The organism is Moorena sp. SIO3B2, from assembly GCF_010692525.1.
GTDB classification, from domain to species: domain Bacteria; phylum Cyanobacteriota; class Cyanobacteriia; order Cyanobacteriales; family Coleofasciculaceae; genus Moorena; species Moorena producens.
Genome location: NZ_JAAHHE010000022.1, coordinates 34,492 through 91,687, shown reverse-complemented (window position 1 = coordinate 91,687; position 57,196 = coordinate 34,492). Strand labels below are relative to the sequence as shown.

Genomic DNA, 57,196 nt, shown 5'->3' with positions numbered 1-57,196 from the left:
AAAGAGCGCGTCCTTGGCTACATAGAGGGAGTGGGCAAATTCTTGATTTGTCAGGGTCGAGAAATTACAGTGTATCCCTTAACAGACCAAGACCCCTCAGTAGTACGCCCGACAATTGTAGGGTCTGCTATGGCAGCAGTACTGCGACAAAGGGGATTATTGGTACTTCATGCTAGTTGTGTGAATATCAATGGTAAAGGGATTGCTTTCATGGGAAACTCTGGTGCAGGTAAATCAACCCTGGCAGATGCTTTCCATTGCCAAAACTATCCGGTTTTAACCGATGATGTAATGGCAGTGAATACCACCGCTCAACAGCCGATGGTGTTACCAGCCTATCCTCAATTCAAACTGTGGCAACCAACGGTAGATGCTTTAGGACATAAGCCGGAACAATTGTCTCCTATTTTTGTGGGTGCTGATAAGCTTCGCTATAGGTTTGAGGAGGGTTTCCAAAGCACACCCTTACCTTTAAAACGTATTTATATTTTGGCCTATGGTTCTGAGCATAGTATCAAACCGGTAAACCCTCAAATGGCGTTTGCTGCTTTGGTGCGTCACACCAGGGAAACCCAAATCTTAAATGCTCCTGAAATTGTTAAAGCCCATGTGCAGCAGTGCGCGGCTTTGTTTAAGGAAGTTACGTTTTTCTATCTCGTGCGTCGTCCTGGTTTAGAGGAATTACCAAAGAGTTTGGCATTGGTAGAAAACCATCTGTAAGCATATGCGCTACGCGCACGCTGCTTGAGGTGCCGTCAGCGGTCAGCCGTCAGTAATTAGTCGTAGGGTGGGTTAGGCGGCGAATAGTATAAAACTCACCTTTTAAGATAGCTGTCCGCCGTAACCCACCAATAGTCAATCACTAATCGCTGTCAGCAGATTTACTTGATCAACAGTCTTTCAAAATTAAAAATTAAAAATTAAAAATTAATCAGTTTTGATTTCAAATTTACGTAGTACTGTTCAACTAGCTTCCTATTTACCAAAAACCCTGAGTCTAATTTGGCAATCTGCTCACCATTGGACAATTGCTTGGCTGATTTTATTGGTATTACAAGGATGTTTACCTGTTGCGACATTGTATTTAACGCGATCGCTAGTGGATAGACTAGTCGCAGTTGTAGGGGCTGGATTACAACCGGAGACTATTCGCTTGGTAATGTTACCTATTGCTTTATTCGGGGGAGTATTATTACTCACTGAAATCCTCAAAGGGATTAGCGAGTGGGTGCGCACCGCCCAAGCAGAAATAGTTCAAGATTACATCAGTGATTTAGTACATCAGCAGTCCTTAGCCATTGATTTAGCCTGCTACGAGTCCTCAGAATACCACGACTACCTAAATCGAGCTAGGAGTGGGGCTGGAGGTCGTTCTTTGGCTTTAATGGAAAACCTGGGGATTTTACTACAAAGCAGCATCACCTTGATTTCGGTAATTGCCATTCTTTTACCCTATGGTATCTTGCTACCGATAGCCATAGTAATTGGTACTCTACCGGGTTTTTACGTTGTGCTACGTCTCAATCGCCACCATCATCAATGGTGGCAGAAAACCACCCTAGACCGGCGTTGGCTGGAGTATTATGAGATTGTGCTTACCCATAGTGCGGCGGCGGCGGAAGTGCGTGTGTTTGGACTGGGAACCCATTTTCGCACTGCTTATCAAACCTTGCGTCAACGATTGCGCCTAGAACATCTGCAACTGATTAAACAGCGAAGTTTAGGACGCTTTGGTGCTAACTTAATTACCTTACTGGTGTTAAGTGGAGCTATAGTTTGGATTGGACAGCAAATGCTCCTAGGATTAATTACCATGGGAGATGTTGCCCTATTTTATCAAGCTTTTAACCGAGGACAAGAATTAATGAAATCCTTGCTAGGTAATATAGGAGAAATATATAAAAACAGCCTATTTGTTAGCAATCTTTTCGCATTTCTTAATCTAGAGCCTAAGGTTGTTGATCCGCCTCAGCCTAAAACTATTCCCTCATCCTTGCAGCAGGGAATTCGCTTTCGACAGGTAAGTTTTAAGTATCCCGGTAGTCAACACCTGGTGCTAGAAAATTTCAACTTGACAATTCCCGCAGGTAAAATTGTGGCGATTGTCGGGGATAACGGTGCCGGTAAAACCACTTTGACTAAACTACTGTGTCGCTTTTATGACCCGGAATCCGGCAGTGTAGAGCTAGATGGTGTTGACCTGAAAAACTTTTCGGTAGCAGATCTGCGCAAGGCAATTACAGTACTGTTTCAATTTCCCCTGCGTCATGTGGCTACCCCTGCTGAGAATATCACCTTTGGTAATTTAGCAGAATCAGCAAACTTACCAGCGGTTGAAACAGCAGCCCAAGCCGCCGGGATTCACGAGCGAATTTTACGACTTCCCCAAGAGTACAATTCCTTGCTAGGAACATCTTTCCCAGGAGGTGTGGATCTTAGTGGTGGTGAGTGGCAAAGGTTAGCACTAGCAAGAGCTTTTTTTAGACAAGCTCCGATTATTATCCTAGATGAACCAACCAGCGCCATGGACCCTTGGGCAGAAATGGACTGGTTAAATCGTTTTCGTATCTTGGCCCAAGGACAAACTGCTATTGTAATCACCCATCGCTTTACTTTGGCGATGCGGGCTGACTTAATTTACGTGATGCGAGACGGAAAAATTGTCGAGTCCGGTAGTCACGATGAATTAGTCACTCAGGGAGGGCTTTATGCCGAGTCTTGGCAAGCACAAATGTATAGTAGCGAACGGGAAACAGACCAGGGCATGCATCTCAGTTTTACACAAATACTCCGATTGAAGGCTAAAAAACTTCTCCAGTTCCCTGAGTTATAGCAGTTCTCAGGACGAGTGAGCGACATTGCTTATCCCTTTAAGGCAATAGGCAATAGGCAATAGGCAATAGGCAATAGTAAAGAATTAAAGTAGGGTGGGCAAAGTAATATAATCATTAATACTCAAAACAATCAAACGGTTTTTGCCCACCCTACAAAGACGAATTAAAGTAGGGTGGGCAAAGTAATATAATCATTAATACTCAAAACAATCAAACGGTTTTTGCCCACCCTACAAAGTGACCGGTATTGAAAAAATTTGAATTTAATATAAATACAAAAATTGCTAAAATCAGGCTTGGGTATTGCTCCTCAATTAGTCCGTCCAGAAGCTAAACTGTTATTGTGCTGTGCCCGTACTAAATTAGACCCTGACCTAGTTGATCAGATCCAACTATTAGTCCAGCAGGATTTAGATTGGCTATGGATTGTTGGGATGGCACAGCAGCAGAAAGTACTGCCTTTATTAGTTAGAAATCTTAGTTACCTAGAATGCACTCAAATTCCCTCTGATTTATGGCAATATATGCAAGCTAAGGTACGCTCAATTACCTTATATAATTTGTCTCTTACTAGAACCCTGGTTAAGCTATTACCCCAACTAGAAGCTCGCGGTATTGCCGCTATTCCCTATAAAGGGCCTACTTTAGCAGCAGCAGCCTATGGTGATTTAGCTTTGCGGGAGTTTGTTGATTTAGATTTACTAGTTAGCGAACAGGATTTTGAATCAATTAAAGAGGTTTTGAGAACTTTAGGGTATCATTTGGGTAGCTTCAGCTTTTCCTGGTCGCAAAATTATGTCCATGAGGGGACTCTAGTTAACCTTGATGTACATCGTAATCTGACTCAACCCTATTTTCCGTTTCGCCTTGATTTTAAGGCCCTGTGGCAGGACAAACAGCCGATCCAACTGATGGACCAGACCGTAGAGCATCTGGCATGGGAAGACTTGCTAGTGGTGTTGTGTGTTCAGGTAGCAAAAGATGCCCATCATCATCAAAAAGAATTATCGAAAGTTTGTGATATTGCTGAGGTGATCCGCGCCTATCCTAATCTAGATTGGGAAAAGGTTTTAGCCCGTGCCACTGCTTGGGGAGGAAAACGACTACTTTTGTTTGGACTATGTCTAACTCATGACTTGTTAGCAACTCCCCTACCCCCATTCATTTGGCAGAAGATTAAGTCGGACTTGGTGGTGCGAGTTTATGCAAAACTAGTGGGGCGACATATTTTGTCAGAGGAGGATGTTTATAGTTCCCGGGGAAAATTAGGGATGCTATTGCGGGGATTGATGTTGTTAGAGTCTCCCTTATTGCTAAGCCATAGTAATCAACAACTCCTTTCTCATATAATACTAGCAAGATTTAGGCAAAAGTTTGGGTATTCCGTACTTGTTATGCTAAATAAACACTTTGACAAAGGGAGCAGGAATCCCCCCTAACCCCCCTTAGTAAGGCAGGGAGCAGGGAGCAGATAATAGGCAAGAGGCAAGAGGCAAGAGGCAAGAGGTAAAAAATCCTGTGTACCTCATAGCTATAAGAAACGCTAGATCAGCCCATAATTATTCACTAAACGTAAATTAAGGATTAAACGTTTTCTACCAATTAACATAATTTTCCTGAAAGCTATCGATTAGTAAGAATAACTAAGTGGAACCTAACTAAGGGCTTATTTTCCGAATTGGTTTATAAAAAACTATCAACATTTAAATCGGGGCTACCTACACCTTAATTAACTAAACTACTAAACTCAAATTAAATACTAGCTAGTTATTACTATCTAGATCCTTACGTTTAGGAGTGGGCTTCGATGGTCCTGTTGATCTCAGTCTCTCCCCATACTACTTTTCTAAGGTTTTTATGTCAACGCCAGGAAAGGGAGTAATGGGGAGATGTTGTGTCTATGGTTTTAGGGAGTCGGGAGTCGGGAGTCGGGAGTCGGGAGTCGGGAGTCGGGAGTCGGGAGTCGGGAGTCGGGAGTCGGGAGTCGGGAGTCGGGAATAGGGAAAAAATTATGTGTACCTCATTACTATGATAAACACTCGATTTTCACTCTAAATTATTTACCTAAAAAATTAAGCTTTTCTATGAAAAAATTACTGGTAACAGGCTCCTCAGGATTGATTGGGTCTGAAGTTTGTGGTTATTTTGCTCAGCAAGGTTGGCAAATTCACGGTATTGATAATAATCAACGGGCTGTTTTCTTCGGTTCCCAAGGGGATACACGCTGGAATCAGCAGCGGTTGCAAGAGACAATTCAAGACTTTGTTCATCATGAATTCGATATACGCGATCGCAAAGGTATTTTAGACCTAATGGCGCAGCTCAAGCCAGACGCGATTGTACATACAGCAGCCCAGCCTTCCCACGACCGCGCCGCAGCAATTCCTTTCGCTGACTTTGATACCAACGCAGTGGGGACTTTGAACTTGCTAGAGGCTGCGAGGCAATCTTGTCCAGAGTCGCCCTTTGTACACATGTCTACCAATAAAGTGTATGGCGATCGCCCCAATACCATTAAGCTTAAGGAACTAGACACCCGTTGGGATTATGAGGACCGGGTTTACACCAACGGCATTCCTGAAAGCTTTAGCATCGATCAATCAAAGCACTCTTTGTTTGGGGCATCGAAAGTTGCTGCTGATGTGATAGTGCAGGAATATGGTCGCTACTTTAATCTGCCCACAGCTTGTTTACGGGGTGGTTGTCTGACCGGACCAAATCATTCCGGTGTGGAACTCCACGGTTTCCTCAGTTATCTGGTCAAGTGTAATCTCGAAGGTCGGGAATACAAGATTTTTGGCTATAAGGGTAAGCAAGTACGGGATAATATCCACTCTCTGGATGTGTCGCGGTTTATTCACGCTTTTATCGAAGCACCTCGAATTGCTGAAGTTTATAACATCGGTGGCGGAAAAGGCAATAGCTGTTCAATTCTAGAAGCGTTTAAGCTGGCAGAGAAGTATAGTGGTAAAGCGATGCACTATACCTATCTACAAGAGAATCGAATTGGCGATCATATTTGCTATTACTCCGATTTGAGTAAGATGCGCGAGCATTACCCCAGTTGGGATATTTCCGTGTCCTTGGAAGAAACAATTCAGCAAATTGTGGAATCTTGGCAAGCTCGTTTGGCTAAATCAGCCGTAACCGTTTGAGTATATATAGTGTTTGTATCTGGGTTGTAAACACACTTCTTGGGGCAAAAGGCAAAAGGCAAGAGGCATGCATGCTAGAGGGGAAAGAGTGCGTAGGGTGCGTTAGGGGCGGACTTGCCCTTATTTTTCACCTCGTAGCCAGCGTTGGGATAGTCCGCCCCGTAACGCACAACCCTTGGGCGAGCCCTCATTTTCTCGGTCGCCAGTGTTAGGTTGCTGCCTGGGAAATGAAACGGGCAAGATGCCCGTTCCACGCCTGATGCCCGTTCCACGCCTGATGCCTGTGCCACGCCTGATGCCCGTTCCACGCCTGATGCCCGTTCCACGCCTGATGCCTGTGCCACGCCTGATGCCCGTTCCACGCCCGGAAAATCTTGATAACGGGCAAGATGCCCATTCCACAAAACTCTTAAAATCATTCCATTATTAAGCAACGCCCCCTCTCTTTCCCAGATCCGCTGCTCCCATCAATTCTAGTTTCACATCTGATTTTAAAACGCTATATATTTGCTGACTAATTAATAGTAATTGTGACAAAACTCAAAAAACTTATTCCTAATTTCCGATCGCCAGCCTATGTTCTGGTCGGGGAGACAGCCCGGAGAAACTGGTGGCTGATTGGGATGAACCTGATTACTAATCTCGTCAGTGCTGTCCTAGAGGGCAGCACCCTAGGTGTTATTTATCTGGCCGTGGGTTATCTAACCGGGACTGATGACCCTGGAACAGATACACCAACTAATCCCACAATAGCTCAAATCCTTGCTAAGATTCTGCCTTTGCCACCAGAGCAAATGTTTTTAATATTAATCTTTGGGGCAGTGGTGCTGCAAATCGGCTTAAGTCTGAGTAACTATCTCAATAAGGTATCCACAGCTTACCTATCGGCCAAAGCACAGCCCTATGTGACGGGCAAAGTGTTTGAACGGATTATGACCTTTAGCTATGGCTGTGTCAGCCGCTATAAGGTCGGTGACCTAGTACTTTTTACCAATGATGCGGCTTTCGCAGTCGATCAAAATATCACACAATTCAACAATCTGGTGGTGAGTGTGTCATTCTCCTTGGTGTACCTGGTTATTATCGTGGGTCTATCCCCAATCTTGGCAGGGGCGGCAACGGTGCTGATCCTGGCGGTGGCTTATGTGCAGTACAAGCTGATTCCCCGATTACGACGAGTGGTAAAGCGGGTGACCGCAAGCCAGGTGGAGTCGGCTAAGTATATTACTCAGAGCATCCAGGCATTGAGGTTGTTGCATACCTTTGGTACCCAGCCACAGACACTAACGGGGGCAAATCAGATATTAGGTAAAATCGAGAAACAACTAAAAAAGCGGGCATTGGTCTTTTACCTGCCGGAGCCAATTTTAGAGACTTTGCCCATGGTAGCCCTGGGAATTTTGGCGGCTTCCGCAGTACTATTTGAAGGGGGTAAGGCGACAATCCTACCCCTGTTGTTGACCTTTTTGCTGGCCTTGCAAAGGTTATCGGGGCGCTTGAGAGCAACTTCAAACACAATTACAGCTTTTGTGGATAACAGCGCCCGGATGGTACGGTTAGAGACAATTTTAGACCAGCGGGATAAGGTATTTGAGCACTCGGGCACTGAGCCGTTTACACGGCTAAGGGAAGATATTGAGTTTAAGTCTGTAAGCCTTTCTTATACTAACGATGATAACCTTGCCTTGAACAATCTCACCTTTACTCTGCCCCGACATCAAGTAACTGCCTTAGTCGGGGAGTCGGGGGCAGGTAAGTCTTCGATTATAGATTTGTTCATCGGACTGTATCAACCGACGGCAGGACATATTCTAGTCAATGGTCGTCCTCTAGCAGACTATTGCTTGGAAGACTGGCGGCAACAGATCGGGGTGGTCAGTCAAGATACGTTTATTTTTAATGACAGTATTTTAGAAAATTTGCGTTACGGTCGTCCCTCAGCAAGCTTGGATGAGGTGGTGGAAGCAGCGAAAGCAGCCCAAGCCCACAAGTTTATTTTAGCGTTGCCTGATCGGTACGAAACGGTGGTGGGTGAGCGGGGCTATAAACTCTCCGGTGGACAGCGGCAACGATTGGCTCTGGCACGGGCATTAATTAAGCAGCCAGAGATTTTAATCTTGGATGAAGCCACCAGTGCCTTAGATAGTGAATCAGAGAAGTTGATTCAGCAGGCATTGGAACAGTTCCAGAAGGAACGAACAGTGATTGTGGTGGCACACCGACTTTCGACCATTGCTGAGGCTGATCAAATTCTAGTGCTAGAGCGGGGACAGCTTGTAGAGCACGGTACCCATAACTCGCTTTTGCATCAAGGTGAGCGCTATGCACGCTATTGGCAGTTGCAGAGTAGCCAGGTGGCAGCTTAAAACAGTAGCTTGAGGCAGGGCTGTTTCATTCTTGACCCTAAAATTGATCAGGGAGTGGGGAGTGGCTCACAGGGGTAGGTTTTTTACATTTGGGTCGGGAATCGGGAATCGGGAATCGGGAGTCGCTCATCAGGGTAGGTTTTTAACTTTCACCTCAGGTGTGGGGTGTGGGGTATAAGAAAATGTACCATTATTGTCGTTAAAAATCATCAAGACAATAAAAGTACGTACTCGCCCCTTTGTAAAAAACCTACCCTTGTAAGGGGCATCCTGCCCGCCCGAAAATATCCGGTGCCCTTGACCCATTAAGAATTTAATTCGCTAACGGAAAGCGCACCTAAAAACTATTAAAATCATTCCATTATTAAGCAACGCCTCAGCTCCTGTATTTTTCTAATCATTTTTATAATCACCCGTTCTCCCACACCCTACCAAGTTCACCAGGTTGCTTATCACCCAGTCAGGTATCTAAATGTAGGTACAGACGTGAAATAGATTCAACATTTCTGGTGTATTGTTATGTCTTGGAACACTCTCAATATTACTTCCACTGCTGAAATTGTCAGCTCTATTAGGGAAAAGGGCTATTACTTCGCAGAAAGTGCATTAGATAAGATAGAGGCTGACCGGCTCTTAGAAGAAATCGACTTTGATGAGATTCTGATCAATAAAAATGACCTAGGTGTGGTTTGTTCAGGAAATCAGAAGTTTTTGAGCCATTGCCTGGCAAAGTCGAAGCGAGCCTACGATTTGATTACGTCTCAACAGGTTTTAGATGTTTGTAATGCCTATTTAAAAGTAGGATATCAGCTGATAAATCACAGGTTCTGTCAGACCCGTCGAGGGTTTCATATGCCCTGGCACACAGACAATAATCTGCTGTACGGTAGTCAGTTTTTGGGTAAGCACCAGATGCAAGGTCTGGTATTTATTATATATCTTTCCGAGCCAAATTTAAGCCCGTTTCAGTATATTGAGGGTTCCCACCTTTGGTCATCAAAGTATGACGATGAGATTTATATCAGCGATCGCTGGGTTCAGACGCACTATCAGCAGGATATCAGAACCTTTGAAATAAAGAAGGGCGACCTCATCATCTTTGATTTGCATGGTATTCATCGAGCACGCCCGTTTAAAGACAGACATCATGTTCGAAATATTTTTCAGTTCCAGGTCGAGCAAATTAAAGATGAATATCTTGGCCATGGAGAGCAAAATCTGGTCAATGCTGGGTTTATCGATAACCCTAGTCCAGACCTTTTCAACTACTTAGGATTTGGGATTCAGCGAAACTATCCAGTCTTTCCAAATAGTTCAATCGCAACTATGGCTATGCCAGAGCTAATGAAGTTATATAAGCAGCTTTTGCTCCTGACGCTTAAGGCAATCACTAGGAACCTAGCCAAAGGGCTGCTAACTGGAGAATGGCAAGTGAGTTTAAAACGTAAACTATGGCATCCTAAATTGCCAAGTTCAAACAGCAGAAAGAGTTGATTCAGCAGGCATTGGAACAGTTCCAGAAGGAACGAACAGTGATTGTGGTGGCACACCGACTTTCGACCATTGCTGAGGCTGATCAGATTTTAGTGCTAGAGCGGGGACAGCTTGTAGAGCATGGTACCCATAAGTCGCTTCTGCATCAAGGTGAGCGCTATGCGCGCTATTGGAAGTTGCAGAGTAGTCAGGTGGCAGCTTAACGGTTTAAGGGATTTTATGAAACTTTTTATTACAGGAATTTGTGGCTTTGTGGGTAGTACCCTGACTAAAGCGTTACTTGACCATAAAGCAGATTTAGCCATTACGGGTATTGACAACCTATCTCGGTCAGGCTCTTGGCTAAACCGTGAAATTTTGACTAAACAAGGGGTGAAGGTGGTTCATGGTGATATTCGTAATGCCAGCGACCTGGAAGCTAATGGTCCGTTTGACTGGGTGATTGATTGTGCGGCGAACCCCAGTGTATTGGCAGGGGTTGATGGTCAATCGAGTAGTCGTCAACTGATTGACCATAACTTGGGTGGTACGATTAACTTGCTGGAGGCGTGCAAACGTTGGAATGCAGGTTTCATACTGCTCTCAACCAGCCGGGTATATTCGATTCCACCATTGGCACAATTAAAGGTAGAGGTGCATGACCGGGCTTTTCGACCTTGTGTAGATAGCTCTTCTAGTTGGCCAGTGGGATTGAGTGAGCAGGGGATTAGTGAAGCATTTTCAACGGCTCCGCCGGTCTCGCTGTATGGTTCAACTAAGCTAGCATCAGAAACACTGGCACTGGAATATGGGTTAACTTTTAATTTTCCGGTGTGGATTAACCGCTGTGGAGTAATGGCTGGTGCTGGACAATTCGGTCATCCAGGACAGGGGATTTTTGCTTTTTGGATTCATAGTTTCCGCGAAAAGCGAGCGCTCAAATATATTGGTTTTGGCGGTAATGGCTATCAGGTAAGGGATTGTTTGCATCCTCAAGATTTAGTCCCTTTGTTAGAGCAGCAATTTAGTGAGCCATTAGTGACGAATAAACCCCGAACTGTGAATTTAAGTGGTGGGGTGAGCAATAGTATGTCACTGCGGCAATTAAGTGATTGGTGTGAAGATCGCTTTGGGGCTAATAAGGTACTTCAAACCGATATAGAACGACCTTTTGACATTGCTTGGATGGTGCTGGATGCCGCGAAGGCAAAACAGGTGTGGGAATGGACTCCACATACAGAAATTAATCAAGTGTTACAAGAAATAGCCAAATTTGCAGAAGCAAACGAGAGCTGGTGTAGAGTGTCTGCTTCAGGATAGTCCAATGTCAACTGAGTCATTATTTTAATAATTTAAACTTATGCTCCTTATATTCGCTTTCAAATAAAGGGAGACTTAAGTGATTCACCACTCTGGCGGGAAAAGCGTCCAGAGTTGCTTGCACCAGTCCTTAAATTTAAGAAGATGGAGTAATACAATGGGAATTGTAAGAATGGGTGTACCCGAAGAGCTTGTGCTCAAGTTAAATTCTGTTGCAAAGTTGGATACATTTATAGAAACAGGAACATTTTATGGTCATACAGCGGCATGGGCAGCAAAACATTTCGATCACGTATTTACGATTGAAATTGACAAACAGATATCCGAAACAGCCGCTGCAAATATGGGTAACTCCCACATAGTCAACTATCTAGTTGGAGATAGTGCGAAAATTTTGCCTAGATTGGTTACACGTAAGCATTCAGGTGATGGGGTTGACAAAAAGGGAAGGATGAGTAGTAGTGTAGAACCATGGAAATCAAACCACCAGCTATCCCAAATAGCTTTGAAGCTCTGGAACTGCTGCCCCAATCAGTTCTGGTGGAGCTGGTGCTGCAACTGCCAACTAGGGAATTGAACAACTGATTGGGGAGGTGGAACGCCTCAAAAGTCTGTTGAACAAAGACAGCCAGACTTCATCAAAACCCCCATCAAGTGATTTAATCAGAAGGTCAGAGAAAAAACCGTCGAAGGAATCAGATTCCGAGAAACGAAAACCAGGAGGACAACCAGGACACAAAGGGAAAACCCGAAAAGGATTTGGGCGGGTTGACCGATATGTAGTAGTCGAACCTCAAAGAAGTCCTAACTGTCAGGGAAATCATTGGGAAAGTAGGGATTGCTCAACCCGAAGCTATGTGGTGGCTCAACTGGTAGAGCATCCGATCGAAATTGTAGAGTACCAGCATCAGGCAAGGATATGTGATCACTGTGGGACTGTGGTTGGGGGAGAGTTACCCGAGAATGTCATTGCAGGACAAGACAAGGAGCGCGTTCCTTGCAGGCAATGCTGGCGAAAGTTGGGACACTACGGTCATTTGTCTTATCAAAAGCAACAGGAATGGTTGCAAGAGTTTGGGAACATCGAGGTAAGTTTAGGAACTAAAGATGCCACCACCCGGCGGGTCGCCTCTGCCGTTACTCCACAAGTGAGTGAATTAAAAGAGTGGGCCCGTGAATCAACCTCATGTCCACGTTGACGAGTCTCCATGGTTGGTCAATGGGGTGAAAGAATGGATGTGGGTGCTTTCAGGATACGGATATAGTTTGTTCCATGCCGGGGACACTCGTTCAAGAGCCGAACTTGAATATCTACGTAGGTCTTGTTTTGCAGGAGTCCTCAGTTCCGACGAATAAGCGCGTCTACAACGGTTATGAAGTTGCAGCGATCACAAAAGTGTCTGGCTCATCTACGACGACATTTTCAGCAAGTCGCTCGTCTGAAACAGCCTCACCAACTTCGCTTGGGTCAAGCCTTTATTGAGTTGATTGATGAAGCTTTTGCCCAACACCGTCAGTGGCGTGAGACTGGTGAGGCATCAGTTTATGCTTCTTGGGCTGAGTCTTTCAAGGGGCGAGTAACTGAGGCAATTGAGAGCTGGAGTTCAAAAGCTGCAAATCGCTGCGGGGTTGTTGCTCAAGTCTTGTCTTGATGCAGTCGCTCATGGGGGGAACCCCCAAGACCGCGCTGCATCGCTGAGGCACAAGTCCGAGCAATGGTGGTATTTCCTAGACTACCCACAAGTCCCACCCGATAATAATCGGGCAGAACGCTCTTTGCGTTTGGCAGTGACTAAGCGTAAAGTCGCAGGGGGGTCTCGCTCCTGGAATGGGTTTGAGCGTTCAGCAACAATATTGACGTGTGATTCAGTCAAGTCGTGCTAAGCGGGCGTAATACCATAAAGTTCCTGAGTCAGGCTGTGTCCTTAGCAGTCAGGCAGCGTTCTCACGAATTGTCTCTGATTCCGCTTTTGAAGTGAGTGGGGTGACTTTGTCAATCCCTACACCTGAATGCTTACGGTTACACAGTTAAATTCACCAGCTTTCTTCTGGTTAGATGGTCACTATAGTGGACCAGGAACCGGTGGGGAGAGCAATGAATGCCCATTATTATTAGAGCTTAAGCCAGCATTAGCCATTTCTGGATCGGTTATAATGATTGATGATGCAAGATGTTTCTTAGGACCTCCTCCTCCTCCTCACCAATCATCTCATTGGCCTCGAATCGATGACATTTTTCACCAGATCAAACAACTCGCTCCTACCTATATCACTACAATACAGGATGATGTGATCATTTCAGTGCCTTCTGAACTCAAGATGATCCTCGACGAAGATTGGCTGGGGAAGTTTAATCTTCGCTTTCACATCCATCAATCAAAAAGCAGGTGGCAAGACAAGTTGAGACATTTGTTCAGGTAATTTTTATAAGTAAATATATCAAAAGTGACCCAATTAAAAATGAAAAGCCCAATCAAATTGTTTGCAAGGCCCATATTGAAGACTTTACGTTGGAGCTATCAACCTGTTATCTCTGCGATCACTTATAGGCATTTTGTGCAACAGTTCGATGAATTCCAACGAATGGTAGGATATAAAGAGATTGATCTGGCCATCAAATGGAAAGAGCGTTATCCAATCCTAAACGAGAATACAACAACAACAGCTTTTGAACCGCATTATACCTTCCATCCAGCCTGGGCAGCACGGATACTAAAGCAAATTAACCCAACAAAGCATGTTGACATCTCATCAAGTTTAAGCTTTGTTACTTTGGTTTCTGCTTTTGTTCCTGTTGAATTCTATGACTATCGACCTGCTGAACTTAAATTATCAGGGCTACAATGCCGGAAGGCAAACCTCACAGACTTACCCTTCCCATCGGAATCAATTTCGTCAATTTCATGCATGCATGTGATCGAACACATCGGCCTTGGCCGTTATGGCGATCCTTTAGATCCCATAGGTGACTGTAAAGCAATTAAGGAATTACAGCGTGTTGTAGCTCCTGGAGGTAACCTCTTAATGGTTGTACCGGTAGGGAGGGCAAGAGTACAATTCAACGCTCATCGCATATATGACGCCGGTCTTCTAATGAATCACTTTACTAATTGGTCTTTAGCTCAGGGTTATTTCATTCTGGATCTAGGTAACGAGTTTACAGTCTTTCAGCCATCACTAACCGGAATTATCGAAGGCTGAAAAGACGTATCCTCGTAAATGCATAAAATATTGCAATTTAGAATGAAACAGCCCTGGTCTTTAGCTAATTTCTCCTTGGTAGATGATGAAGGCAAATTTTGGGAAGATACTGAAGTATCTCAAGCGCAAGGATTGAGCTATGGATGTGGTTGCTTTTGGCTGCAGAAACCTGAAGGATAGATTTCATAGTTGGTTATGCTTATTATACAAGCTGGAAAATATGGAAGGCTGGGAAATAGATTAATCTTATCTGCCCACCTACTAGCTTTTGCACGAGAATATGGTTATTATTTCATAGATTTTGGCTTCGATGAGTATTCGGATTTTTTCTCTTCAAGCAACAATAGACCAATCTTATCTTGGCCAAAGTTTCCAATAGATGTTCCCTTTGCCAATACAATAAGAACAAATAGCTTTAAATTAAGTCGGCATATAACAGTTGGAGGCAGGGCTCAGAAAATTTTTGGTGCTTTCAATTGGTTTGAGCAAATTTATTTAGATTCTTTGATGGATGAAGTGAGTCTAGATTTAGAAGAAAATCAAGAGCTAGTAGAGCGATTGACTAACTCAAAATTCATAGTTTGCGATGGATGGTGGATCAGATCAAATAATTTAGTAAAAAAACATTCAAAGTTTTTAATTGATTTTTTTCAGCCAGTTACAGCTATTCAAATGAGAGCCAAGAGGCGAGTAGAACAATTAAGAGACAGAGTAGATTATTTAATTGGAGTACATGTTAGACGAGAAGACTACCGGGATGTGGCTCCACATTTAGTATTTGATGATCAACACTGGAGAGAAATTTTAAAGCATCTCAAGAGATTATTTTATCCTCAAAAAATCCATTTTATAGTTTGCTCTAATGAGGCTTTAGAGTGGGATAATATTGAGGGGATTAGCTATACATTTGCAAAAGAAAGTGCAGTTATAGATATGCATATCTTAGCTTTATGCGATTATATTATTGGACCTCCTAGTACTTTTTCAGAGTGGGCTGCATTTATTGGAGGAGCAAAACTTGGTGTTTTACGTTCCAAAAATATTGAATTCGATATTGGCAAATTTTCATTTGTTGACTTTCCTATAGGTACTCGAATTTAACTACAAACTATATAAAAAAATATGTATAAAATTTTGTACGACTTCCTAATTAAAGCTTCTGCTAATAGGAAGTCACAATCAGCATTGGAAAAAACTACTTATTTTCTTCAAAGCCTGATGGGAATTGGTACAGGTGGTAATACCTCTAATAGTGGGGAGAGAAGCTGTATAGAATTTATTATTAAAAATTTTGAAGAGCCATATTGCATTTTTGATGTTGGGGCCAACAAAGGTCAGTATTTAGAGCTTTCAGTTAAAACACTTAAAAATAAGAAATATAAAATTCATTGTTTTGAGCCAGGCAAGTATACCTTTAAACAACTTCTCAAAAAGAGTGATCTTAGTAATTCTATTTATTTTAATAATATAGCGCTTGGAAAGAGTTCAGAGCAATTGAATCTGTATTATGATAACCCTGGTTCTGGAGGAGCCTCATTCACAAAGCGAAACCTGGAGCACTTTAACATGAATTTTAACCAATCGGAAGTTGTAAGTGTTAGCACACTAGATAACTATTGTGCTGATAACAAAATAGAGAAAATTGATTTGTTAAAGCTGGACGTTGAAGGCCATGAAATTGATGTTATAGAAGGTGCAAGTAATTTATTAAGTAATAGTAGAATTACTATGATTGTTTTTGAATTCGGAGGATGCAATATCGATACAAAAACTTTTTTCCAGAATTATTATTATTTTTTTGATAAATATGATATGAAAATTTTTAGAATAACACCATCAGGCTATCTATATCCAATTAACTCCTATAGAGAAATTCTTGAGCAGTTTAGAACAACTAACTTTGTAGCTATGAGGTTGTAGAAATATTATTAGAATATGATGAAAAAATCTCTCTAAGTAGGTAGACAAAATTATTTGTATATAAATATGCATGTGATCCCTTGATAGCTCTACTACATAAAAATAAAAAATGTACAATTAATTCTGTCCAGTTACTTAAGTGTCTTAAAAATGTAGATATTTCAATTAGCAAACTAAGCTTTTTACCTGCTCGTAAATTATTACTATGTACAATACACAACTTGTTGTCGGAATCACTGCTTATCGAGAAGGAAAGCTATTGCAACGAGGATGGGAAAGTATAAAAAACCAAACCTACTCCGATTGGACTGGCTTTTTAGTTCTGGATGGTGGTGCAGATGAAGAAACTACTCAAATTTTTGAAAATATTCATGATCCCCGATTAAAGAAGATAAAACTTGAGAAGAACACTGGTCCTTATGTACCACGTGATATCATCATGGAAAATGTCCAAGATGGCATTATGCTCTTCCTCGATGCAGATGACTATTATGATCCAGATGCTTTTGCTTTAATCCAGAATTTATTCGAGGATGATTCTGTCATGTGGATCTCTGGATCAGTACGACTATTTTGGGAGAACAATCAGGGTATTATTGTCCGTGAAGAGATAGTTACTGGCCAATACAAAACACCTGAAGAGTTTGTAAAAACTTATGTTTTCCCTGGGCTTGCAATCTTTCGTAAATCTGTCTTCGAGCAATTGGGCGGGTACGATCTTGAATTAAAAAGCACCCATGCAGATTTTGATTTTATGCTGAAGGTACTTGAACGCGGTTTTCCTTCTCGCCATACAGAAAGAATTATTTTACATAAGCAGGAACGTAGTAGATCTGTTTCGCGTTCTCACAATCACAATATGCATATAGTGCGTGAAAAAATTATTGAGAGACATCCAATTACATTTCAAAATGAGCAGTTACGGCGCTCATTTCTCCATTCTGCCTATTTGATCGCAAGTCGAGGCAACTTTTATGCAGGAAATCGAGAAGAAGCGTCTCGCTTAGCCAAATATGGCAAAAACTTTGGAAATGCCTCTGATTACTTTCCACTACAGTTTGCCAATCTTATTCCCAGATGGTTAACTAATTTAGTATTGATAAATAAAAGTTTTTATAACGGACTTCAATCAAGAATTGGCTTAAGAAGCAAACTCAAGAAACTTTTCGCCTCCTAAAGTCATCTCTTGCTTCGCTAGATTACATAACTAGTTTTATGGTTGGCTATTGCAAGTTGACTCTATGCTAAACCTGACCGAGCGTCAACAGACATCGTCTCAAAATTTATGCAACTCAAAGTCCTTTTTGTGTCAATTGCACCACCTGAAAATCATTGTGGTGTAAGGGTTGTTATGTATCGCCATCTAGTTGAGCGAGAGCCTTTTGAGGTTTTAGTTGCAACTAATGGGGAATATGCATTAGAACCGCAGCCTCACATCTTCCTACAGTTACCTTATTGGTTACACCGTTTACGCAAAACCAGGCTTGGTCCTTACTTTAGTCGATGGATTACTGATTTTGAAAATCTCATTTGGCCCTTACTTCCGAATCGCTGTTTAGATAAAGCGATCTCTCAATTTCAACCCAATGTCATCCTGTTCCTAGCAGATAACTCTTTGGGGTTAATAGCTCGACGTGCAGCTGAGAAGCATGGTTTACCGCTAGTGGGTTTGTTCCTGGATTGGTTTCCTATCATGGATGGTTACTATGGCAATGCTCGATCCCGTAATCTCCTCAGCGAGCGCTTCAGATCGCTTTATGCTGCCTGCGATCTGGCATTCTGTACTAGTGACGGAATGCAGGAGATTTTAGGGTCACATCCCAATTGCCATGTGATTTACCCTATGCCAGGGCAGCACACAATTCCAGCTCAGAGCTATCCACCTTCAACTGGAAAGTTTCGGTTAGTCTATGTCGGCTCTGTAGAAAAATTCTATGGCAGAATGATCTGTTCACTGATTGAGGAGTTTGAGGGGTCAGCTGAACTAGAGCTAATTATCGTAGGACCGAATGCAGATTGGGACCAAAAAATCCTTGATCACGCCAAGGAGAAAGGGATTTATCTGGGTTTCAAGACACCCCCCGAAGCCGCAGAAGTCTTGGCTGGAGCAGATGCACTTCTTGTTGTTATGAGCTTTGAGGAGAAGTACGAGTTGTTCATGCGCACCAGTTTCACGACAAAGTTCTTAGATTACGTTGCCTTCAGCAAACCGATCATCCTGTGGGGACCTGAGTACTGTACGCCTGTCCGAGTTGCCCGTGAGCAAGGCGGTGCAATTGTGGTGGCACAACCTGACGCAAAGGGAGTGGTGAATGCCTGTCTTAGACTGGCTTCCGATACTCAACTGCAGAGTAAGATGATCGAGCAGGCCAAGAACCTGCATCAGAACCTGTTTAATCCCAATCGCCTGCAAACAATTTTTGTCACTGAAATTGAGAAACTCGTTGCACCTATTCCCCCAAAGGATCTTGCTATGCTGGCCAAAAGAAAGGCAGATTGACCTTTTCTACGGCAATCCTGACGAATTTATTCGTCAGTGCTTATCCAAAGTCCATCTATAACCCCATTGCCATGGGCATTCGCTTATGAAATCTGCTTGCCTTGCTATCCTGAACTACAACGGAATTCATCACCTGGAACACCTGTTGCCCACCGTTGAAGAAGCGATCATCAACTATTCTGGTCTGTGTCGAGCGATTGTTTTGGATAACTGTAGTACAAAAGGAGATGTGGAATGGGTGCGATCGCACTTTCCCTCAATTGAGACAATCTCAGCCCCTACCAATGACTACTTGTTTTCGTACAACTGGTTGTTACCTCAATTAGAAGAAGAAATAGTCGTTTTACTCAACAACGATCTGCGACTATCCCCGAATTTTCTGTCCCCGCTCGTGCAACACTTCGAACACGATGACGTTTTTGCGGTTTCAGCGACATCATTGGATTGGGAGGGAAAAGTTTACACGTGTGGCCCCTCACGATTAACCCATCGACACGGCTGGTATCAATGGAATTATGATCCTCAGCGACAGGAACAATGCCATACCTTTTTTGCCTCAGGGGGGTTTTCAGCAGTTGATCGCTGGAAGTTTTTAGAGCTGGGTGGTTTCAATAAGTTATTTCACCCTGCCTACTGCGAAGATCTCGATCTCTGCTTTCGCGCTTGGAGAAAAGGATGGCGATCAATCTTTGAACCAGACAGTGTAGTATTCCACCGTGAACACGGCTCCTGGGATGCACAAACGCTTTACAGCCCTGCCCCCCTAGCTTTTCGCGGTCAACTGCTCTTCACTTGGTTTAGTCTACCACCAGCAGCTAGCCTCCCAGAACGCTATGCCATGTATGTCTGGGTATTACTGTTGAATCTGCGTGGTAGACAAGCATGGTGTCTCAACGTTTGGATAGGAGTGTTATTAACTTACTGTACTTTATTCAATCAATATTCCTGGATGAAAGCTACACCAGTGGAATTAAAACGTATTGAGCAGTACTTGTGTGAACCTATTCCAATAGCTATGAAGGCTTAATCCATTAACTTGTAGATAAAGAAATAACCTGACGTAATTTAATTGTGGATTTAAAACCCAGTATTGTTCATCTCACAACAGAACTTTCAGGAGGCTCAGGAGTAGCAGCTCAAAGATTGCACAAAGCCCTGCTGAAAAAAAGCATATCTAGCCAACTCATTTTTCGCAAAGGCTCTACATCCCTTCCTCATAGCATAGCTGATCACCGTTATTCCTCACTACCTTGGCGCAACTTAGACTCAGTAGCCATCAGCAGACAATGGAATCGCTCCGCTAACAATAGGAGTATGTTCACAAGTCCCCAATGGACTTACAAAACTCAACTCAAAGACTTTGGTAAACCACCAGAAATTGTTAACTTACATTGGATATCTCGTTGGATCGATAAACCTAGCTTTTTTAGCAGTCTTCCATCTGAACTTCCTGTTGTGTGGTCACTCCACGATATGAATCCTCTGACTGGAGGCTGTCATCATGCCCTAGATTGCGATCAATTTACCAATCATTGTTGTAACTGTCCTAGTCTGAAAAAATCTGGGAAACGTGATCGAGCATGGAAAAACTTTGAACTTAAAGCCAAACTTTATCAGCATATCAATCTGCATTTTGTCGGTAACAGCACTTGGACAACACAACAAGCTCAAAAGTCTGCCCTTGGTAAATATGCTCGTTCTATCCGCACCATCCACCTAGGAATTGATACCAATGATTATCAACCTATTGATCCATCCATTGCCAAAGCTGCTTTACGAGTAAACCCCAATGATTTTGCGATCGCCTTTGCTTGTGCTGATTTATCTGATAAAAATAAAAATTTATCCGTTTTACTAGAAGCAATTGATGAGTTGGCAAAACATTACTCTATCACTTTAATTCTATTCGGATCGGGTCAAATTCCAGCTTTAAATAATCAAATTACTACCCTAAATCTAGGACGTTTATCTTCTCCTCACCTTCAGAGTCTTGCCTACTCAGCAGCTGATATATTTGTTATGCCCAGTCAAATCGAATCTTTTGGCTTAACGGCTCTTGAATCTATGGCTTGTGGCACACCTGTATTAGCATTTCGCACAGGGGGAATTCCCGATGTGGTTATTCATGGAGAAACAGGTTGGTTAGCTGATGAAGTTGGTTCAGCTCAATCACTCTATCAGGGACTCCATTGGATGGTAAAACATTCCCAAGAACGATCACATTTTGGAAAAGCAGCTCGTGAGAGAGTGGAGCAAAAATTTACGGCTGATTTAATGGCTAACAGTTATATCAATCTTTATCAGGAGCTTGTTAAAAAGTGAAACTGGTACTTATCCGCCCTTCTTTTCAAGACTGGTGCGGTAACAGATTATTTACCCAGGGAACTTCTTTTAATTCTGTATATCAAGAAGCATTTACCAAGTGGAAGCAAGTAGCAGCTAAAGCTGGATTTCAATTAGATACGTGGGATCAAGCACCCCTTGAGCAGGCTGACATTTTCTGGTTTTTAGATCTACCGCCATCCTACAGGGAATTTGAACACATTCGGACTCAATTAAGACCAGATGTTCCTATCATTCTGCAAATTCTAGAGAGTCCCATTTTAGATATTCATGCTTTTGCACGAAAGAACATCCAAAACTTTGATGCTGTTCTCAGTTATGAACATCCTGATGTTATTGCTAATCAACCAGGTTATTTTCACTACCAACTTCCCAATGAACCAACTTTGCCAACAACTAATTTATCTTATGCAGAACGCAAAGGTCTTTTACTAATAAATAGTAATCGTGTCGAAGGGTTTTGGGGAATGCGACAGGTTGGATTAGCTGGAATTCCCGGTTTGGGTAAGTTTCTATCGGGCTGGCATTGTTCACCTTCAATGTTTATAGAAATTTTAAATGGCGAACTCTATTCGCACCGGAGAAATATAGCTCAAATAGCTGAACAAGTTGCACCAGAATTCCTCGATATTTATGGACGTGGGTGGAATGGCGAACAAATTTCTTGGTGTCCTCTATATTCTCAACCAAAATACTCGTGCTGGCGAGGTTTGCCGAAACTTTCTAAGGTACAGCTATGCGAAAAATACCGATTTGTTCTCAGCTTCGAGAATTTTAGAGGAAACCGAGGGTATATCAGCGAGAAAATTTTTGACCCAATGTTTGCAGGAGCAGTTCCTGTTTATCTAGGTGATGAACGCATTACGGATTATGTAACTCCTAATACTTTTGTAGATGCCAGGAATTTTTCCAACTATAAGGAGTTACTAAAGTATCTTATTAGTTGCTCTGAGCAAGAATGGTTAAAAATGCGGGAAGCTGGACAGGAATTTATTATAACAGAGTTGTCTCAGCCTTTCTATTCAGAAAATTTTATCACCAGTGCTATGAATTTACTGGAAAAATTTATTACCAAAAATGCATATTAAAGACTTGAAGTAACAGCTACGTAACTCTGAATTGTTACGAACAATTTATGCTCAAATTCGTAGTTCTGGTAACTCTATAAATTTAAAAGGTAAAGATAACAGTATTTACAGGTCTCAAGCGATATTAAAATCCTGCAAAATTCATGTGGAAGGTAATCAAAACACAATATGCATTGATAGAGGAGCCTATTTACAAGAAGTTAAGATACATCTTAAAGGTGACAATCTTAAACTTAATATAGGTAGAAGTGTATTTATAGGAAATGGATCTATTCTTTGGATGGAAAATTCCAAAAGCTTATTAGATATTGGTGAGTATAGCAGTCTAGAAAAAGTTGGTATTGCAGTAGCTGAAGGCAAAGATGTCATGATCGGAAAAGACTGTATGTTTTCCTATGATGTTGATATTAGATGTAGTGATTCTCATGGTATTTTTGATCTTGAGACTAAGTCGAGGATTAACCCTGCTGCCAATATTTTGATTGGGGATCATGTCTGGATTGGTGCAAAGTCTATGATTCTTAAAGGAGCTAATATTGGCTCTGGAACAGTTATAGGTGCAGGTTCAATTGTTACTAAAAATGTAGATAATAATTCAATTGCAGCAGGTATTCCTGCACAAATATTAAAAAGTAATATTATCTGGGATCGATCCCGATATCTTGACAAAGAAATTTAATAAATTTTAAAGATTTTATATAATTGTCAAGTTCTCATTTTGCCAAATAAAAAAGTTTTATATATACATAAATTTGCCATGAAAAGTTTGTATATTCAACGTCAAAAAATAGACAATAAAAAAGGTTTAAGAAGTCTAGTAGGAGATGTTTTAGAGAATTACTATACATGTCAGTGGATAAAAAAAGTTCGCTATTTATCTAGTTTTCTATCTTCTAATGATAATTTTCAAACGGTGAAACAATCCTCTTTACAATTTGGTGCACTTGTATATGATTCTTGTAATATCGGCGATGAAATACAAACAATCGCGCAAATCACAAATCTTTCCAAATATTCTATAGACTTTTATCCTTGTCATCGCGAGTTTTTGGATTCGACTCCTTTCCCACAAAAAACTATTTTGATGATGAATTGATGGTTTACTCATCTACCCAGTAATTGGCCACCTTCATCAGAGATTTTGCCAATATTTTCAGGTTTTCATGCTAGTAACCTTAGCTTAATTGATAGTAAATATTATTCATATTACAAACAGTGGTAACCTATTGGATGTCGAGATTCAAGAACAGTTAAGGAATTTAACAAGATTAATATAGATGCCTATTTTTCAGGATGTCCTACTATTACTCTGAAGAATCCAGAAATAGAAAGAACTGACGAAGTTTTAGTCGTAGATGCTCATTTGAAGAATGCAGCCGGTCATATACCAGACACAACGCAATTATTAAGATCTTTAGTTCCTAGCTACATATTAGAAAAAGCGAAATTTTTAACGCACAACGTTGAGCCTTATAAATATCGTTGGCATGGGTACAAGCTAAATCGTGCTATTGATCTCTTAACTTATTATGCTAAGGCGAAGTTGGTAATTACTTCACGCCTACATTGTGCGCTACCATGCCTCGCCTTTGGAACACCTTGCGTTTTTATTCATAAGAATTTACACACGGACTTTAGACTGAAAGACTATACTAATGTTTTAAATGGCTATGATTCGCCTTCAGATACAGTTAAAATTAACTGGGATTCTCCTGAAGCTACTGATATTTCTGAATTATATAAGATTACAAAAAACTCTATAGACAGTAAATTATCAGACATATTACTTAAAGTACCTTTCTACGGATAATAACTGCAGAAAAAACATGACCCTAGGAATCATAACAGCTTGTTACAAGGCTGACTACTTTATGGTGAAAGCAACCTGTGCAAGTATTCGCTACTATTTACCTGAAGTACCAATCTGCGTAATTGTTGATGGAGATTTCAGTATTACAGAAATTGAAGAACTTTACAATGTTCAAACACTACATACCTCAGAATTTAAACATTCAATTTTGCGAGAGATATGTCCTGGTTCTCCTAGAACAAAGCTTGCTTCTATTTGGGAATCACCTTTTGATGAGTTTTTGTGTATAGATTCTGATATTGTTTTTTGGGGAAATGTACTTTCAAAAATAAATCTAAAACTTTATGATTTTGTAATTCTCTCTAATCTATTGTCTTCGATTAAAGATAAAGAAAATATTAAGCAATTCTTCTTTGATACGGACAAATTAAATAATATAGATCCTGATTTTCAATGGCTCAATCGCCCTTTCTTTTGTGCAGGAGCATTTGCAGCAAAGAAAGATTGTTTGGATCTTGATACATACATACGTCTAGAAGAGTTTTCCAGAAAAAATCCCGGAACCTTTAACTTTGCAGAGCAAGGAATATTCAATTACATGGTTTTGAAGGCAGCGGATCAGAATACTCTGTCTATTTCTGTTGCTGATTTACAATATATAGTAGTGGATCACTCTAAAGAAAAAAGTAGAAAACGTTTTTTTAGCCCTTCAATGTTTCCACCTAAAAATATAAAATAACCAACCTTAATTCATTTCTGTGGTAAAAAACCTTTTCTTCAAAATTTAAACTCTTATTCATATCCATTTACCCAATTTCGCTTACAACATTACAGAAATTTGTTCTCTGTCGGAGCATTTGGCACTTTAATAGGATTGCTATTTATTTTTCATGAAGAATTTAATGTTATGAAGCCACGCTTGAGGCGGAAAGTGTTTAAGATAAATAAAATTATTGGGTAGTTACAGAAACATCTAATGTCAGTAATAGAAAAGATACCCATTTCACAAAAATCCTAAAATTATTTTACTATTAAGCAAAATCTGTGGTTTTCTATAGAGAACTCAATGTGTGAAAAAACTCTCCCAATTTCAGTTGTTATTCCTACTTGGAAACGCACAACTGTATTGCTGGTAGCACTTAAGTATATTTTGAATTGTTCACCACGTCCGGCGGAGATCCTGGTTCATATAGATGCTGGAGATCAAAAGACAGAGCAATGTCTGAGGCAAGTATTTTCTCAATCGCCAGTACATTGGTTTCAAAGTAATACAACTCAAGGACCTGGAGGTGGTAGAAATCTGCTTATTCGTAAAGCCAGTTTTCCTCTAATTGCTTGTTTTGACGATGATTCTTGGCCTCTAGACTCAAATTACTTTCAAATCGCAGCTGATTTATTTGCAGCCCATCCGGAAGCCGCTGTACTCTCTGCACAGGAAGTTAGACCTGGTATGAATTCTGTACCTACAGACAGTAAAATCGGTGAAATCGCCTGCTTCCAAAATTGTGCTTGTCTCATACGTCGTGAGGCTTTTTTGAACACTCGTGGCTACTTGCCCTTACGTTATGCCTACGGAATGGAAGAAGCTGATGTTGCCTTACAACTATTAGACTCAGGCTGGAATATACTTAATACAGCATCCCTACGAGTTTATCATGACACCGATCTGAAACACCATGGTAGCGTGCCAATCAACGCAGCTCATATTGCCAATACCGCTTTGCTTGCATATCTACGGTATCCTGCTCAAGCATGGCCATTAGGAGTTTTACAGGTTCTCAACCGAGTCAAGTATGCTGCAAGCATAGGTCGTTGGCGAGGTATTCAACAAGGTTTACTGCAAATCCCTGACATTATGTGGAAATATCGTAATGAACGTCAGACTGTAGGAATTGAAACATTGCGTTTAAGTCGTAAATTGTCTAGTAGTAAGTCACAAATAGAAACTGTCTGAACTTATTTCTTTGTAAGCCAAAAGTGTCAACACAAAAACATTGGATCTGCTGTCAAATCGGAGCAAGGGAACATTACGCAATCCCCAGATCCCTACATCAACAGGGTAATCTATCTCACCTGATTACAGACGCTTGGATTACTCCCCAATCTCCCCTCAACCATCTACCCAAAAACCTGCTCACCAGTTTACGCGATCGCTTCCACCCAGATCTTGCTCAAGCATCCACTCACGCCTTTACCAATTCCTTAATTCAACTAGAAATCCAGCAACGTCTCCAAAAAGTGCATGGTTGGGAGCAAATCATTGCCCGTAATCACTGGTTTCAACAAAACGCTGTCAACTATCTGGCAAAAATTGCTCCAAAATTTAATCAACCTCCCATTCTCTTTACTTACAGCTACGCAGCCTTAGATCTATTACAATTTGCCAAAGCTCAAGGGTGGCGCACTGTCCTCGGACAAATAGATCCAGGAATTGTGGAAGAAAAAATTGTTACCCAAGCCCACCGCCAACATCCCCATGATCAATCAACCTGGCAACCAGCTCCCCCGGACTATTGGACTAACTGGCAAAAAGAATGTCACCTGGCAGACCGGATTGTAGTTAACTCCACCTGGTCTAGCCAAGCCCTACAACAAGTTGGGGTACCCTCAGAGAAAATTGCCGTAGTTCCCTTGGCTTACCAAGCACCTACCACATCTCAAGGCTTTGTGCGCACCTATCCGGAACACTTTTCCCCTCAGCGTCCCCTCAGAGTGCTGTTCCTCGGACAAGTTATCCTACGTAAAGGTATCTTTCCCCTGCTGGAAGCAGCGAGATTATTACAAAACGAACCCATTGAATTTCAGATTGTAGGATCCCTAGGGATTACCCTCACCCCAGCCCAACAAAACTTGCCAAATGTGCGCTGGATTGGTTCCGTTCCCCGCAGTAGCACCAGCCAGTATTATCAACAAGCGGATGTATTTCTCTTCCCTACCCTTTCCGATGGCTTTGGTTTAACTCAACTGGAAGCTCAAGCTTGGAAATTACCCCTAATTGTGTCCCGATTTTGTGGAGAAGTGGTGAAAGATCAAGAGAATGGCTTGATCTTACCAGAGGTTTCAGGAGAAGCGATCACTAAAAAATTGCAGTGGTGTCTTAATCACCCCCAACAATTGCAACGCTTTTCCCAGCATCAACTCGATCTGTTCCCATTCAGTTTGCCTCAACTCCAAGAAAATCTGCAACATATATAGCAGTTCTCAGGACGAGTGAGCGACATTGCCTATTGCCTATTGCCTCTTACCTATTGCCTATTGCCTATTGCCTCTTACCTCTTGCCTCTTACCTCTTACCTCTTACCTCTTACCTCTTACCTCTTGCCTATTGCCTATTGCCTATTGCCTATTGCCTATTGCCTCTTGCCTATTGCCTCTTGCCTACTCCCGACTCCCGACTCCCGACTCCCTATTCCCTACTCCCTATTCCCTGTTCCCTTTGCTAGAGTTTTGATTAATGACTGATTCTGTCGGGTTTCCCGAAGACCTTGTCCCTATTTATGTCATGGCTTCAAGCATACTTTTTATCTTAGTCATTGAAGCGTTTTTAGTCAGAGACAAACGAGCTTGGAGTATTCCCGCCCTGGGTGTGTATGCCACTATTGGAGCCTGGTATTTTGTAGAACTATTTTACACGCCTGAGAACTTTCTTCAGTTTGATTCATTAATACTCGAAAAATGTTATTGGCAAATTATTATTTTTTTAATAAGTTTTCGCCTATTCATCCCTTCCCTTTCTCGCCGATTTATCAATAAATATCATACTGTTTTTAAATTTACTACTTTTAATCCTGAACAACTTTTAATAGTTTTAGCCTTCGTTTGGCTAGTTTTATTAGCATATGGAGTTAGCCGTGTCAACGGAAACATTGCCGCTGCTTTATTTCCGGTATTAGGTCGTCGAGGAATACAAATGTGGGGCAGGAGTGCTACTGGTGGTGGTGGTGGATTTATTGTTTCCTCTGCTGGTTATGTTTATACCCTAGTTTGTGCCTTCTTTGGTGTACTTTTGCCCCTCCCAATGAGTAAAATATTTAAATTTTTAAATATTTTACTTATCGTGATTGTACTGCCCTATTTTATTTTTCTTGGAACCCGTAACCTGCTTCTAGCAGTGATTATGCCAGGCTATTTTAGCTATGCGTTATTTTCCCGAGATTCACTTTGGAAAAAGGCATTAATTAGCATGGCTACTTTTTGGGCTATTAATGAATTGATGACGTTAATTATTACTTATCGTAACATTGGTTTTATAGGATTATTTAATCCAGATTTTGCCCCGCAATTCCAAGAAGAAGTAGAGGAAGAAGGGCACTTGGGATTAAATATGCTAGAAGAACTATGTTATATCAATCAATTTTACCAAGAAGGAAGTATCAATTTAACTTACGGAGGTCGCTATTTAGCAGAAGCAGCTAATATAATTCCTAGAGCAATCTGGCCTAATAAACCTCTAATTGGAATTGACTATGCTATCTTACGGGGATTTGGTGGTGCTGATAATGACATTGGGGTATTTGCTACTATTTCAACTGGATTAATTGGACAAGGTTTTTTTAATTTTGGTCCTATTTTTGGACCAATGGGTGCGGCGATTTTAATGGCTAGCTGGGTGAGTTTTATGAGTAGGCTTTGGAAGCAGCAATATTCCACATTGCGGTTAGGATTATTTCTGATTTGTTTAGGGCTAACGTTTAACTTAGGTAGAGAATTTACTCTACTCGTATTATGGCCAGCTTTGTTTGGATATGTGTTTGTCCTTATGCTAGAACGCTACGGATCCAAAAAAGCTAAGGGAAGATTTATGTCTACGTCGTAAGCTTTAAAAACTAAATTTAATTATCAACCAAATTCATATAAATAGATTTTTTTTTGCCAAAATGAAGCAACGATTTATTACATTAGATGCAGTTAAGGTATTTGCTGCTATTTCCATCGTCTGGCTTCACACAGTTAGTTCGCCTCAACTTGGCTTTACCTCTGTGCTAGGAAGGTTTGCTGTACCTTTTTTTACATCTACAGCTGTTTTTATTATTTTTACTAAAGTAATCCAAAAACCAACAGTTAGTTTTACTGACTACACCATTAGCCGATTCAATAGAATTTATATTCCTTTCTTAATCTGGTCGATTTTATATTTGTTAATTAGATATTTAAATTGCTGGATTACAAATTTGTGTACAAGTATTAATATTAAGTTAGAGTTTTTATGGACAGGAACTACTCATCATCTTTGGTTTCTACCTTTTATATTAGTAGTATCTTTGGTAACATTTTTATTGGCAAAGTTCGCTTATAAGCATCCTAAAAGTAAATCTTGGTTAGCAATAATAGCATTAATTACTGGAATAGTAGTCTTAATCAAACCTAACTATAACTTAATCAATCAACTTGGCTATACAGTTTCTTTATCCTATCAGGCACTACCAGCAGCACTATGGGGTATTACAGTTGCCGTTGTGGATAATTTATTTAATCTAAGAGAAAAAAAGGATTTTAAAGTTTTGCCCCTGTCATGTATAGTTATAGCGATTGTTTTAACTATATTAATGTTACTCCAAGGTCGTAACTTTTTATGGTAAAATTTAGCAGGAATATGTCTGTTAATATTTGCTATTACTTTTAAAAATGATCAGTTTATAGTTCTAGATAAAATTGCTGCTTTTGGTAAATACTCTTATGGAATTTATCTGATCCATATTCTGTTTGTTGAGGGTCTTCAGGATATAGCAAATTTATTTAACATCTCAGGAACTATAGTTCTAGATCTAGGCGTATTTTTGCTATCCCTAATGCTCACCATGCAGACGATTTTCATACTGAGAAAATTAAATCTACAAGAATGGCTTGGTACCTAAGACAAAAAGTAACAGCCAATTATGCTTTAATCCATAACTAATTTAGCTTAACTCAAGTGCTCAAAATCGCAGTATTGTTTACTAACTATGGCCCCTACCATATTTCCCGTGTCAGTGCTTTACACGAGCATTGTCATAAAATAGGCTGGAATGTAGTTGGTATAGAATTGGCAAGAGCCGAAGCTGACTATGCCTGGAAAGCTAATTTACAAAATCTTCCATTTCCGCTTATTTCTGTTGTCAGCGATCGACAGCGAGAGGAGGTAAAGTTTCATCAATTACTCCCAAAACTTTACTCTACCCTAAGGAAGGTTCAGCCTGATGTGGTGGTGATTGCTGGCTATTTTGAATCAGCCATGATTGCCACTTTAGTATGGAGTTTATGGCACAGTAAACTACCAATTTTGCTTTCTGAGACTACAGAAACAGATTTTACTAGAGCCTGGTGGCGTGAAACTATAAAGCGCTGGCTACTTAACCGGTATAAATCGGCTTTAGTGGGCGGGCAACCACAAAAACGTTACTTGATCAAATTAGGACTACCTAAGGAAGCCATTTTTTGCGGCTATGATGTCGTAGGTAATGATGCTTTCCATCCCGACAAAATTAAATCTCTGGCACATCCTTTAAACAAGCCCTACTTCCTGGCTATCAATCGCTTTATCCCTAAGAAAAATCTTCCTTTTGTAATTTCAGCCTACGCTACCTATCGCCAACTAGCCAAAGACAGGGCTTGGGAGTTAGTCCTGTGTGGGGATGGTTCAATGCGCTCTCAAATTGAGCAACAGATTAAAGACTTAGGGTTGACTAAGTTTATTCATCTGACTGGTTTTTTACAACAACAAGAACTTCTGCCTTATTTTGCTCACGCTGGCTGCTTTATCCATGCTAGTACTCACGAACAATGGGGATTAGTGGTCAACGAAGCTATGGCTGCTGGCTTGCCAGTGCTAGTATCTAATCGCTGTGGCTGTTTTGAAGACTTAGTAGTTGAAGGTATCAATGGATTTGGTTTTAATCCCTATGATAGGGAACAGCTAACTAAATTAATGGTTCAGGTAAGTTCGGGTGAAATTGACCTAGAAACGATGAGTCAAGCCGCCCTGGAACACATCCATAAATTCTCTCCGGACTATTTTGCTCAAGGTTTGATAAAAGCTGTTGAATACGCCTTAGCTAATCACTAAGTAAGCATTCAGCTATCAGCTATCAGCTATCAGCTATCAGCTATCAGCTAATGCGCTACTTTAGGTGCTTTTGAATAAAATAAGCACCTCAAGCAGCGTGAGTCTTGGCCTTGGCCTATGGCCACGCTGCGCGAACGCGAATAGCTGACGGCTGACAGCTGACGGCTGAATGCTTACCAGCTATCAGCTATCAACTAATGCGCTACGGCTGACAGCTGAAGGCTGAATGCTTACATCACTAAAGCGGTTTCTCGCCTAATGAGGTATAGCAGTCGAAGCAAAGCTTAGGACATATTTCTTTTCCCTGCTCCCTACTCCCTGCTCCATACTCCCTGCTCCCTGCTCCCTAAAACCTTAGGTGCGCTTTCCGTTGGCGAATTAAATTCGCCACGGGTCGCACCTCAAAAATTTGTACCTCATTTAATTTAAAACCGCTATAATTACTGATGAAACTTCTGATTGTTATTCCTGCTTTAGGGGCTGTTTATGGGGGTACATCTAAATGCGTAGTGGAACTAGCTCAAGCATTGGGTAACTTAGGCATTACTGTTGACCTAGTAGCCACTAATGCTAATGGTTCTGAGGTTATAGAAGCCCCTGTAAAAACCTGGTTGGCTAAAACTAATTATCGCCTACAGTTTTTTCCTTACAAAGGGATTGGAGACTACAAATTTAGTTTTTCTCTGAGTAAGTGGCTATTCCAACACATCGGCGATTATGACTTAGTACAAACTAATGCGATTTTTTCAGTTCCTAACCTGGCTGCTTACTGGGCTTGTCAATGGTATAATATCCCTTATGTTATTATACCACACGGGATGCTTGACCCTTGGGCACTTTCCTATAAAGCCTTAAAAAAGCGCATCTACTACACTCTATTAGAAAAGCCTGCTCTCCAAAACGCTAGCGCACTGCAAATGCTAGCCTCTACGGAAGCGGAACAAATTAAACCCCTCAACCTCAAAACTCCTATTACTATTGCCCCTAACGGCATCCACCGTCAAGACTTTGAAAAACTCCCTAATCCTGAACCTTTTTATCAACAGTTTCCAGCTACTCGTAACAAAACTCTGATTATTTTCTTAGGACGTATCGACCCCAAAAAAGGATTAGACTTGCTAGCAACAGCCTTTGGTAAAATACACTCTAAATTTTCCGACACTCACCTAATTATTGCTGGTCCTGATAATATTGGTTTCTTACCTACGGCCAAAGACTACTTTGCCAATGCAGGTTGTCTGGATGCTGTTACCTTTACAGGGATGCTAACAGGCTCTCTCAAATATGCTGCCCTTGCTGCTGCTAGTATTTATGTTGCCCCTTCCTATTCTGAAGGGTTTAGTATGTCTGTGCTGGAAGGTATGGCTTCAGGTTTACCTTGTGTTATTACCACAGGCTGTAATTTTCCAGAAGCTGCTGCTGCAAACGTTGCCCATGTAGTTGATATTGATGCTGAGGCTATTGCCAATGCTTTAACCCAGTGTTTGCAATTTCCCCAACAAGCCAAAGAAATGGGAACTCGCGCTCGTCAACTCATCTTTGAACAATACACCTGGGACTCCATAGCCAAAAAATTGATTCAAGTTTATACAGCTATCATCCATAATCAACCTATATAGCGTTTCTCGCAGTTATGAGGTACGCTTCTCAACCTCAAAGTCCCCCTTATTAAGGGGGATTTAGGGGGATCAATTTGTACCTTATGGGATATATAATTGCTATATCTAATTTCAAATAACTACAATAATTAGTGATTGATCCAATGAAATTAAAAACAAAAAAATAAGAATATTTTTATAAAAATAGTAACCATTTACATCATCATGCTTATTTAATAAAATCTCTGATGGAGATGATAAATGAAACCGTCCCCCCCCACATAATCAACAAAAAACTCGTATTTTAGACATTGGTTGTGGTAACGGAAGTCTCACTAATTTTATTGCACAACAAGGCTATGAAGTAGTTGGTGTAGAAGAATCAGAATCAGGAATTAAATTAGCTAGCGATAATTTCACTGATTGCCAATTTATTCAAGGAAGTATCTACAATCTCCCTTATGCAGAATTATCAGATAAGTTTGATATTGTTATTTCCTTGGAAGTAATTGAACATTTATTTTATCCCAAAGAATTGGTGCGAGCAGCAAAAAAAGTCCTCAAACCACACGGACGTTTAATTATTACCACGCCTTATCATGGCTATCTCAAAAATCTCATGCTCGCCGTCACAGGAAAAATGGATAAACACTTCACCGCTCTATGGGATTGCGGACATATAAAATTCTTTTCTGTAAAAACCTTAACCACTTTACTCGAATCAGAAAACTATACAGATATCAATTTTAAATTTGCAGGTAGATATCCCTATCTCTGGAAATCAATGTTGTGTTCTAGCAGATTAAGTCAGCTAGAATCAACTTAATTAAGTTACAGCATTTTTCATAGCTATCAGGTACACAGTATTTTTTACCTCTTATCTCTTACCTGCTCCCTGCTCCCTGCTCCCTAAAACCCAATAATTTGTACCTCAACCAACTGAGAACTGCTGTATATAAAATGCTAGAAAAAACTACCCCACTCATTCTCACCTACAACGAAGCGCCCAATATCCAACGTACCCTTCAACAGCTTACCTGGGCAAAGACAATTGTTGTAATTGATAGTTACAGCACAGATGAAACATTAGAAATTCTTAAATTATATCCTCAAGTTCAAGTATTTCAGCGAAAATTTGACACCCACGCAACACAATGGAATTACGGTTTAGAACAAGTAACCTCTGAATGGGTACTGTCATTAGATGCTGATTACAGTGTCACCAATGAGTTAATAGCTGAAATCAAAGCTTTACAAACGGATACAGAAATAAATGGCTATTTTGCCAAATTCAAATATTGTGTTTTTGGCAAACCCCTTAGAGGAACGATACTTCCCCCTCGTCAAGTTTTATTTCGCAAAGACAAATCAACATATATTGATGATGGTCACACCCAGCTTTTGCAAGTTAATGGCAAATCAGCAATACTCTCTGCCTATATCCATCACGATGACCGCAAACCCTTAACTCGTTGGTTGTGGGCCCAAGACCGATACATGATAATTGAAGTCAAAAAACTAACCCAGACCCCAGATAATGAAATTAGTATAGGTGACATAATTCGCAAACAAAAAATTATTGCTCCCTTTATTATCCTATTTTACTGTCTGATTCTTAAGGGCGGAATTTTCGATGGTTGGCATGGTTGGTATTATGCATTTCAACGGATGCTGGCGGAAACTCTGTTATCGATTAGGCTGATTGAATTTGAAAAATTACAGAAGCAGTAAATATAAACTTTAAGAATTGTCAAATAGGGAATCGGGAATCGGGAATCGGGAATCGGGAATCGGGAGTCGGGAGTCGGGAATCGGGAATCGGGAATCGGGAATCGGGAGTGTGGGAAGTGTGGGGAGATGGGGGGAACCCTCAAGACGGGACTGGATCCCTAAGACTGTGCTGCTCCCTACTCCCTACTCCCTACTCCCTACAACTAACCCTACGGGAAAATCCTTGTATTGACCCATGAAACGAAACTTATCGTCACGCGGACGTTTCACCAATAAACCTGGTTTTGGCTACCCTCGCAAAACCCTACGGAAAATGCGGGTGGTATTTACCGTTACCATCCTATTGATTGCTCTTAGTTTTATTCCCATTCGCTTAGGGCTCGCCCATCTCCAATCCCCCACTCCTGAGGTGATTCTGACCCTCGGTGGAGATATTACACGGGAAAAATTTACAGCTGAGTTTGCTCAGCAACATCCTAACCTTGATATTTGGGTCTCTTCTGGACAGCCCACCCCACAAGCCCAAAAGGTCTTTCGGGAAGCAGGTATTCCTGATCAGCAAGTACATATTGATCGGCGTGCTATCGATACGGTCACCAACTTTACCTCCCTAGTTCAAGATTTCCAAACCCATGACATCCACCATGTCTATCTAATCACCTCAGACTTTCACATGCGTCGGTCGATTGCGATCGCCTTCTTTGTTTTCGGCAGTCACGGTATTGCCTTCACCCCTGTGGCCATTCCTTCCCAGCGGCCTGAGGAATCCTGGCTGCGAGTGGCACGGGATGTAGGGCGCTCAGTGGTTTGGATTATCACTGGTCATACTGGAGCGAGTCTTCATTATTATTTGAGAGCATGATACTTGGGGGGAATAGGGAATCGGGAATCGGGAATCGGGAGTCGGGAATCGGGAATCGGGAATCGGGAATCGGGAATCGGGAATCGGGAGTCGGGAATCGGGAATCGGGAATCGGGAGTCGGGAGTCGGGTGCAGGTTGGCCGGTTGACGCTTAAAACCTTCAACATTCAACCTACCCTACGGGAACGCCAAAGGCGAACAAGCTACCCTTCACCGAACCCCAAAGGCGAACAACCTTCAACCTTCAACCTTCAACCACCCAACCTTCAACCACCCAACCTTCAACCACCCAACCTTCAACCACCCAACCTTCAACCACCCAACCTTCAACCACCCAACCTTCAACCTTCAACCAAATCAATAGATGACTACTGACTTAAGTAAACTACCAGCTTTAGATTTAGCCCCCTTAGTTGATTTACGCAAATACGACTCATCTCGATTTGACCGAGGGCGTCCCAGCTGGTTAATCTTAATCTGGTGGTTGGTGCAAGCGATCGCTTTTCCCTTAAGTCTTCATAACTTCAACGGCTTCCGCCGATGGCTGCTCCAATTATTTGGAGCCAAGATTGGTACTAATGTCGTCATTCGACCCACTGCTCGTTTTACTTACCCGTGGAAAGTAGAAATTGGTGACTACAGTTGGATTGGCGATGATGTGGTTTTCTACAGCGTCGATCGGATTCGCATTGGTAGTCACTGCATTATTTCGCAAAAATGTTACCTCTGTACCGGTAGTCACGATATCAAAGACCCAGCCTTTGGTTTAATCACATCTGAGATAAATGTTGGTAACGGAGCCTGGATTGCCACCGATTGCTTCGTTGCTCCCGGTGTCCAAATTGGAGCGAATGCCGTCATTGGTGCTCGCAGCAGTGTGTTTAGTAATATCCCAGAGCAGCAAGTATGCTGGGGAACACCAGCACGTGCTCGGTATCGACGGGAGGTAGGGAATGTAGAATGTAGAATTTAGAATTTAGAATTGGGAGTCGGGAGTCGGGAGTCGGGAGTCGGGAGTCGGGAGTCGGGAGTCGGGAGTCGGGAAGGCTAATCTGACTCCTCATCTCCCCATGGCATAATGACTATAGAAAATAATGATGTGATTAACATGAGCCAGGTTGTGTTTTTGGTTGAGGAAGATCCGGACGAGGGCTATACCGCCAGGGCTTTGGGAGAATCTATCTTTACTCAAGCAGACACCTTGGATCAGCTGACAGCGATGGTTCGAGATGCTGTTCAGTGTCATTTTGAAGAAGCGAACCGTCCTAACGTTATTCTGCTCCGAACGCGCCCCGCGTGGCCTACGGCCTCAGCTCCCTATTCCCTGCTCCCTTTGCCAAAGTGTTTATTTAGCATAAGAAGTACGGAAGAGCCAAAGATACTGAAAAACCCTAAATTCTTAATTCTTAATTCTTAATTCTTAATTCTTAATTCTACATTCTACATTCTACATTCTACATTCTACATTCTAAATTCTGAGTTCCCTATTCCCCACAACTCAACCCACCGCAAAATCACTATACTGACGCATAAACGGAGTGTGAAAGGCTAATACAATATCATACTTAGGAATTCCCAAATCAGTAAGCTCATTCGCTACACCATATTCCGTCCCATCATATTGAATCCAAATCTTGTCATTGATAATATCAATGTGAATCAAGCAACCATAGACACGACGATGCTCTTCCCAACCCACACTGAATATTTGATAGTGGTCGTTTTCTAGATCAAAGGAAGTATAGCGGTCTATATCACCAAACGAAGGTTTTATTTTACTGTAATCGGTTAATATTTTCTTAATCGCTTCACGATACTGGTTTAATTTATCCATTGCACAATTACCTCCTGGTTAGGATCGAATACTAACAGGTTAACTTGATACTCTTTAATACTAAGTTGAGGGAGTTCTTCACCAAAAAAATCGTCGTAAATCGATAAAGGAACAGCCAAATAAAGTACTCGTTGTGGTTGTTTGAGGCGTAGTACAATCCGGTAATTCAAAAACTGCCCTAACGCTAAATGAAATTGAAAGACACTAGAAGATGAAATAAAGCTTTTAATTTCAACGGCAATTTGCTGATTCTCCTTCTGTGCAGCAATTAGCCTTTCGGCACCTAAGTCGATATGCAATTGGCGATCGCGTAAATCTAACGTTAACGGGTCGTGAGTAATTACCCAATTATCTTGGACAAGCGCTTTTTTGACAACATCATGAAATATATCCTGAGCAGGCATTGCTACATTTGCTTTTTATAATGATTCAAAAATCAATAGATCTACTATAGCGGTTTTCAATTTGGTGAGGTACAGATTTAATGGTTTTAGGGAACAGGGAACAGGGAACAGGGAATAGGGAATAGGGAAGAGAGAAGAGGGAAGGAAGAGAGAATAGGAAACAGGGCAAAAATTCTGTGTACCTCATTAGGCGAAAAACCGCTATATTCCATAAAATATTATAACGGTTAGTCAAAATCATCTGAAATTTTGACTAGCCCCTTAGCGCTGCCAAACTTAGGGGTTGCTTGTACTGCAATCATTGGCACAATTCTAAAAGATTTCCCATCACTACCGAGGATGACAACCTCTTCCCCTGCTGCTGCTTCAAGTAGTTCCGCCAGTTTAGTCTCTGCTTCCTTCAAGTGAATTTGGTGCATGATGATGGTTCCAGAGGCAACGCTTTGAGTATAGCAATTAGAAGGGAGCAGGGAATAGGGAATCGGGAGCAGGGAATAGGGAATCGGGAATAGGCATGCTAGCAATAGGCAACAGTGTCGGAACTGTGCGGCCAGTGCAATGGTTTTCTGAAGTGTGCGCTCAGTGCAAAGGTTTTCTGAAGTGTGCGTTCAGTGCAACGGTTTTCTGATCACTATTGATAGGAAAAGGAACTTCCAAGCAAGGGGAGTGTCCCAAGTGTCGGAAGTGTGCGGCCAGTGCAACGGTTTTTTCAAGTGTGCGCTCAGTGCAACGGTTTTTTGATCAAAATTGATCTAAAAAGGGACTTCGGGGGGGAGTGTCGGAACTATGTGCTCAGTGCAACGGTTTTCTCAACTGTCGAAAGTGTGGGGAGATCGGGAGTCAGCTCAGCGTTCCCTCTTGCCTCTTGCCTCTTGCCTCTTGCCTTTTGCCTCTTGCCTGTTCCCTACTCCCTACTCCCTACTCCCTACTCCCAGCTAGAATAAAGTGGACTATAGTTTAAGGTAATAAATCATGGATGCTCCTACTGCAACTAGGGAAGAGCTGTTTGTTAAATGGCAAGCGCTACCACCTGTATTCCAGCAGCAGGTATTAGACTTCATTGATTTTCTGTTGGGCAAGTATGGACAGCAGCAGTCTGAAACTACTCCTCAAAAGCAGTTACGTCCATTTGGACTCTGTCTCGGCCAGTTTAAAGTCCCTGATGATTTTGATGCCCCGTTGCCAGATGAGATTCTAGACGGGTTTGAGCAATAGTGAAAATTCTGTTAGATACGCATATTTTCCTATGGTTCATCAGTGGCGACACTCGGCTATCAACAGATGTTCGAGACATCATCCGCGACCCAGATAACGAAGTCTACTTGAGTGTTGTTTCAGTTTGGGAGGCAATAGTCAAGTATCAACTGGGTAAGCTACCATTGCCAGAGCCACCAGAGAAGTTTTTGCCAAAGCAGCGTGAACTTCACCAAATTGCTAGTCTCGATCTTGATGAAGGTAGTGTTACTCAGTTATCAAAATTGCCCCTGCTCCATCGCGATCCCTTTGATAGGATGCTGATCAGCCAGGCTTTGGAGAAAGGTTTGACAGTGGCAACTGTGGATCGAGAAATCCGCGCCTACCAAAAAAACTTGCAGTTGAAAGTCCTCGACGTTAAGTAGAGGGATGATAATAAATGACCGGATTGATCCGGTTGTCTTTTTGATTGCTAACTTTTCTAAAGTATCTGATCAACCCTAGCATTTTCAGTTGAGATGTGAAACAATGAAAATGCTAGAGAGGTATCTGTGTAATTAAAGCATACACAAAGCGAGCAGTATATTGGATATTTGTGTCAATTTTTCCTTGGCGAATGATTAATCAGGAGGGAACAGGGAATCGGGAATTTAGAATTTAGAATTTAGAATTTAGAATTTAGAATTTAGAATTTAGAATCGGGAATCGGGAATCGGGAATCGGGAATCGGGAATACAGAATAGGCAAGAAGCAAGAGGCAAAAGGGAAAACTGATCTGACTCCCCTACTCCCTACTCCCTACTCCCTACTCCCTACTCCCTACTCCCTACTCCCTATGCCCTAGTAACGACGCCGGGAGACACTAGCTTCACCCAACTTACGCCAGGTATGCCAGCCAACTACTCCATCCACTTTCAAACGGTTGTTGCGTTGGAATTGAGTCACACCTAGGTAGGTATATCGGTCAAAATTGGCGTTAAATTTAACAATGGTGTAGCCCAAGCTGATTAGGATCTGCTGCAAAAATCGTACGGCGTCACCATTGTTACCAGGAGTCAGCACTGGCATAGTCACAGTAGTAATTGTGTCAAGGGTTAGGGATGGTGGGTTATAGGGAGGATAGGGAGGATAGGAATGTTGGGCGTCAACGTTGATCACTTCTTTTGGGCTTTCCATGGATGGGGCGGTTGCCATCCCTAGGTCTTGATTGTCCATAGTTTCTGGTGAATTGGTCATGGATTGGTCATCCGCCATCATGGTTTGGGCGGGATTTGGGATTGGTATTTCTGAGTTTTTCATGATTTGTGCTGAAGTTGTGAATAGGTTTTGGTTAACAAGCGACTATTCAAGGTTTTCAATTGGGTAGGAATTAGGGAGTAGGGAGCAGGGAGTAGGGAGTAGGGAGGTAAGCATTCAGCTATCAGCCCTCAGCCGTCAGCTAATCAACGGTCGGTAGTAACCCATCACCGAGTCAAACTTTAATGAGATGCACGCGATTGACCTTTGGTCACGCTACGCGAACGCGTTTTTGATAGCGATCCTGTGGTTATAGGGTTTTTCAGATCGTAAGTATTCAGCTAAAGGCCTTTGGCCACGCTACCGAAACAGTTTATGCCCATAGCGCACGCTACACCGAACAACTTGTGAATAAAATAAGCTGACGGCTGACGGCTGACGGCTGAATGCTTACCTCATACCTATGAAGTACACAGGATTTTTTCCCTGTTCCCTCTTGCCTTTTGCCTAAACTCCAAAATCTACCTCAACCAATTGAGAACTGCGATAGATCTAGTCCAGACCGATTGAGCAACCGAAAAAAGATGGAACAATTATTGGTTTGTTTTTCCGTTATACTCAATTAAGCTGTCTGATCTTCAATTTATAACCGCTATTGTATGCTTCAGGAATTGCAGGTGGTATTTCGGCAAAAGCTTCCTTTGTTTTTCTGTTGAATAACCCGTGATCATAACAATTTTCAATCCTAAGCGAAAAATACCTCTCTAGACAGTGGATACTACAGGAAATTGAGAATTGAGAATTGAGAATTGAGAATTGAGAATTGGGAATCGGGAATCGGGAATCGGGAATCGGGAATCGGGAATCGGTTGTGGTGGGAAAATGCGATCGCAGATGGCTGTGGTGGGAAAATGCGATCGCAGATGGCTGTGGTGGGAAAATGCGATCGCAGATGGCTGTGGTGGGAAAATGCGATCGCAGATGGCTGTGGTAGGAAAATGCGATCGCAGATGGCTGTGGTGGGAAAATGCGATCGCAGATGGCTGTGGTGGGAAAATGCGATCACAGATGGCTGTGGTAGGAAAATGCGATCGCAGATGGCTGTGGTAGGAAAATGCGATCGACATCGACGAAGAAGAATCTTAGAGGTGGCCGGGAGTAGGGGTTGGAAAAGTTGTTCGCCTTTGGCGTTCGGTGAAGGGTAGGTTGAAAGTTGTCAAGTTGTTCGCGTAGCGTGGCCGAAAGGCCAAGGTTGTTCGCCCTTGGCGTCCCTTGTAGGCTAGGTTAGTTGGTTGTTCGCCCTTGCCGTCCCTTGTAGGGTAGGTTGGCAGGTTGAATGTTGAATGTTGCCTCTTGCCGATTCCCACCTCCCGATTCCCACCTCCCGATTCCCACCTCCCGATTCCCTAAAACCCAAGATGCTAAGCTCAAACTATCAGGCTCAACAGAGGATCATGTACCAAACTGACCCACCCCGTCCTCCCAGGGAAACCATGCCCACTATGTATGACCTACCTAGTGAAGACCCAGACGAAGAGGAATTAGATCCAACTGTTCATCCCCGTCCAGTGTGGGAAACCATGCCCACTATGTATGACCTACCTAGTGAAGACCCGGAGGAGCCTGGTTTGCCTGACGAATTTCATGACTTCCAACCCCAGCTATTGCGGGAAACCTGCCAACCTCCCAACTATCCCAGGGAGGAAATGTTTATTGGTACAGACCTCAATTTATATTACGATAGTCATCATTTGTTGTGGCACAAACGACCAGATTGGTTTCTGGTACTGGGTGTGACTCCCGCTCAACAACAAAAAGACCTTCGCTGGAGTTATGTGGTTTGGCAGGAAGGAAGAGCGCCATTTTTGGTAGTGGAACTCCTATCACCAGGTACGGAAGCTGAAGATTTAGGACAAACCCTAAGGTCTGCCAACAAGCCACCCACCAAATGGCAAGCATATGAACAATATATGCGGATTCCTTACTATGTGGTCTTTGACCGTTATCAAAACCAGTTGCGGGTGTTTCAATTAATGCCCGCCCAGTATCAGGAAGTAGAGCTTTCTGAACCCAAATTTTGGATTCGAGAACTGGAATTAGGGTTAGGAGTCTGGCTTGGGAAATATCAAGAAACAGAAGGGTTGTGGCTGCGTTGGTATGATGAAGCTGGTAATTGGATTGAGACTTTAAAAGAACACGCTCAACAGGAATCCCAACGGGCAGAACAGGAATCCCAACGGGCAGAACAGGAATCCCAACGGGCAGAACAGGAATCCCAACGGGCAGAACAGGAACGCCAACGGGCAGAACGATTGGCAGAAAAATTGCGTACCCTTGGCATCAATCCCGATGATTTGTAAGGGGGGTCTAAGCTGTTGTGCATTTAAATTGCAAAACAGCAAGGCAGAAGGCAGAAGGCAGAAGGCAGAAGGGAAAAGAGTTTCAGGGTTTTTTTCCTGATTTCATAAAGCGATGCAGCAAGGGAACAGGGGGTTTCCCCCACTCGCTATTGCATCAAGACAAGGGAGTTTAAATGGGTAACAGCTTATGGCAACATCAACATCACAACCGATGCTAATTCCCATTCTGGAAAACGGCGATCGCTTAACTCGGGTGGAATTTGAACGACGATACCAGGCAATGCCTGATACCAAGAAAGCAGAATTGATTGAAGGAGTCGTTTACGTGGCATCTCCCGTCAGGATCACTAAACATGCCAATCCCCATGGAAAAATCATTACCTGGCTAGGGGTCTATGAAGCCGCTACCCCTGGTGTCATGTTGGGAGACAATCCTACGGTGCGGTTAGATTTTGATAATGAGCCCCAACCGGATGCAATTCTGCGCATTGATCAACAAAAGGGTGGACAGTCCCGCATTACTGACGATGACTATATAGAAGGAGCACCGGAGTTGATTGTCGGGATTGCAGCCAGTAGTGCTTCCTACGACCTCCATGACAAGCTACGGGCTTACCGGCGCAATGGAGTAAAGGAGTATCTAGTTTGGCTGGTGCAAGAGCAACAGTTTCGCTGGTATGAATTGGATGCAGGGGAGTATCTCCAGCAGCAGCCAGATCAGTTGGGGGTGCTGAGCAGTAACGTGTTTCCAGGATTGCAGTTGGCAGTAGAGCCGTTACTAGCTGGGGAAATGCAACGGGTATTGGCAGTGCTTCAGGAGGGGATAGACTCAAAGGCACATAAAGACTTTGTGGCTCGATTGGCTCAGTAGCTGATACTGGGGAGATGGCTATTGCGATTGACCTTCGGTCACGCTTCGCGAACGCAAACAGCAACAAACCCACTGCTGGGACCCTAGGTGACTTACCCAAGTGCTACCCTCAAACTATCAGGTTCAACAGAAGATCATGTACCAAACTGACCCACCGCTTTCTCCCAGCGAAACTATGCCGACTATGTATGACTTACCTAGTGAAGACCCAGAGGAGCCTGGTTTGCCTGACGAATTTCACGACTTCCAACCCCAGCTATTGCGGGAAACCTGCCAACCTCCTAACTATCCCAGGGAGGAGATGTTCATTGGTACAGACCTAAATTTATATTACGATAGCCATCATTTATTGTGGCACAAACGACCGGATTGGTTCCTGGTATTGGGTATCACTCCTGCTCAACAACAACAAGACCTGCGCTGGAGTTATGTGGTTTGGCAGGAAGGAAGAGCGCCATTTTTGGTAGTGGAACTCTTATCACCAGGTACCGAAGCGGAAGATTTAGGACAAACCCTAAGGTCTGCCAACAAGCCACCCACTAAATGGCAAGCCTATGAACAATATATGCGCATTCCTTACTATGTTGTCTTTGACCGTGTCTTGATGCAGTCGCTCATGGGGGAAACCCCAAGACCGCGCTGCATCGCTTATGAAAACCAGTTGCGGGTGTTTCAATTAATTGTCACCCAGTATCAGGAAGTAGAGCTTTCTGAGCCCAAATTTTGGATTCCAGAACTGGAATTAGGGTTAGGAGTATGGCAAGGTAAATATCAAGACACAGAAGGGTTGTGGCTGCGTTGGTATGATGGAGCTGGTAATTGGATTGAGACTTCAGCAGAACGGGCAGAACGGCAAAAGCAACGGGCAGAACAGGAATCCCAACGGGCAGAAAGATTGGCAGAAAAATTGCGTACCCTTGGCATCAATCCCGATGATTTGTAAGGGGGGTGATCCAACTTCCCGACTCCCGACTCCCGATTCCCGACTCCCGATTACCGATTCCCTACTCCCATCAACCCATGACATGGAAGAATTAACCTTATTACGTCAACTAATTGAAGAAAAAAAGTATCATAAAGCCTTAGAAATTGTTGATGAACTAGAAGAAATGTCAAGGGAGGATAAACTAAATAAAATTTATAGCTATGCAGTCATATTACTATTACATTTAATCAAGCAAGAAGTAGAAAAACGCACGACCCGCTCTTGGGAATTTTCTATTTATAATGCCAGCAAAAATATTAAACGAGTTAACAAACGGCGAAAATCAGGAGGATATTATGCAAATCAAGACGAATTATTAGAAATTTTAACCGATGCCTTTGAGACAGCCCTAAAAAAAGCAGCATTAGAAGCCTTAGAAGGCAGATATACAGATAGTGAACTGAAAGAAAAGATTGACGAAGAGCAAATTAAAGAGAAAGCTTTAGGTTTAATTTGTTAACAAGAGGGAGTAGGGAGCAGGGAGTAGGGAGTAGGGAGTAGGGAGTAGGGTGTGGGCTAAGGGGGTGACAAGCATCATTAATTAGCCTTTGGTTTTATGATCTTCCCTCTCCCCACACTTACCACACTTACCACATTTACAACACTCTTAACCCTCTTGCCTCTTGCCTCTTGCCTCTTGCCTCTTGCCTACTCCCTACTCCCGATTCCCGATTCCCTCTTCCCTACTCCCTATTCCCTCTCACCACTACCATCAAAAACTCTGCCAAGGTCCCCCCATCGACCCCCAACTCACTCCGCTCCTGAGCCGCTAAAATGCCAGCTTGGGCATGCCACCAGGCTGCCGTTGCCACTATTGCCTCCAAAGGATGCTCAGACAGAACTGGCTGAGCCATCAAACCTCCCACTAGTCCAGTGAGCACATCGCCACTCCCCCCTCGGGCTAGAGCTGGTGTACTTTCAGGAATCAGCCACACCGAGCCCCTGGGATTTGCGATCGCACTCCTGGCTCCTTTTAACAACACCACAGAGCGACTCAATTGGGATGCCTTCTGCACAGCCTTGACTCGATCCGGTAACAGTTCTGCAGAATCGGGAAATAAACGTCGGAACTCTCCAACATGAGGGGTTAACACTGTCTGGCCTCGACGCTTCAACAAAGTGGGAATAGTGATCAGTTCCGCCAGGATATTTAAACCATCCGCATCCAAAACAATTGGGCATTGGGCAGCTAAAACCCCTTGCACTATATCCTTAGCATCCTTTGTTAAACCAGGACCACATGCGATCGCATTATAAGTATGATAGCTACCAGAATCACTACCAGAGGGTTGGTTTAACTTCTCTAACACTAACTCAGGCAAAAATCCGTTGGCGTAGCGTGACCTTAGGTCAATCGCACCCGCCGTCGTTTCTGGGCAACCAATTACCACAGCTTCTGGCAAGTGACTGACCACTAGCAGTTTGATAGACTCCGGCACTGCCATTGAAAGCATCCCCACCCCACTAGCACGAGCCCCTAATCCCGCCAAAATTGCTGCCCCTGAATACTGTTTAGAGCCACAAATCAGCAACAGATGGCCCTCTTGGTACTTATGCGTTACCTTAGGGCGAGGTAAAGGCAAAAACTGTTTCGCAACAGTTTCGGTAACTCGGAGCAAATCTGGTGGCTCACCTAAAATGGACCAAATATCCTTGAGGGGAATACCAAAATCAATTAACTGAGCTTCACCAATATAATCCAACCCTTGGTCTTGCAGAAACCCCAACTTCCACAACCCTAAGCATAATGTCCGGGTAGCCCGAACCGCGATGCCCAACACTTCCCCAGTATCAGTGTGTAATCCCGAAGGCAAATCAATACTCACCACCGGTTGTGACCATTGATTCAACAGCTCAACCGCCTCAGCGATACTACCAGAAAGCGATCGCGTCAGTCCAAATCCGAACAAACCATCAATAATCAGGTCACACTCATACAGCGCTTCAATCTCGTCATAAAAAGGAATCCCCAAGCTAACCGCATACCGAGCATGGTAGTCAGTCAATTCCTTCAGTTTCGACAAAGGACGGTAAATGTGGATCTCATACCCCTGTAAATAAAGTTCACGAGCAACAACTAACCCATCGCCCCCATTATGACCAGGACCAACTAACACACCCACTCGCCTATTCTCAGCACAGGGATAAAGACCTTGAATAGAGCGAGTAATCAATCCTGCCACCTTTTCCATCAAAGCTGCTACAGGCATCCCCGCCTCAAAGATGCGCCCTTCAATCTCACGCATCTGCTCAGCAGTTACCACCACTTGTTCAATTAGTTCTCGCCGATTCTGAGACTGCATCAATTCTTAATTCTGCCTTCTTAATTCTTAATTCTTAATTCTTAATTCTGCATTCTACATTCTGCCCCTACCGACCAAAATACACCCGTGCATCCCAACCAGCAGAGCGCAAACGATTACTCCAACGTTCTGCCTCCCCCCGCTTTTTAAACGGACCAACAGCAACATGTTTACCTCTTGGAGCATCTCGTTGGCTGACTAAATCCTGGGCAATCCCAATTTTAACCAATTCCGTTACCATCTCTGGTAACCTCTGAGCATTTCCAGGAATAGCAACAAAATAGCTCCTACCCCTGGATTCTCCTGAATCCCCTGGATTAGAACCAGAACTCACAGAACGACGGTTCGCCAAATCTAATCCTGTTTCTGGATACACCAAACGGGAGCCATAAGTGATCGAGCCAGCGGATGCAAAATTTGGTATGTTGCTCAGATTTGTAGCACCACCATCAAATGCTTGTTGTTCAATGGTTGTGATTCGGGCTGAAATTCCCAAAGCTTCCAAAGCCCGGAGACGGGACTGAGCATTGTAGCGATCCATAAATGTCCCCGCTTGAATCACCCCCTCTCCCTCGCGCACAAACGCTTGTGGTTCAATGTCTTGTACTTGGGATAACAACCAATAACTATCACCCACCACATCAACCCGATAGAGATTAGCGATGGGTCTTGATGGATTAGTTATTGATGGATTAGTTATTGATCTATTAGTGTCGTTGACGTTTAACTCAGGTGGTAATGGTGTATTTTGTGTATTGCTTGACCGGTTGGGTGAGGCGGTCGGCAAAATTAAAGGGGGAGTGTTAACCGATGGTAGAGAAGATGGCGTCATAGTTGGTAAAGGCTCCCCAAAAAATCTCGGTTCTGGTGAAGTTTGGGCAGTAGCTGGCCTCAGATCCGCCATGAATGTTTGCCCAGTCAGTAGCAACAGTAGCCAACCACTTACCTTAACCAGTGTTTTAGGATTTTTGAATTGGTCAGACAGTCTGATCATAATCGGTATTGCACTCTAGTAGAATTAGTAGGTTATATCAATTTAAATTTACCCGTCAACCCTAAACAAATGACTAAAATCCTGTCAAAATGGGTAATCTTACCGCTGATAATTCTCTGCATTATAGCCTGTGGCAGCAGTAACCTAGATGGAGTAACCACCGTCACTCTCGGTGGTTGGCAAAGCAGCCCTACTGAAAAACAATTACTAGAGCAAGTACTAAAAGAATTTGAAGCTAAACATCCCAAGGTAAAGGTTAAGCTTGAAGTCATCACTGGTCAATACATGGATGTGATCAAAACCCGATTAATTGGTGATGCAGCTCCAGATATCTTTTATTTAGATGCCTATGAAGCCCCATTACTAATGATTCATGATGTTTTGGAGCCTTTGGATGACTACATTAAGCGCACTGATAATTTTGATGTAGCTGACTTTGAACCCTCTCTGTTTAAAGCATTCCAATATAATGGAATAATCTACGGATTGCCTAAAGATTTTTCCACCCTTGCCCTTTTTTACAATAAGCAATTATTCAAACAAGCTAATTTAACTCAACCACCCCAAACTTGGGAAGAATTACGGGATTATTCCCAAAAACTCACCGTTGATAAGAATCGCGATGGCAGAAATGAACGCTATGGTTTGGGAATTAATCAGGAGCTGGCTCGTCTCTATTTTTTCATTAAAGCTTTTGGAGCTAACTTAGTTGACAAAAACGGCTACGCTACCTTTGCCACTCCTGAAAGTTTTAAAAGTCTTAAAACTGTCATTGACCTATACCGAAACTACCAGTCTGCTGCCTTACCTTCAGACGTTGGGGCTAGTTCTGGTAGCGAAATGTTTGGTCAGGGTAAAACCGCAATGGTCATCGAAGGTAGCTGGGCGATTCCTTATCTCAAAGACACATTTCCTAAAATTAAATTCGCCACCGCTGAAGTTCCCTCCTTAGGTAGTAAAAAAGGAACAATGGCTTATACCGTTGCTTATGTGATGAACAAGCAAGCTCAACATAAAGAAGCAGCTTGGCAACTAATTTCCTATCTAACCGGCAAAGAAGGAATGAAAGCTTGGGGAAAAGCCGGACTAGTACTACCTTCTCGGCTATCTGTGTTATCGGAACTAGGCTATCAAAAAAATCCCCTCTATGCTCCTTTTATTAAAGGAGCCGCCTATGCAACCATTTGGCAGGCTGGGGAAACCTTGCCAACCATTCAAACCCATTTCGATAATCAATTTCTGAGTGCCTTACTGGGTGAGCAATCCTTAGAAAGTGCTATGAAGAAAGCCCAAGAATCAGCTAATGAAGAGATTCGAGCAGGTGATTACTAACTAAGTTTTAGGGAGTCGGGAGTCGGGAATCGGGAATTGGGAGTCGGGAGTATGGGGGGAGGGAATAGGCAAGAGGCAAGAGGCAAGAGGCAAGAGGCAATACTTAGATGTTGCACCAGTACAAAAAAACTTAATAACGGAAGTGATAACAATCAATTTCAGTGCTGAAAGAATGAAATCTTATTGCTGTTCCCTGTTCTATGTTCCCTGTTCTATGTTCCCTGTTCCCTATTCCCTGTTCCCTATGCCCTAACTTAAAATAAATCCTCAGTTCCCCATGCTGGTCCTTTCTGTGCAGCTCTGATCACAAATGCCGCTAACTTCTCGATTTTTTCCTGTGATAGCCAACTCTCTGGAACTTTGCGGCACGAGAAGCTTTCCTCGGTACCATCATAGGTCATCGGTTGCCTCATAAAAGTAACTAAACGATTGAGATTATCCCGAGGTGGTTTTGCCCCAGCTAGCCTCTCCAGAGATAGAGATACAGTGGGATTAATAATATTAGATCCTCCCACATGACACCTCTGGCAATTTTCGGAAAATAAATTTATACCAAAGGACAAGTCTTCGCCATCAAACAGCTTAGTCTCTCCCTTGCCATCTAAAGAAATCGGTACAGGTTCTGCTACGTCTAGGTAGCGCCTGACGTAGTCGTTAACCGGAGCCTGGGCTGGTGAACTAACCGTGCATGTCTCTAGGCAGAACACCAGAACCACTAGCAGCAAATAACGGATTGATAGGAATAGACCTCTTGCCAAAGTAGTGTTTTGATACTGTTTCCGTGAATTGTTGTCCACTATTCCCTGTTCCCTGTTCCCTATTCCCAACTTCTCAAAGAAGTCTAATAATCTACGGAGCATTGAGTATTATTGAGTATTTAAGGTGATATGTACTGATTGAGCAACAGGGCAGCGGCTTCTTCTATTAGCGATTAGGGTCTAGTTAAGGAACCTTAGGGTTATTGATTTTGGTTAACCCCTAACCCCTAACCCCTAACCCCTAACTGCCAAAAGAAGAAGCCTCTGCCCTTGCTGCTTAAATAAGCATAAAGCCTTTCGCTTCGTGCTTCTTAACCTCTCTACAAACAAACGTAATTAGTTACAGACCTTACCACAACCCCACGTTTTGCTTTTAGTGTTGACCTCATAGAGAATATAACCAGCAATATCAACGAGTTCATCTGTGGTGACATTCCTCATATACCGAAAAATATCAGCACTATCAGTGCTTGGATGAAATATAGAAATATCAATTTCCCCGTCGTAGGTGGTAGGATGCTTCAGGTAGTCTACTAAAGCCTCCAGGTTATTACGGGGTGGCGTTGCGTACTTTAAGTCTTCAGCACCAAGAGTAACGTTAGGGTCCGTTTTACTGTAACCTCCTTTGTGACATTGAGAACATTTAGCGTTAAACAAGCGTAAGCCCTCAGTGACCTCTTCGTTACTCAGAACCACCATGTCACCTGCTTCATTTAAAGGTACGGTGCGGTCCTTTTCAAGCAGATCGAGGGCTGCTGAACTGCCCACTGCAATATGAAAGGCAAAGAATAGGGTTGCCGTGATCAGCAATATAAATCGCTTCATTGTTGATTCTCCTCTAAAAATGTGGCTCATATGGGATTAGTTTTTCAAAACAGCATTAACTGATTCCCTGCACATTCTCTCGCTGAGGGGGATCCGAGTCAACCAATCACGGCTATCGAACTCAGGTATTACTGATTACCCTTTGTTTCAGACAAAATTTTTAGTATAATAGCCTTGGCATCTTCTAGAGGCAGATGGGTGTCTTGATTTTTGTAAGCAATGCCCAACTGCTGGCATAGATCGAATACCTCTTCTACTCGAAGGTCATACTCGGCGGCAATTTCCACAATTGAAAGGTCTGCAAAGCCCATAATAATTAAGCGCAATAGTAACTAAGGAACAGTTTGGGAAGTGTGGGAATTGTGGGGGCAAGAGGCAAGAGGCAAGAGGCAAGAGGCAAAAGGCAAGAGGCAAGAGGCAAGAGGCAAGAGGCAAAAGGCAAGAGGGAATATTTATGAAACCATGTAACTCCCCATCTCCCCATCTCCCCATCTCCCCATCTCCCCACACCTCCCACCCTTCCCACACTCCCGACTCCCGATTCCCTACTCCCGACTCCCTACTCCCGACTCCCTACTCCCTACTCCCTACTCCCTACTCCCAGCTCCGAAGTCCCTACTACTTCTGGCAAGGAAACCGCTACCGGTATAGTAGCCTGGGGTTGATGGAGGCGAATCAGTTGGGCTAGGGTTTTTTTCAACTGGGTGCGAGGTACAATGGCATCAACGAAGCCGTGGTCTAGGAGATATTCAGAGGTCTGGAAATTATCGGGCAGCTTTTCCCTTAGGGTCTGCTCAATCACTCGTCGTCCAGCAAATCCAATTAATGCCTTCGGTTCCGCTATGATAATATCTCCTAACATCGCAAAACTGGCAGTTACCCCACCAGTGGTAGGATGAGTAAGAACTGGAATGTAGAGTAGTCTGGCTTGACGATGGCGTTCCAAGGCACCAGAGATTTTGGCCATTTGCATCAGGCTTAACATCCCTTCCTGCATTCTGGCTCCACCAGATGCACAAACAATTACAACCGGTAGCTGTCGCTTGGTTGCTTCTTCTATCAAACGAGTCAGTTTTTCCCCAACTACCGAACCCATACTACCGCCCATGAACCGGAAGTCCATCACTCCCAAAGCAATAGGCAAATTCTCTAGCTTACCGGTGCCAGTTTGTACCGCATCTGTGAGCTTGGTTTTTTCTTGGCTGTCTCGCAAACGATCACTATAGGCTTTGCGATCGCAAAACTTCAGGGGATCCGTCGGATGTAGGTGTTCATCCAGTGAGATCCAGGTCTGAGGGTCAATCAGCTGGCGGATCCGCTCGTCACTAGGGACTCGCATATGATGCTCACATTCAGTGCAAACCATTTGATTAGCTTGCAGGTCTCTGGCGTAGGATAGCACTCCGCAAGCTTCACACTTTTTCCATAGCCCATCAGCAATCTCCCGTTCTTGAGGTTGTTTAGGGCTTGGTTTAGGTTTTCTATTTGCAAACCAATCCAATAGAGACATAAAAATTTCTTATCCTGTTAACGTATTATCTAAATTTTTTTAGCTATAATTTTATCTTTATGATTGTCCTGCCTGCTCTTCCTCTGGGGAACTCAACAACAGTAAGGCTGTCCATTGATCTGGTGAGCGAACTTGTAAAGCCGCAGGACTACCTGCACCTAAATAAGACATGATCCCAATATCAAGAATCCGACTTGGGATATCATGAGCAGCTAGCACCTGCTGCATCAGCTCGGCTTCCCAGCGAAGATTGGTAGTTCTGATTGTTATCCAAGACACAGGCCAATACCAATAGCACCAATAGTATAGTTTTCAGAGCCGTTGAATTTGTTATTGCTATTTCATCTATAGTAGTTTTATTTATAGGTTATACTTAGTTATACTTATTGTGATTAGTAGACAATTAGCTAAAATTTTAGACTAGGTTAATTTTTATAGGTTTCCTATTATATACTAAGTCTGAGTTTATCGGTTTCAACCTCTAAATTTAGAGAGTGAGGGAACATTATTCAACAGGTGCGACCCGAACGCGCCCCGCGTCTGCTTTGCCGAAAGGTGCCACCCAAGGGCGATTTACTCGCCCTTGGAGGCGCGACAATCGCGCGAATTTAATTCTTAATGGGTCAAGGAAACCTAATATAACTTTTAGCTCAATGGGAAAAATAGTTCTAGGTAAGTGGACACTATTAATTTACCCCACAGTAGAGTCAATCCTGCTCCCAACCCTAGAAAAGGACCAAAGGGCATGGGCTGTTTGCGATTGATCCAACCGAGGGCAATGGCTGCGCCACCAGCAAAAGCACCTACACCACAAGCGATGAAACTAGCCAATAGCAAATACTTCCAGCCTAACCAAGCTCCCATCATCGCCGCTAGTTTAGCATCTCCTCCCCCCATAGCAGATTGACCAAAGGCAATCGAACCCCCAAAGGCAATCAGGTCAAACAACCAAATCCCTAGCACTGCACCTACCACCCCAGTCATTAATTGAGGAATTATTGCTATGGGTTGAGACCCCTGCAAAAAACCAGTAGTTCCTTGAAATACTAAACCAGCCACTAATCCAGACTGAGTTAGGGAATTCGGTAGGGTCATAGTATCGATATCAATCAGAGCCAGAGTCAACAGCCAGCTCAAAAACGCCCAATATCCTAGGGTTTGCCAACCCCAACCATACATCCAGAAAACTAGTAAAAACAGTAAACCTGTTATGGCCTCTACTAGGGGATAGCGGCTGGAAATCTTGGTACTACAGTGACGGCAACGTCCTTTTAACCACAGCCAGCCCATTACCGGAACATTTTCTCGCTTTCCCAGCTTATGCAGACAATTGGGACAGCGCGAAGGGGGCCAAAGGATGGATAAACCAGCAGGTAGTCGATAAACGACTACATTGAGGAAACTGCCAATAGATACACCACTAGCGAAAACTATTGCGCAAACTATCAACGTTGTCAAGGCAGCGGATACTCCAACCATATCCTGTATCACTACTTGCTAATTTCTATCGGTTACTACCATAAAACTAAGTCCAATGACCGATTTACTTAATATTTATTAATAAAAGTCCCCTTCTAGTTGACTCAAAGGCACAAAGCATTCAGTTGGTAGAAGGATAGGTTTATCACTAAAGATTAACTTTCCTCTGAGGGTATATCTGTCAATGGCTACACCAGATGGCTGTTCATCTTGGTATGGATGAACTTCGTAGTAAACCCGGTAGATGTGCTTAGCTGCTCTCAAAACCGTAGGATCTATCAGCTTCGGTAGCTCAAGCCGAGTTTGGTAGTTTTCTTGTCTTTGTTGTGATGTATACACCACACTTTTTACCCTATTATTTCAGTTTGACTGTAATCCAATCACGCCCTAACAGCAAGGGGGTATTTCCGCAAAAGGGCACTGATTAACCAGGGGAAACCAACAGATTTTCCTGAGTTATTATAAGTAACAGCAGGTTTACCCGATCAAATCAAGGGATAATATCAAGGGATAAGATCAAGATTGTTCTAGGCACTGAATTAGAGAATCTCCCATAGCACGACAACCTAAGAGATTCATGCCTTCTGAGATGATATCTCCTGTGCGATCGCCTTTATCTAAAACCTTTACAACTGCTTGTTCAATGGAATCTGCTGCTTGGGGCTGGTTCAAGCCGTAACGTAACATCATCGCAGCACTGAGTACCATCGCTAAGGGATTAGCTTTATCTTGACCGGCAATATCTGGAGCCGAGCCATGAACAGGTTCAAAGACTCCAGGGCTAGATTCACTTAAACTGGCAGAGGGTAACATGCCGATACTACCGGTAAGCATAGCAGCAGCATCCGATAAAATATCCCCGAACATATTACCGGTAACAATGGTATCAAATTGTTTGGGAGCTCTGACCAATTGCATAGCAGCATTATCCACGTATAGGTGAGACAGTTCCACATCGGGATATTCTGCTGCTAGGGTTGTAATGCGATCGCGCCACAACTGGGACACATCCAACACATTAGCTTTATCCACCGAACAAAGTTTACCACCACGTTTTTTAGCCGTTTCAAACCCTACTCTAGCAATGCGGTCAATTTCGGCTTCGGTGTAAGCCATAGTATTGACTCCCCGTTTTTCCCCAGTTTCCTGAGAAAAAATTCCTTTAGGTTGTCCAAAGTAGATCCCACCAGTCAGTTCTCTAACCACCATAATATCTACCCCTTCAACCACATTTCGTTTCAAGGTCGAGGCATCAATCAGTTGGGGGAATATTGTCGCTGGTCGGAGATTAGCAAACAATCCTAACCCTGCTCTTAATCCCAACAATCCCGTTTCTGGTCGTTGGTGGCGGGGGAGATTATCCCACTTGTAACCCCCAATGGCAGCGAGTAAAACCGCATCACTATTGCGACATAGTTCTAGTGTATCAGTAGGTAGGGGTTCATTAGTAGCATCAATAGCTACGCCACCGATTAGGGCCTCGGTAAATTTAAAATTAATATCGAATCGCTTGCCAACGAGGTTCAATACATCTACAGCTACTGCCATGATTTCTGGGCCAATCCCGTCACCAGGTAGCAGGGTAATGCGGTAGGAGTAAGTCATAGTTAGTTTGGTCGATGCTTAAGTATGAGGTGTCGTGGGTATAAGTTATAGCGTTCGATACTATAGCATCTGGCCGGTGTATCAGGGTAATTTTTTGATCAGCACAGTTGGCAAGGGATAGGTTAAGGGATGTAACGGATATAACTGATAGATCAGACTTCGCAACAAGGTAACAGTCCGGAACGAATCCCTAAACTAGCGATAACTAATAAAAATCAATAATTCAAATAATTCTAGCCAAGCTGAACCGCCCTAGGTCAACCCATAGATCAAAACCCATAGATCAAGAATAAAGCGCTAGGCTGGAAAAAAAACACATCTGAAATTCCCTTTGCGGTGCGACCCCGCGCTTTTTCACAGGGCTAGGGAACGCGCACCAATAGGAGGCTTTGGTCTTTTCCTTTATTGGCTCAGAAAAAACTTAGTCTTAAGCAAATTAAACAGCTAAAACCAGACTCTGATGGTAAAAGAATTGGCTATTGATACCCGTGGACTAACCAAGCAATTCGACCGCCATGTGGCTGTGCATGAGGTGGATTTGCAAGTGGAAAGCGGTGAAGTTTACGGCTTAATTGGACCGAATGGTGCTGGGAAAACCACCCTGATCCGGATGTTAGCTGCAGCGGAAGAACCGACTACTGGTGAGATTTACATCAATGGTCAGCGTTTGCTAAGAGATCAAAGCAATCCTAGGCTAAAACAGCGTTTAGGCTATCTACCTGATGATTTTCCCCTTTATGAGGATTTGACGGTTTGGGACTACCTAGACTACTTCGCACGTCTATATAAATTACGAGGCTCAAAACGCCGACAACGGTTATACGATGTTCTGGAACTGATTGAATTAACCAACAAGCGTAATAGCTTGATTTCTACCTTATCCCGGGGGATGAAACAGCGCCTTAGCCTGGCTCGAACTATTATTCATGAACCGATTTTACTGCTGCTGGATGAGCCAGTGTCTGGTCTTGACCCCATTGCTAGAATGAAGTTTCGGGAAATTATTAAGGTTCTCCAAGAAGCGGGGATGACGATTCTGATTTCCTCCCATGTCCTGAGTGATTTAGCCCAACTGTGTAGCTCAGTAGGCATCATGGAATTAGGGTATCTGGTAGAAAGCGCACCCCTAGATGAGTTTTACCAGCGTCTTGGTCGCCAGCAAATTCTGTTGTCAAGCCTAGGTCAGCTGGATGTACTTAAAGGGGAATTGAAAAATAATCCCCTTGTAGAAGACTGGGAGATATTACCAGAACCTGGTCGGATGCGGATTTATTTTTCAGGAGGTCAAGAGGATTGTGCACAGCTATTGCGATCGCTGGTTAAGGCTGGGATTCCCTTGACAGAATTCCAGTGCTCTCAAGAAGACTTAGAAACAATTTTCCTTAAATTAGGTCATCAGCAAGCATCATAGCTCGATCATAGCTGCATCATAACTAGGCGATTAAAAGGAGACTAATAGCGATATGGCACTTAATAATTTAGTTAACCAACTTGGGGAATTAAATCCCCAGGTGTTTCGAGAACTCAAAGGGAGTTTCAAACAGCGCAATGTCCTGATTACAGTGGCAATATCCTTGGTTGGTCAGTTGCTGATGCTGATCGATTTGGGACTTGAGCTACCATCATATAGCTTGGGAGCTGAGATTAACTGGCCTCTGTGGTGGCAAGATGTATTTGTCTGGCTGAGTCTTATCGGTATCTTCAGCTTGTTGGTGGTTGGCACCTATATGCTAATCAGTGACCTCTCTAAAGAAGAAAGTCGTGGCACCTTGAACTTTCTGCGGCTGACACCTCAGTCAAGCCGGAGCATCCTAGGTGGCAAACTACTGGGGGTACCAGCATTGCTTTATCTAGCAGTTGGTTTCGCCTTACCATTGCATTTTTGCGCAGCTATTGCTGGTCAAATCCATTTGATTGAGCTTTTAGGATTTTACATCGTTCTCGGTAGCAGTTGCCTATTTTGCTATAGTATGGCGCTACTATTTGGCTTAGTTAGCAGATCTCTAGGAGGTTTCCAAGCTTGGTTAGGTTCTGGTGCTGTACTCATCTTTTTGTGGATCACGACCATGGTGATTGATAACGCTGGAGTCAGCCATTACCCAGCTGACTGGCTAACGTTGTTTAATCCCACCATTGTCTTACCGTACCTGATTGATTCTAATTCGTTTGATCCGAATAGTTTTTATCCTGTTGAGCGTAGTTTCCAAGATTTGCGCTGGTTTGGTATCCATATCGGTGCCAGTTTCTGGACTATGGCTGGTTT

General features: G+C 42.8%; 67 protein-coding genes and 4 pseudogenes (1 of these 71 cut by a window edge). 52 read left to right on the top strand and 19 right to left on the bottom strand.

All coding sequences use genetic code 11. The features are described from left to right. From F6K38_RS07480 to F6K38_RS07460, 5 genes are all read left to right on the top strand, one after another. Window positions 1-720, top strand: the 3' portion of a protein-coding gene (locus tag F6K38_RS07480; protein ID WP_009149819.1) for a hypothetical protein. Its footprint begins 138 nt before the window's first position; the window shows 720 of its 858 coding nt (coding positions 139-858); its start codon lies off the left edge, out of view; the stop codon is at window positions 718-720. Window positions 721-937: 217 nt separating this feature from the next. Beyond that, a complete protein-coding gene (locus tag F6K38_RS07475) occupies window positions 938-2,833 on the top strand; it encodes an ABC transporter ATP-binding protein (protein WP_287253566.1) in 1,896 nt (631 codons plus the stop codon). Between the two features lie 282 nt (window positions 2,834-3,115). Then, window positions 3,116-4,273, top strand: coding sequence for a nucleotidyltransferase domain-containing protein (locus F6K38_RS07470; RefSeq protein WP_009149821.1), 1,158 nt, complete (start codon window positions 3,116-3,118; stop codon window positions 4,271-4,273). A gap of 418 nt (window positions 4,274-4,691) precedes the next feature. Beyond that, a complete protein-coding gene (locus tag F6K38_RS07465; protein WP_287253564.1) occupies window positions 4,692-4,835 on the top strand; it encodes a hypothetical protein in 144 nt (47 codons plus the stop codon). Between the two features lie 83 nt (window positions 4,836-4,918). Next, window positions 4,919-5,989, top strand: a complete 1,071-nt coding sequence (locus tag F6K38_RS07460) for an NAD-dependent epimerase/dehydratase family protein (RefSeq protein ID WP_009149822.1) — start codon at window positions 4,919-4,921, stop codon at window positions 5,987-5,989. Between the two features lie 120 nt (window positions 5,990-6,109). Here F6K38_RS07460 and F6K38_RS07455 read toward each other — a convergent pair whose 3' ends face one another. Next, complete coding sequence (locus tag F6K38_RS07455; protein WP_287254177.1) at window positions 6,110-6,391, bottom strand: hypothetical protein; 282 nt, start codon at window positions 6,389-6,391, stop codon at window positions 6,110-6,112. Between the two features lie 128 nt (window positions 6,392-6,519). Here F6K38_RS07455 and F6K38_RS07450 point away from each other — a divergent pair, with 128 nt between their 5' ends. The 33 genes and pseudogenes from F6K38_RS07450 (at window position 6,520) to F6K38_RS07290 (ending at window position 35,243) form a co-directional block, all read left to right on the top strand. Next, window positions 6,520-8,355, top strand: coding sequence for an ABC transporter ATP-binding protein (locus F6K38_RS07450; RefSeq protein WP_287293819.1), 1,836 nt, complete (start codon window positions 6,520-6,522; stop codon window positions 8,353-8,355). A gap of 519 nt (window positions 8,356-8,874) precedes the next feature. Beyond that, entirely contained in the window at window positions 8,875-9,849 is a 975-nt protein-coding gene (locus tag F6K38_RS07445) for a phytanoyl-CoA dioxygenase family protein (protein ID WP_009149825.1), read from the top strand. Beyond that, on the top strand, window positions 9,846-10,052 hold the full coding sequence (locus F6K38_RS07440; protein ID WP_287254182.1) for a hypothetical protein: 207 nt from the start codon (window positions 9,846-9,848) through the stop codon (window positions 10,050-10,052). The genes F6K38_RS07445 and F6K38_RS07440 overlap by 4 nt, the downstream gene beginning before the upstream one ends. Window positions 10,053-10,068: 16 nt before the next feature. Then, window positions 10,069-11,148 (top strand): NAD-dependent epimerase/dehydratase family protein, encoded by a 1,080-nt coding sequence (locus tag F6K38_RS07435; RefSeq protein WP_287293820.1) that lies wholly within the window; start codon window positions 10,069-10,071, stop codon window positions 11,146-11,148. A gap of 157 nt (window positions 11,149-11,305) precedes the next feature. Next, entirely contained in the window at window positions 11,306-11,725 is a 420-nt protein-coding gene (locus F6K38_RS07430; protein ID WP_287293821.1) for an O-methyltransferase, read from the top strand. A 16-nt stretch (window positions 11,726-11,741) separates the two neighbouring features. After that, window positions 11,742-12,347: a DUF6444 domain-containing protein gene (locus tag F6K38_RS07425; protein ID WP_287293822.1), complete on the top strand. Its 606-nt coding sequence runs from the start codon at window positions 11,742-11,744 to the stop codon at window positions 12,345-12,347. Further along, window positions 12,322-12,504, top strand: a complete 183-nt coding sequence (locus F6K38_RS07420) for a transposase (RefSeq protein ID WP_287356389.1) — start codon at window positions 12,322-12,324, stop codon at window positions 12,502-12,504. Before F6K38_RS07425 ends, F6K38_RS07420 begins: the two co-directional genes overlap by 26 nt. A 17-nt stretch (window positions 12,505-12,521) precedes the next feature. Next, the gene (locus F6K38_RS07415) at window positions 12,522-12,800 is read left to right on the top strand and encodes an IS66 family transposase (protein ID WP_287293823.1); all 279 of its coding nucleotides are present in this window, start codon (window positions 12,522-12,524) and stop codon (window positions 12,798-12,800) included. Window positions 12,801-12,843: 43 nt separating this feature from the next. After that, window positions 12,844-13,032, top strand: coding sequence for an IS66 family transposase (locus F6K38_RS44100; RefSeq protein ID WP_502709569.1), 189 nt, complete (start codon window positions 12,844-12,846; stop codon window positions 13,030-13,032). A gap of 126 nt (window positions 13,033-13,158) precedes the next feature. Next, window positions 13,159-13,569, top strand: coding sequence for a hypothetical protein (locus F6K38_RS07405; RefSeq protein WP_287293824.1), 411 nt, complete (start codon window positions 13,159-13,161; stop codon window positions 13,567-13,569). 24 nt (window positions 13,570-13,593) lie between these two features. Next, window positions 13,594-14,349 carry a class I SAM-dependent methyltransferase gene (locus tag F6K38_RS07400; RefSeq protein WP_287293826.1) on the top strand — a complete coding sequence of 252 codons (756 nt, stop codon included), beginning with the start codon at window positions 13,594-13,596 and terminating at the stop codon, window positions 14,347-14,349. Window positions 14,350-14,544: 195 nt separating this feature from the next. Next, complete coding sequence (locus F6K38_RS07395; RefSeq protein ID WP_287293828.1) at window positions 14,545-15,450, top strand: alpha-1,2-fucosyltransferase; 906 nt, start codon at window positions 14,545-14,547, stop codon at window positions 15,448-15,450. A gap of 84 nt (window positions 15,451-15,534) precedes the next feature. After that, on the top strand, window positions 15,535-16,269 hold the full coding sequence (locus F6K38_RS07390) for an FkbM family methyltransferase (RefSeq protein ID WP_287356387.1): 735 nt from the start codon (window positions 15,535-15,537) through the stop codon (window positions 16,267-16,269). 205 nt (window positions 16,270-16,474) lie between these two features. Continuing rightward, window positions 16,475-17,446: a glycosyltransferase family 2 protein gene (locus tag F6K38_RS07385; RefSeq protein WP_287356385.1), complete on the top strand. Its 972-nt coding sequence runs from the start codon at window positions 16,475-16,477 to the stop codon at window positions 17,444-17,446. A gap of 129 nt (window positions 17,447-17,575) precedes the next feature. After that, on the top strand, window positions 17,576-18,769 hold the full coding sequence (locus F6K38_RS07380) for a glycosyltransferase (RefSeq protein WP_287293833.1): 1,194 nt from the start codon (window positions 17,576-17,578) through the stop codon (window positions 18,767-18,769). Between the two features lie 85 nt (window positions 18,770-18,854). Continuing rightward, window positions 18,855-19,796, top strand: a complete 942-nt coding sequence (locus tag F6K38_RS07375; RefSeq protein WP_287256332.1) for a glycosyltransferase — start codon at window positions 18,855-18,857, stop codon at window positions 19,794-19,796. A gap of 44 nt (window positions 19,797-19,840) precedes the next feature. Next, complete coding sequence (locus F6K38_RS07370; protein WP_287293835.1) at window positions 19,841-21,091, top strand: glycosyltransferase; 1,251 nt, start codon at window positions 19,841-19,843, stop codon at window positions 21,089-21,091. Continuing rightward, window positions 21,088-22,200, top strand: coding sequence for a glycosyltransferase family 10 domain-containing protein (locus F6K38_RS07365; protein ID WP_287293836.1), 1,113 nt, complete (start codon window positions 21,088-21,090; stop codon window positions 22,198-22,200). The genes F6K38_RS07370 and F6K38_RS07365 overlap by 4 nt, the downstream gene beginning before the upstream one ends. Window positions 22,201-22,231: 31 nt before the next feature. After that, window positions 22,232-22,879 (top strand): acyltransferase, encoded by a 648-nt coding sequence (locus tag F6K38_RS07360; RefSeq protein WP_287293838.1) that lies wholly within the window; start codon window positions 22,232-22,234, stop codon window positions 22,877-22,879. A 39-nt stretch (window positions 22,880-22,918) separates the two neighbouring features. Further along, a complete protein-coding gene (locus F6K38_RS07355; RefSeq protein ID WP_287293840.1) occupies window positions 22,919-23,296 on the top strand; it encodes a hypothetical protein in 378 nt (125 codons plus the stop codon). A gap of 129 nt (window positions 23,297-23,425) precedes the next feature. Further along, window positions 23,426-24,010: a polysaccharide pyruvyl transferase family protein gene (locus F6K38_RS07350; protein ID WP_287293847.1), complete on the top strand. Its 585-nt coding sequence runs from the start codon at window positions 23,426-23,428 to the stop codon at window positions 24,008-24,010. A 16-nt stretch (window positions 24,011-24,026) separates the two neighbouring features. Continuing rightward, the gene (locus F6K38_RS07345; protein WP_287293842.1) at window positions 24,027-24,749 is read left to right on the top strand and encodes a hypothetical protein; all 723 of its coding nucleotides are present in this window, start codon (window positions 24,027-24,029) and stop codon (window positions 24,747-24,749) included. Window positions 24,750-25,076: 327 nt separating this feature from the next. Further along, window positions 25,077-25,964: a glycosyltransferase family 2 protein gene (locus tag F6K38_RS07340; RefSeq protein WP_287257114.1), complete on the top strand. Its 888-nt coding sequence runs from the start codon at window positions 25,077-25,079 to the stop codon at window positions 25,962-25,964. 23 nt (window positions 25,965-25,987) lie between these two features. Then, window positions 25,988-27,205: a glycosyltransferase family 4 protein gene (locus F6K38_RS07335; RefSeq protein ID WP_287356383.1), complete on the top strand. Its 1,218-nt coding sequence runs from the start codon at window positions 25,988-25,990 to the stop codon at window positions 27,203-27,205. Window positions 27,206-27,220: 15 nt separating this feature from the next. Next, window positions 27,221-27,472, top strand: coding sequence for a hypothetical protein (locus tag F6K38_RS07330; protein WP_287295174.1), 252 nt, complete (start codon window positions 27,221-27,223; stop codon window positions 27,470-27,472). Next, window positions 27,465-28,826 (top strand): hypothetical protein, encoded by a 1,362-nt coding sequence (locus F6K38_RS07325; protein WP_287295172.1) that lies wholly within the window; start codon window positions 27,465-27,467, stop codon window positions 28,824-28,826. Before F6K38_RS07330 ends, F6K38_RS07325 begins: the two co-directional genes overlap by 8 nt. Before the next feature lie 61 nt (window positions 28,827-28,887). Beyond that, window positions 28,888-29,865 (top strand): annotated as a pseudogene (locus F6K38_RS07320) (acyltransferase family protein). Between the two features lie 56 nt (window positions 29,866-29,921). Continuing rightward, window positions 29,922-31,052 (top strand): glycosyltransferase family 4 protein, encoded by a 1,131-nt coding sequence (locus F6K38_RS07315; protein ID WP_287295169.1) that lies wholly within the window; start codon window positions 29,922-29,924, stop codon window positions 31,050-31,052. 446 nt (window positions 31,053-31,498) lie between these two features. Then, window positions 31,499-32,671, top strand: coding sequence for a glycosyltransferase (locus tag F6K38_RS07310; protein ID WP_287295167.1), 1,173 nt, complete (start codon window positions 31,499-31,501; stop codon window positions 32,669-32,671). Window positions 32,672-32,898: 227 nt separating this feature from the next. Next, window positions 32,899-33,476 (top strand): annotated as a pseudogene (locus F6K38_RS07305) (class I SAM-dependent methyltransferase). Window positions 33,477-33,610: 134 nt separating this feature from the next. Further along, on the top strand, window positions 33,611-34,381 hold the full coding sequence (locus F6K38_RS07300) for a glycosyltransferase family 2 protein (RefSeq protein ID WP_009149875.1): 771 nt from the start codon (window positions 33,611-33,613) through the stop codon (window positions 34,379-34,381). Window positions 34,382-34,397: 16 nt separating this feature from the next. Further along, entirely contained in the window at window positions 34,398-34,613 is a 216-nt protein-coding gene (locus tag F6K38_RS07295) for a hypothetical protein (RefSeq protein ID WP_287253781.1), read from the top strand. 3 nt (window positions 34,614-34,616) lie between these two features. Beyond that, window positions 34,617-35,243 (top strand): YdcF family protein, encoded by a 627-nt coding sequence (locus F6K38_RS07290; protein WP_009149877.1) that lies wholly within the window; start codon window positions 34,617-34,619, stop codon window positions 35,241-35,243. Here F6K38_RS07290 and F6K38_RS07285 read toward each other — a convergent pair. After that, the gene (locus tag F6K38_RS07285; RefSeq protein WP_287356381.1) at window positions 35,228-35,410 is read right to left on the bottom strand and encodes a hypothetical protein; all 183 of its coding nucleotides are present in this window, start codon (window positions 35,408-35,410) and stop codon (window positions 35,228-35,230) included. The two genes, F6K38_RS07290 and F6K38_RS07285, sit on opposite strands and share 16 nt — an antisense overlap. On the opposite strand from F6K38_RS07285, the gene F6K38_RS07280 reads away from it, so the two are divergent. The 3 genes and pseudogenes from F6K38_RS07280 to F6K38_RS44095 form a co-directional block, all read left to right on the top strand. Then, window positions 35,388-35,618 (top strand): hypothetical protein, encoded by a 231-nt coding sequence (locus tag F6K38_RS07280; protein ID WP_287356379.1) that lies wholly within the window; start codon window positions 35,388-35,390, stop codon window positions 35,616-35,618. The two genes, F6K38_RS07285 and F6K38_RS07280, sit on opposite strands and share 23 nt — an antisense overlap. Continuing rightward, the gene (gene hpsU, locus F6K38_RS07275; RefSeq protein ID WP_009149883.1) at window positions 35,608-36,216 is read left to right on the top strand and encodes a hormogonium polysaccharide biosynthesis acetyltransferase HpsU; all 609 of its coding nucleotides are present in this window, start codon (window positions 35,608-35,610) and stop codon (window positions 36,214-36,216) included. Before F6K38_RS07280 ends, hpsU begins: the two co-directional genes overlap by 11 nt. Before the next feature lie 135 nt (window positions 36,217-36,351). Continuing rightward, window positions 36,352-36,525, top strand: a pseudogene (locus tag F6K38_RS44095) (type II toxin-antitoxin system HicB family antitoxin); the annotation flags it as partial. Between the two features lie 216 nt (window positions 36,526-36,741). Here the strand turns inward: F6K38_RS44095 and F6K38_RS07265 are convergent. The 4 genes from F6K38_RS07265 to F6K38_RS07250 are packed head-to-tail and all read right to left on the bottom strand — an operon-like array spanning window position 36,742 to window position 38,005. Continuing rightward, window positions 36,742-37,077, bottom strand: a complete 336-nt coding sequence (locus F6K38_RS07265) for a XisI protein (protein WP_009149888.1) — start codon at window positions 37,075-37,077, stop codon at window positions 36,742-36,744. Beyond that, entirely contained in the window at window positions 37,065-37,481 is a 417-nt protein-coding gene (locus F6K38_RS07260; protein ID WP_009149891.1) for an element excision factor XisH family protein, read from the bottom strand. Before F6K38_RS07260 ends, F6K38_RS07265 begins: the two co-directional genes overlap by 13 nt. 25 nt (window positions 37,482-37,506) lie before the next feature. Beyond that, complete coding sequence (locus tag F6K38_RS07255) at window positions 37,507-37,668, bottom strand: hypothetical protein (protein WP_154659902.1); 162 nt, start codon at window positions 37,666-37,668, stop codon at window positions 37,507-37,509. A 40-nt stretch (window positions 37,669-37,708) separates the two neighbouring features. After that, window positions 37,709-38,005 carry a type II toxin-antitoxin system Phd/YefM family antitoxin gene (locus F6K38_RS07250; protein WP_009149893.1) on the bottom strand — a complete coding sequence of 99 codons (297 nt, stop codon included), beginning with the start codon at window positions 38,003-38,005 and terminating at the stop codon, window positions 37,709-37,711. A gap of 271 nt (window positions 38,006-38,276) precedes the next feature. On the opposite strand from F6K38_RS07250, the gene F6K38_RS07245 reads away from it, so the two are divergent. The 3 genes from F6K38_RS07245 to F6K38_RS07235 are packed head-to-tail and all read left to right on the top strand — an operon-like array spanning window position 38,277 to window position 39,100. After that, complete coding sequence (locus tag F6K38_RS07245) at window positions 38,277-38,420, top strand: hypothetical protein (protein ID WP_287254418.1); 144 nt, start codon at window positions 38,277-38,279, stop codon at window positions 38,418-38,420. A 33-nt stretch (window positions 38,421-38,453) separates the two neighbouring features. After that, complete coding sequence (vapB, locus tag F6K38_RS07240; protein ID WP_009149896.1) at window positions 38,454-38,696, top strand: type II toxin-antitoxin system VapB family antitoxin; 243 nt, start codon at window positions 38,454-38,456, stop codon at window positions 38,694-38,696. After that, window positions 38,696-39,100, top strand: a complete 405-nt coding sequence (locus F6K38_RS07235) for a type II toxin-antitoxin system VapC family toxin (RefSeq protein ID WP_009149899.1) — start codon at window positions 38,696-38,698, stop codon at window positions 39,098-39,100. The genes vapB and F6K38_RS07235 overlap by 1 nt, the downstream gene beginning before the upstream one ends. Before the next feature lie 415 nt (window positions 39,101-39,515). On the opposite strand, the gene F6K38_RS07230 is transcribed toward F6K38_RS07235, so the two are convergent. From F6K38_RS07230 to F6K38_RS07220, 3 genes are all read right to left on the bottom strand, one after another. Further along, the gene (locus F6K38_RS07230; protein WP_009149902.1) at window positions 39,516-39,974 is read right to left on the bottom strand and encodes a peptidoglycan-binding domain-containing protein; all 459 of its coding nucleotides are present in this window, start codon (window positions 39,972-39,974) and stop codon (window positions 39,516-39,518) included. 701 nt (window positions 39,975-40,675) lie between these two features. Then, complete coding sequence (locus F6K38_RS07225) at window positions 40,676-41,038, bottom strand: hypothetical protein (RefSeq protein ID WP_287356377.1); 363 nt, start codon at window positions 41,036-41,038, stop codon at window positions 40,676-40,678. Between the two features lie 15 nt (window positions 41,039-41,053). After that, a complete protein-coding gene (locus tag F6K38_RS07220) occupies window positions 41,054-41,278 on the bottom strand; it encodes a hypothetical protein (protein ID WP_154659904.1) in 225 nt (74 codons plus the stop codon). Between the two features lie 87 nt (window positions 41,279-41,365). On the opposite strand from F6K38_RS07220, the gene F6K38_RS07215 reads away from it, so the two are divergent. The 4 genes from F6K38_RS07215 to F6K38_RS07200 all read left to right on the top strand — a co-directional run bounded on the left by F6K38_RS07215 (window position 41,366) and on the right by F6K38_RS07200 (window position 44,587). After that, window positions 41,366-42,271 (top strand): Uma2 family endonuclease, encoded by a 906-nt coding sequence (locus F6K38_RS07215; RefSeq protein WP_071108098.1) that lies wholly within the window; start codon window positions 41,366-41,368, stop codon window positions 42,269-42,271. Window positions 42,272-42,458: 187 nt separating this feature from the next. Next, window positions 42,459-43,142, top strand: coding sequence for a Uma2 family endonuclease (locus F6K38_RS07210; protein ID WP_229420279.1), 684 nt, complete (start codon window positions 42,459-42,461; stop codon window positions 43,140-43,142). A gap of 136 nt (window positions 43,143-43,278) precedes the next feature. Next, window positions 43,279-44,085 (top strand): Uma2 family endonuclease, encoded by an 807-nt coding sequence (locus tag F6K38_RS07205; protein ID WP_287265906.1) that lies wholly within the window; start codon window positions 43,279-43,281, stop codon window positions 44,083-44,085. Between the two features lie 82 nt (window positions 44,086-44,167). Next, a complete protein-coding gene (locus F6K38_RS07200; RefSeq protein ID WP_287266021.1) occupies window positions 44,168-44,587 on the top strand; it encodes a DUF29 family protein in 420 nt (139 codons plus the stop codon). 223 nt (window positions 44,588-44,810) lie between these two features. Here F6K38_RS07200 and F6K38_RS07195 read toward each other — a convergent pair whose 3' ends face one another. Both F6K38_RS07195 and F6K38_RS07190 read right to left on the bottom strand, forming a co-directional pair. Then, window positions 44,811-46,430, bottom strand: a complete 1,620-nt coding sequence (locus tag F6K38_RS07195; protein ID WP_287356408.1) for an NAD(P)H-hydrate dehydratase — start codon at window positions 46,428-46,430, stop codon at window positions 44,811-44,813. Window positions 46,431-46,497: 67 nt separating this feature from the next. Then, window positions 46,498-47,424 (bottom strand): hypothetical protein, encoded by a 927-nt coding sequence (locus tag F6K38_RS07190; protein WP_287251251.1) that lies wholly within the window; start codon window positions 47,422-47,424, stop codon window positions 46,498-46,500. Between the two features lie 69 nt (window positions 47,425-47,493). Here F6K38_RS07190 and F6K38_RS07185 point away from each other — a divergent pair, with 69 nt between their 5' ends. Continuing rightward, window positions 47,494-48,756, top strand: a complete 1,263-nt coding sequence (locus F6K38_RS07185; RefSeq protein WP_287251249.1) for an ABC transporter substrate-binding protein — start codon at window positions 47,494-47,496, stop codon at window positions 48,754-48,756. A gap of 254 nt (window positions 48,757-49,010) precedes the next feature. Here the strand turns inward: F6K38_RS07185 and psbV2 are convergent, their stop codons facing one another. From psbV2 to F6K38_RS07170, 3 genes are all read right to left on the bottom strand, one after another. Next, entirely contained in the window at window positions 49,011-49,616 is a 606-nt protein-coding gene (gene psbV2 / locus F6K38_RS07180) for a photosystem II cytochrome PsbV2 (protein ID WP_287296913.1), read from the bottom strand. Between the two features lie 234 nt (window positions 49,617-49,850). After that, window positions 49,851-50,339 carry a photosystem II cytochrome c-550 gene (psbV, locus tag F6K38_RS07175; protein WP_287251246.1) on the bottom strand — a complete coding sequence of 163 codons (489 nt, stop codon included), beginning with the start codon at window positions 50,337-50,339 and terminating at the stop codon, window positions 49,851-49,853. A 128-nt stretch (window positions 50,340-50,467) separates the two neighbouring features. Further along, window positions 50,468-50,650, bottom strand: a complete 183-nt coding sequence (locus tag F6K38_RS07170) for a hypothetical protein (RefSeq protein ID WP_009149928.1) — start codon at window positions 50,648-50,650, stop codon at window positions 50,468-50,470. Between the two features lie 143 nt (window positions 50,651-50,793). On the opposite strand from F6K38_RS07170, the gene F6K38_RS07165 reads away from it, so the two are divergent. Continuing rightward, the gene (locus tag F6K38_RS07165) at window positions 50,794-51,027 is read left to right on the top strand and encodes a hypothetical protein (RefSeq protein ID WP_154659905.1); all 234 of its coding nucleotides are present in this window, start codon (window positions 50,794-50,796) and stop codon (window positions 51,025-51,027) included. Here F6K38_RS07165 and accD read toward each other — a convergent pair. The 5 genes from accD to leuB form a co-directional block, all read right to left on the bottom strand. Further along, entirely contained in the window at window positions 50,920-51,849 is a 930-nt protein-coding gene (gene accD / locus F6K38_RS07160) for an acetyl-CoA carboxylase, carboxyltransferase subunit beta (protein WP_009149931.1), read from the bottom strand. The two genes, F6K38_RS07165 and accD, sit on opposite strands and share 108 nt — an antisense overlap. Before the next feature lie 57 nt (window positions 51,850-51,906). Further along, entirely contained in the window at window positions 51,907-52,128 is a 222-nt protein-coding gene (locus F6K38_RS07155; RefSeq protein ID WP_009149933.1) for a hypothetical protein, read from the bottom strand. Between the two features lie 366 nt (window positions 52,129-52,494). After that, entirely contained in the window at window positions 52,495-53,328 is an 834-nt protein-coding gene (locus F6K38_RS07150) for a prepilin peptidase (RefSeq protein WP_009149935.1), read from the bottom strand. Between the two features lie 78 nt (window positions 53,329-53,406). Then, the gene (locus tag F6K38_RS07145; protein WP_009149937.1) at window positions 53,407-53,667 is read right to left on the bottom strand and encodes a hypothetical protein; all 261 of its coding nucleotides are present in this window, start codon (window positions 53,665-53,667) and stop codon (window positions 53,407-53,409) included. A gap of 177 nt (window positions 53,668-53,844) precedes the next feature. Further along, the gene (leuB, locus tag F6K38_RS07140) at window positions 53,845-54,933 is read right to left on the bottom strand and encodes a 3-isopropylmalate dehydrogenase (RefSeq protein ID WP_044494583.1); all 1,089 of its coding nucleotides are present in this window, start codon (window positions 54,931-54,933) and stop codon (window positions 53,845-53,847) included. A gap of 460 nt (window positions 54,934-55,393) precedes the next feature. Between leuB and F6K38_RS07135 the strand changes: the two genes are divergently transcribed. Continuing rightward, complete coding sequence (locus tag F6K38_RS07135) at window positions 55,394-56,344, top strand: ABC transporter ATP-binding protein (RefSeq protein WP_287356375.1); 951 nt, start codon at window positions 55,394-55,396, stop codon at window positions 56,342-56,344. A 52-nt stretch (window positions 56,345-56,396) separates the two neighbouring features. Next, window positions 56,397-57,196: pseudogene (locus F6K38_RS07130) on the top strand (ABC transporter permease subunit); the annotation flags it as partial.

Bases quoted from the DNA above. Each gene is read 5' to 3' on its own strand.
- F6K38_RS07435 (WP_287293820.1), top strand. From the start codon at position 10,069: ATGAAACTTTTTATTACAGGAATTTGTGGCTTTGTGGGTAGTACCCTG.
- F6K38_RS07300 (WP_009149875.1), top strand. From the start codon at position 33,611: ATGCTAGAAAAAACTACCCCACTCATTCTCACCTACAACGAAGCGCCC.
- F6K38_RS07185 (WP_287251249.1), top strand. From the start codon at position 47,494: ATGACTAAAATCCTGTCAAAATGGGTAATCTTACCGCTGATAATTCTC.
- F6K38_RS07340 (WP_287257114.1), top strand. From the start codon at position 25,077: ATGTGTGAAAAAACTCTCCCAATTTCAGTTGTTATTCCTACTTGGAAA.
- F6K38_RS07345 (WP_287293842.1), top strand. From the start codon at position 24,027: ATGACCCTAGGAATCATAACAGCTTGTTACAAGGCTGACTACTTTATG.
- F6K38_RS07265 (WP_009149888.1), bottom strand. From the start codon at position 37,077: ATGGATAAATTAAACCAGTATCGTGAAGCGATTAAGAAAATATTAACC.
- F6K38_RS07230 (WP_009149902.1), bottom strand. From the start codon at position 39,974: ATGAAAAACTCAGAAATACCAATCCCAAATCCCGCCCAAACCATGATG.
- F6K38_RS07135 (WP_287356375.1), top strand. From the start codon at position 55,394: ATGGTAAAAGAATTGGCTATTGATACCCGTGGACTAACCAAGCAATTC.
- F6K38_RS07405 (WP_287293824.1), top strand. From the start codon at position 13,159: ATGCTTACGGTTACACAGTTAAATTCACCAGCTTTCTTCTGGTTAGAT.
- F6K38_RS07170 (WP_009149928.1), bottom strand. From the start codon at position 50,650: ATGGGCTTTGCAGACCTTTCAATTGTGGAAATTGCCGCCGAGTATGAC.
- F6K38_RS07395 (WP_287293828.1), top strand. From the start codon at position 14,545: ATGCTTATTATACAAGCTGGAAAATATGGAAGGCTGGGAAATAGATTA.
- F6K38_RS07210 (WP_229420279.1), top strand. From the start codon at position 42,459: ATGGCAACATCAACATCACAACCGATGCTAATTCCCATTCTGGAAAAC.
- F6K38_RS07225 (WP_287356377.1), bottom strand. From the start codon at position 41,038: ATGTCGATCGCATTTTCCTACCACAGCCATCTGCGATCGCATTTTCCT.
- F6K38_RS07150 (WP_009149935.1), bottom strand. From the start codon at position 53,328: ATGGTTGGAGTATCCGCTGCCTTGACAACGTTGATAGTTTGCGCAATA.
- F6K38_RS07255 (WP_154659902.1), bottom strand. From the start codon at position 37,668: ATGAGGTACACAGAATTTTTGCCCTGTTTCCTATTCTCTCTTCCTTCC.
- vapB (WP_009149896.1), top strand. From the start codon at position 38,454: ATGGATGCTCCTACTGCAACTAGGGAAGAGCTGTTTGTTAAATGGCAA.
- F6K38_RS07285 (WP_287356381.1), bottom strand. From the start codon at position 35,410: ATGTTGAAGGTTTTAAGCGTCAACCGGCCAACCTGCACCCGACTCCCG.
- F6K38_RS07290 (WP_009149877.1), top strand. From the start codon at position 34,617: ATGAAACGAAACTTATCGTCACGCGGACGTTTCACCAATAAACCTGGT.
- F6K38_RS07385 (WP_287356385.1), top strand. From the start codon at position 16,475: ATGTACAATACACAACTTGTTGTCGGAATCACTGCTTATCGAGAAGGA.
- F6K38_RS07445 (WP_009149825.1), top strand. From the start codon at position 8,875: ATGTCTTGGAACACTCTCAATATTACTTCCACTGCTGAAATTGTCAGC.
- F6K38_RS07165 (WP_154659905.1), top strand. From the start codon at position 50,794: ATGAAACCATGTAACTCCCCATCTCCCCATCTCCCCATCTCCCCATCT.
- F6K38_RS07430 (WP_287293821.1), top strand. From the start codon at position 11,306: ATGGGAATTGTAAGAATGGGTGTACCCGAAGAGCTTGTGCTCAAGTTA.
- F6K38_RS07465 (WP_287253564.1), top strand. From the start codon at position 4,692: ATGTCAACGCCAGGAAAGGGAGTAATGGGGAGATGTTGTGTCTATGGT.
- hpsU (WP_009149883.1), top strand. From the start codon at position 35,608: ATGACTACTGACTTAAGTAAACTACCAGCTTTAGATTTAGCCCCCTTA.
- F6K38_RS07375 (WP_287256332.1), top strand. From the start codon at position 18,855: ATGAAATCTGCTTGCCTTGCTATCCTGAACTACAACGGAATTCATCAC.
- F6K38_RS07205 (WP_287265906.1), top strand. From the start codon at position 43,279: ATGTACCAAACTGACCCACCGCTTTCTCCCAGCGAAACTATGCCGACT.
- leuB (WP_044494583.1), bottom strand. From the start codon at position 54,933: ATGACTTACTCCTACCGCATTACCCTGCTACCTGGTGACGGGATTGGC.
- F6K38_RS07310 (WP_287295167.1), top strand. From the start codon at position 31,499: ATGAAACTTCTGATTGTTATTCCTGCTTTAGGGGCTGTTTATGGGGGT.
- F6K38_RS07460 (WP_009149822.1), top strand. From the start codon at position 4,919: ATGAAAAAATTACTGGTAACAGGCTCCTCAGGATTGATTGGGTCTGAA.
- F6K38_RS07415 (WP_287293823.1), top strand. From the start codon at position 12,522: ATGAAGTTGCAGCGATCACAAAAGTGTCTGGCTCATCTACGACGACAT.
- F6K38_RS07200 (WP_287266021.1), top strand. From the start codon at position 44,168: ATGGAAGAATTAACCTTATTACGTCAACTAATTGAAGAAAAAAAGTAT.
- F6K38_RS07260 (WP_009149891.1), bottom strand. From the start codon at position 37,481: ATGCCTGCTCAGGATATATTTCATGATGTTGTCAAAAAAGCGCTTGTC.
- psbV (WP_287251246.1), bottom strand. From the start codon at position 50,339: ATGAAGCGATTTATATTGCTGATCACGGCAACCCTATTCTTTGCCTTT.
- psbV2 (WP_287296913.1), bottom strand. From the start codon at position 49,616: ATGCTCCGTAGATTATTAGACTTCTTTGAGAAGTTGGGAATAGGGAAC.
- F6K38_RS07190 (WP_287251251.1), bottom strand. From the start codon at position 47,424: ATGATCAGACTGTCTGACCAATTCAAAAATCCTAAAACACTGGTTAAG.
- accD (WP_009149931.1), bottom strand. From the start codon at position 51,849: ATGTCTCTATTGGATTGGTTTGCAAATAGAAAACCTAAACCAAGCCCT.
- F6K38_RS07195 (WP_287356408.1), bottom strand. From the start codon at position 46,430: ATGCAGTCTCAGAATCGGCGAGAACTAATTGAACAAGTGGTGGTAACT.
- F6K38_RS07215 (WP_071108098.1), top strand. From the start codon at position 41,366: ATGTACCAAACTGACCCACCCCGTCCTCCCAGGGAAACCATGCCCACT.
- F6K38_RS07325 (WP_287295172.1), top strand. From the start codon at position 27,465: ATGACTGATTCTGTCGGGTTTCCCGAAGACCTTGTCCCTATTTATGTC.